Genomic DNA, 57,223 nt, shown 5'->3' with positions numbered 1-57,223 from the left:
TCAGCGAGCCGGCGACCACGACGGCACTGTTGAGGAAGTACCGTCCAATGTGGGCTTCCGTCCAGGCGCGGGCCCAGTTTTCGAAGCGCAGCGCGCTGGGCAGCCCCCACGGGTCGCTGAGGATCTCCGTGTCGTTCTTGAATGAACTGATCAGCACCCACAGCAACGGAAACGTGGTGAGCAGCGCCCACAGCACGAGGAAGCCGTGCGAGAAGACGTTGGCGATTCCCCATTCGCGGCGCAGCTTGCGCTCCTGGGAGACGGGGGTGGCCGCGGCGGGCCGTTCGGTGGTGACAGTCACGAGTACTCGATCCGATCCCGCTTGGACGCGCGCAGCGCCAGCACCGCCACGGACAACGTCAGGAAGAACATCACCACGCCGATCGCCGACGCGTACCCGAAGCGCGTGTCGGTGCCGAACGCGGTGTTGTACATCCGCAGGCCGATCACGTCGGACGAGTGGTTGGGGCCCCCGTCGGTCATGAGCTGCACGAGGATGAACCCGTCCAGTGCCGCGATCGCCAGGTAGATCCAGGCGACCTGCACGGTGTCCCACAGCAGCGGGATCGTGATGCGCACCAGCGTCACGAAGCGGGACGCGCCGTCGAGCAGCACCGCCTCGTAGATGTCACGCGGGATGGCCTGCATGGCGGCGCCGAAGAGCACGACGTAGAACCCGACGTTGCTCCACACCATCACGGCCAGCACGCACCAGAAGGCGTACTTGGGATCGCCGAGCCACGTTGGGCCGTTGATGCCCAACGGTTTGAGCAAGCCGTTCAGCAGGCCGTTGTTGGGGTGGTACACCTCTCGCCAGACCACCGCGATGATGACGACCGAGAGCACCTGCGGGAAGAAATACACCAACCGGTACGCCGCGGTGCCGCGCACGCCGGAGACGCCGGCCTTGCCGCCGCGACCGCCCATGTTGAGCATCGTCGCGAAGAACAGGCCGAAGGCGATCGTCACCAGCGGTACGACGGCGAGCAGGATCGCGTTGTTCTGTATGGCGTTCCACACGTAGTCGTCGCGGAAGAGCCGGGTGAAGTTGTCGAACCCGACGTAGTTCGCGTCGGCGGTGTAGCCACCCCAGTCGGTGGTGGAGATCTGGAACGCCTGCACGTACGGCGAGAGCACGAATATGCCGTACAGGAGCAGGGGCGGCACCAGGAAGGTGATGATCAGCGGAAACTTGCCATGCCGCACGTGCCGCCCCTACCCCTCAGGCCCGCTTGTACTTCTTGATGGAGGTGTCCTTCGCGATCGAGTCGGCGCCCTTCTGGCACTGGTCCAGGAACTCGGCGGGACCGATCCGGCCGCTGAAGAACTCACCGCACGCCGCGTCGACGAGCTCGCGCTCCAGCTTGCGGTAGTAGTTCTGGTAGACCCAGTTGAAACCGTTGCTGCCGGACGCCTCGAGCGCCTTGACCACACTGGACAGTCCGGGGCCGAGGTTGGCGCCATCGGCGGAGCCGGCCACCACGCTCAGCGCGGAGACCTTCCCCGTGAAGTCCTTGGCACCCTTCATCGACAGCATCGTACGGAAGTACTCCAGGCCACCTGGCGCGTTCTTGGCCTTCGCGGGCACGATGAACGGCTCGCTGGCGGTGCCGCGGATGGCCTCGAACGGCAGCTTGTCGCTGGCGCCGAGGCTCGGCGTGGGCGCGACGACCATGTTGAAGCCCGCCGGGGTGACCGCCTTCTGCTCGTTCTCCAGCCAGGAGCCGCAGGAGATGAACGCCGCCTTGCCCTGGCACCACGCCGTCTGCGACTGCACGTGGTCGAGGCCCGGCGTGCCGGCCAGGATGAAACCGTCCTTGACGATCTGGTGCCACGCGTCCGCGGCCGTCTTCATCGCGTCCGACTTCCAGGCGTTGGGCTCCAGGTTGTCGATGTTCTTCGCGACGTCGAGCCCGCCGAACTTGATGGCGGTGGCGATGACCGGCCAGCTCATGTAGCGGGGGTGCTTGCCGGCGTACGTCCAGGGCGCCGTGCCGGCCGCCTTGATGGTCCTGCAGAGCGCGATGTGCTCGTCCCAGGTCTTCGGGTACGTCCAACCCTTGTCGGCGAAGAGCTTGGAGGAGTACCAGATGCCGTACGTGGTGTAGCTGATGTTCAGCACGTAGAACTTGCCGTCGTAGCTGCCCACGTCGACGACGCCGGGCAGCAGCGTGTCGCGGACCTTCTTGCCGGGCACGTCGAGGCTCGGCGCGTCGAGCAGCGGTGTGAGGTCAGTGAGGGCGCCCTGCGACACCAGGCCGCCCTGGTCGATCTGGCCGGCGCCGGAGTTGTTGACGACGTCCGGCGGGCTGCCGTCGACGAAGCGCGGCTGGAGCGTCTTGCTGATCTCCTGGGTGGCGGAGTGGGTGATCTTCGCCTTGGGCCACTTCTCGTTGTACATGGCCTCGTGGGCCTTGGCGTAGTCCTCGCCGTACCCGCCGTTGAAGATCACGACCTCGAGCGGCGCGTCCTCCTTCACGCCGAACGGGTTCTGCTCGGACTTGTCGCCCTGGTTGGCGTTGTCGGCGCCGGTGTCGTCGTTCCCGCCCATGGCGCAGCTCGAAAGAGCGCCTGCCAGTGGAGTCGCCAGGACGCCGGCGACGACCCCTCGGCGAAGAATGTCACGCCTTGTACTATTCATAGGGGCTGCGTCACTTCCCTTCAATCGCTTCTTGCGCTTTGAAGGATTCTTACGACAAGTGCGTGACGGCGGCAAGCCCCGGTTTCGAACTGTTACGCGCCAGCCGCTGCGATCGCATCGACCAGGATGGCCAGGCCCTCCCGCGCCTCGTCCTCGGTGAGCGTGAGCGGCGGTCCCATCCGCAGCACGTTCCCGTACAGGCCGCCCTTGCCCACGAGCAGCCCGCGCGCCTTGCACTCCTCGAACACCCGCGTGGTGACCGCCGCGTCCGGCTCCAGCGTGCTGCCTTTCCGGCCTATGCCTTCCGGCCGGAGACCTGGATGCCGCACGAACTCGACCGCCAGCATCAGGCCCTTGCCGCGCACCTCCGCCACGATCGGGTGGTTTCCGGCCGCCTCACGCAGCCCGTCACGAAGGATCGCGCCGACCCGCTGGGCGTTGCCCTGCAGGTCGTGGTCGAGCACGTAGTCCAGTACCGCGTTGCCGGCCGCCGTCGAGATCGGGTTGCCGCCGAACGTGGAGAACGAGATCGCCTGGATCGCGTTGACGAGGTCTGCGCGGCCGACCACGCCGCCCAGCGCGAACCCGTTGCCGATGCCCTTGGCGAACGTGAGCAGGTCCGGGGTGACGCCGTGCGCCTGGTACCCCCAGAAGTGCTCCCCCGTGCGCCCCCACCCGGTCTGCACCTCGTCCGAGATGAGCAGGATGCCGTACTCGTCCAGCACCTTCTTGAGCCCGGCGAACAGCCCGTCAGGAGCGTGCACGAACCCGCCCACGCCCTGGATCGGCTCGGCGATCAGGCACGCCACGTCGCCCGCGGTCTGGGTGGCCAGCACCTCACGCAGGTCTTCGACGGCCGCCTCGATGTGGTCGGCCTCGTCCAGCCGGGCCAGCAGGCCGCGCAGGCGGTCACCGGAGTGCAGCCAGGCCACCTGAAGCGGGTTCAGGCTGCTCGACGACCAGCTGCGGTGCCCGGTGATGCCGATCGCCGCGTACGACCGGCCGTGATAGCTGTTGCGCACCGCGAGCACCTGGTTGGAGCGGCGGATCGTGGTGGCCATCAGCAGGGCCGCCTCGTTCGCCTCGGTGCCGGAGTTCGTGAAGAACACCCGCGCGTCCTCGATGCCGGACACTCGGGCGATCTTCTCGGCCAGCTCGACCTGCTGCCGGATCAGGTACAGCGTCGAGGTGTGCGCCACGCCGGTGCTCAGCTGCCGCTCGACCGCCTCGCGGACCTCCGCGATGTCGTACCCGAGCATGTTCGTCAGCACGCCGCCGAAGAAGTCCAGGTAGGTGCGGCCGGCGGCGTCGGTGACCCGGCAACCCGACCCCGACACGATCTCGATCGGCTCGGCGTAGTAGATCGGCATCCACGACGGCATGACGGCCTTGTGCCGCGCCAACAGGTCATCAGAGGTCATACCGCACGCTCCCACCGCCACGACTCAACAGGCAACCTACACTCTGTAATCGGCGGCGCCGTTAAGATCCCACGGTGCACGTCCAGCCGGTACCGCTGCCGACCGGCGAGCCCGCCGCGGTGTTCGACGGCGTCGCTCGCTGGATCACGTCCAGTCCCCTGCGCGACCTGGTCGCCGCGTTCGGCGGGCGGTGGCCCACCGGCGACAGCCCTTCCCTGCTCGCCTGGCTCGACGCGTTCTCAGCCGCCCATTGGGACTTCCGGCGCGGCGCCGAGCGCCCGGACGCCGCCGAGCCCGCGCTCACCCCTACCGTCGCCGCGGTGGTGCACGAGGCCGCCACCGCGCTCGGCATGGTGGCGCCGCGCCCACCCCGGCACCGCGAGTACGAGCACCTGATCGTGCTCGGCGGGCTCGCACACGCCTGTGTGCGCCGCACGGCGTACGCGGCCCACCTGCTGCGCCGCGGCACCGTGGCGGGCGGCGTGGGCGTGCTCGGCAGCTACCGCCCGCTCAGCGACGCCGAACGGGTGATACCCGTCGTACGCGGCTGCACCACCGAGGTCGACGTGCTCGACCTGGGAGTGCGGGCGGCGTTCGGGGTGCGGTCACCCGCCGCCTCCAATGGCGACATCCGCACCTACCGGCCCGCGGAGGGGCCGGCGGTGACGGTACTGGCAGCGCCGTCGAGCGATCCCCGGCTGCGCCGGGCGCACACCGCCGACACGCAGCGCTTCTGGGCGCAGCACGCCACGCTGGCGAAGGGCGATCGGGTACTGGTGGTCACCGCACCGATCTACGTGCCGTTCCAGCACTGCGACGCGATCCGCACGCTCGCCCTGCCCTACGCCTGCACGGTCGACACGGTCGGCGTCGACCCCCGCGTGGTCGACGACAGCCTCCCCGAGCCGGTGCTCACCCCCGGCCGGTACCTGCAGGAGATCCGCTCCGCGATAAGGGCGATGCGCCACCTGGTCGCGTCACTGGACCGGTGACGTCTCCTCGATCGCGGCGGCAAACGCCTCACTGCGATGCTCGAAGTTGCGGAACCGCCCGTAGCTCGGCGCCGCCGGCGACAGCAGCACCGCCCCGCCCGACGGGGTGACCGCCCGCGCCAGCCGCACCGCCGCCACCAGGTCCTCGGCGATCTCGGTGCGCACGCCGGGCAGCCCCTTGAGCTCCTCGACGATCCGGGGACCGCTGTCCGGTACCCCGATCACGGTGATCTCGCGTGCGGCGAGATGGTCGCGCAGCGGCGTGTAGTCGAGGCCCCGGTCCGCTCCCCCGACGATCACCGTGACCGGCCGTCCCTCGTACGCGTCGATCGCGTGCATCGACGCGTACGGGCTGGTGGCGAGCGTGTCGTCGACGAACGTCAGCCCCGACGGGTCCTCGATCTCGGTGAGCCGGTGCGGCAGGGCACTGAACGACCCGATCGCCGCCACGACGTCGAAGTCCTGGTCGACGCCCAGGGCCTCCAGCACCGCCAGCGCCACGCACAGGTTGCGCTCGTTGTGCCTGCCCACCAGCGGCAGGGCGGCTCGGTCGAAGAGCCGCTCGTCCCTGTTGTAGAACGCGCCGTCACGGACGTGGAACGAATCGGGCAAACCGGCCCTGATGGCTGCTCGCGTACCGAGTTCCGCCGCCAGCCGCTCGTCCAGCCCGTTCACCACCACCGACTCCGGGCCATGGGCGATCAGGTTGAGCTTGTCGCGGTAGTACTCCCGCTCGCCACCGTGCGCGTCCAGGTGCTCCGGGAACAGCGCGGTCACCACCGCCACTCGCGGCGAGTCCGCCAGATCGCTGCACTGGTAGCTCGACAGCTCCAGGACATACTGGTCGCTCTCGGGCAGGTCGAGCACCGCCACGCCAATGTTCCCCCCGTACACGTTGGGGCGACCCGCGGCGGTCAACAGGTGGCTGATCAGGCTCGACGTCGTGCTCTTGCCCTTGCTGCCGGTCACCCCGACGGTGCGCCCCGCGTGCTCGGCCATCCACAGCGCGGTGCCGCTGGTGATGCTGACGCCTCGCGCGCGCAGGTCGACCACCCACGGGTGGGTCTGCGCCACGCCCGGCGAGCGAACGACCACGTCAACACCGAGCAGCGCCTCGAAGGCGGCGTTTCCAGTCCTGAGCGGTGCCAGGTCGGACAGCGGCGGCTCCCACGGCAGCGACAGGAAGTTGCCGCTGTCGTCCACCGCCACCAGGCTCGACGGCGCGTGCCGCGCGATAGCGAGCACCGCCGCCCGGCCCTCCCGGCCGGTCCCCCAAACGGCGACAGAACGGCCGCGCAGGTCAGCCAGGCGCACATGCCCTCCTCAGTCAAGGTCGTCCTAGTATTGCGTGTGCTCGACACCCAGTTTCGGCGGCTGTCCTTTCCCCCGCTGTCATACGACCCGGCGACCGGCGTGGCGACCTTGCCGTACGCGCTCGACGACCTGGCGTTCGTCGAGAAGGTGACGTTCCCGCTGCCGCCAAGCCCACCGCCGCCCGCCTTCGGCCGGGTGCTCGAACTGCTCCACCTCGTCGCGGGCGTCAGCTACTACAAGGTGGGCGCGCCGCGCGAGATCGTCGCGACGACGCCGCTCAGCGAGGGCGCCACCGCGCTGCTCGACGCCGTCTACACCAAGGGCATGTCCGAGTACGCCTACCGCAACGACCTGCCGCACGTGCTGTCGACGCGGATCTCGGCTCCGTCAGCCGTCGCTTTGGAAGCGCACCCCGTCACCGGGCGCCCGCTGTCGGCCGTCGGCGGCGGCAAGGACTCGATCGTCACCCTGGAGGCGCTGCGCGAGGCGGGCTTCGACCCGGTGCCGTTCGCGGTCAACCCGAACTGGGTCATCCAGTCGGTCTTCGACGCGTCCGGCCTCACCCCGCTCTCCGCCCGCCGCGCGATCGACCCGCAGCTCTTCGAGCTCAACGCGGCCGGCGCACTCAACGGGCACATCCCGGTCACCGCGATCAACTCGCTGATCGCCGTGGCGACCGCGGTACTGCACGGGCTCGGCCCGGTCGTGATGTCGAACGAGCGCTCCGCCTCCGACCCCAACCTCGTCTGGAACGGGCACGAGATCAACCACCAGTGGTCCAAGGGCGTTGAGGCCGAGGGCCTGCTCCGGGACGCCCTCGCCGCGCACGCGGGGCTCGCCGACGCGTACTTCTCGTTGCTGCGGCCGCTGTCCGAGCTGCACATAGCGAAACTGTTCGCGCGGCACACCCGGTACGACGCGGTGGTGACCAGCTGCAACGCCGCCTTCAAACTGCGCGACCCGAGCGCCCGCTGGTGCGGCCACTGCCCGAAGTGCCGGTTCGTGTTCCTGGCGATGGCGCCGTTCCTGCCCCGCGAGCGGCTCGTGGGCATCTTCGGGGCCGACCTGTTGGCCGACCCGTCCCAACTGCCCGGGTACCGCGAACTGCTCGGCCTCGACGGCCACAAACCCTTCGAGTGCGTCGGCGAGGTGGAGGAGTCCGTGGTCGCGCTGTCCCTGCTCCGCGACTCCGCGGATTGGCGAGACGCCCCCGTGGTGGTCGCCCTGTCCGCCGCGGTGCCCACGGAGGCGTGGACGGCAGCGGCCCAGTCCGACGTCTTCACCCCCGGCGGCCCAGCATTCATCCCCCCGCCCTACACGAAAACCCTCCCGACCTAACCCCCGCCCGCCCCCGGCGCCCCGCCCGCCTCCGGCGCCCGGCGCCCGCTGCCGTCGATCAAGGGCAAACGCACGTGGTTCGATCTCTTTTCCGCGTGCGTTTGCCCTTGATCGATCGACTTCTCCTTGATCGACGTCCGCCGGGGGCGACGCTCCGCACGGACGCAGGCCCAGCCGCGGACGCAAGCTGCCGACCCACGGCGCGAGGCAGGGGCGTCGCCGCGCGGCGGCGATCAACGAGACAACGCCGCTGGGTTAGGCACGGCGTCCTGTCAAGGCCGCGTTGGCGCGCGGTCCAGACCCGTCCCGCCAGCGCCACCACCGGTCGGATTGCCCGATATCCGCCTGCGACGGTGTTGATCAAGGAGATCTGCATGGATCAAGGGCAAACGCACGCGGAAAGAGATCGAACCACGTGCGTTTGCCCTTGATCAGCGGACGAGCGGGGCGGGAGGAGGGGCCGCGTCAGCCGGCTGCCGCGTCCAGGGCGGCCAGCGCCTCGGGGGCGGCCTTGCCGTTGCGTTCGCGTTGGGGGAAGTCGCCTACCGGGACGCGGGCCACCACCTGGGCGGTCGCGTACGAGATGACGGCGACCTCGTCCTCGCCACTCAGCGACACGTAGCAGTACCTGCCGTCGGCGCTGGTCTGTGACCAGTACGGGATGTCGCCCAGCGGGATGATCCGGTCGGTGGTGAGCCCCGGCCGCGACACGATCGCCGCGTAGTCGTCGATCGTGCCGGCGACGCACAGCTTCGCACTGTCACCGGACATCGCCATGCCGTGGTGCGCCGAGTTGCCCGGGTAGTCGTCGGGGTGGATCGAGGCCCCGTCGGACCCGTACGGCATCTCGACGGTCCGCACGATCCGCCCGGCCACCAGGTCGTACTCGACGAAGCCGTTCAGGTACGACAGCTGGGCGTACATGGTCTTGTTGTCGGCGGTGAACACCGCGGGCCGCACGCCGTGGTCGAAGTTGTAGACCCGGGTGACCTTGAAGGTCGCCGGGTCGACGACGGTGAGCTGCCGGGCACCCTTGGCCCACTCCATCCACCGTGGAAGCGAGACGGTCCCGATGCTGGAGTTGTACAGCTTGGTGCCGTCGGGCGAGTAGTCGTTGGCGTGGGGGTACGAGCCGGTGGGGAACTCGGCGACCTCGGTGCCGGTGCGCGCGTCGATCACCTGCGCCTTGTTGACGGTGGTGTCCGAGACGATGAGTTTGGTGCCGTCGGGCGACATCGCCATGTGGTCGGCGTGATAGCCCTCGAGTTTGAAGCGCCACAGCTGCCGGCGCGTGACCAGGTCGATGGCCACCACGTCGGGCAGATTGGCGCGGGACACGTACATGATCTTCCCGTCCAGAGACAGGAACATGTCGTCGACGAACTTGTCGCCGTTCTGCCCGCGCACGATCTCGTAGGCGGTGCGCTCGACGAGGTTCATCTCGTCGAGGCGCTGCTGGAGGTCGGGGATGACGTTGAGGGAGCCGAGGTTGGCGAACGTCTGCTCGTCGATGAAGCTGACGGTGCCGGCGTACGCGTTGCCGACCATCAACACGTTTCGCAACGGCGCCGCCGCCTGAGCGGGGGATGCCGTGCCGCTCAACAGCACCGGCACGGCGAGCAGGGCCAGTCGTCTTCTCCACGGTGAGCGCATCGGGCGTCCTTTCGACCGCGAATGTTACCCACCAGTAAAATGGTGATCTAGAAAAGCGTCAATGTTTCATGTTTGAGTCTCGGACCGCTTCCAGCGCCAGCAGGGCCACGTGCAGCGACAGGCAGGACTCCACCGAGTCCAGGTCGACGCCCAGGATCCGCGATATCCGGGCCAGCCGCTCGTACAAGGCTGGGCGGGACAGATGCGTCGCCGCGGCGGCCGCCGACTTGTTCCGCCCACTGTCCAGGTACGCCCGCAGGGTGCCGAGCAACTGCTCCTTCGGGTGCCCCGCGTCGTACGCCAGCAGCCCGCCCAGCTCACGCTCCACGAAGGTCTGCAGGCGCGGCTCGTCACGCAGCAGGTGCAGAAGGCCGGCCACCCCGACGTGCGGGAGCCGGAAGACCGGCACGTCCCGCCGGTCGTGGCGAGCCGCGTCGGCCACCTGCCTGGCCTCGACGAGCGAGCGCCGGGCGTCCCGCAGCTCCTCGACCCGCGAACCGGCCGCCACGATGACCGGCGGTGCCGCGGCACCGCGTACCCGATCAAGAGCGACCGCGAAAGCGGACAGCGCCCGCTCCTCGTCGCCGCGCAGCGCCAGCAGCGCGCCCACGGCCAATTCGTCCAGCGCGGAGGTCAACCCGGTCAGCGAGGCCTCGCGCAACGCCTGCCCCACCGCCTCGGCCAGGTCACGCAGACGCGCCGGCGCGAGCAGGTCGTCTGCCCTGTGCCGCACCACGACGCCGACCAGCGGGTGACGCTCCAGCGGCACCCCCAGCGCCCGCGCCCGCAGCGCGACCTCGTCGACCGGCCGGCTGTGGTCGAGCAGGACGGTGAGCAGCGTGCGGTGGACCTGGCGTTCGAGGCTCTCGGCGTCGCGGCGGATCAGCCGGCCCAGGGCGAGCGTCGAGGCGGCCCGTTCCAGCAGGATCGACAGACGCGTGGGCGGCGCCTCGGCACCGGGCCAGCGCAGCAGCAGCCGGCCCCAGTCCTGACCGCGGGCGCCCACGGTCGTGACCAGCCACCCGGCGTCGTACGCGGTGCGCCCCGCCGGCTGGATGCGCCGCGAATGCTGCTCCCACCCGTCGAGCAGCAGCTCAGGGCTGTCGCCGGCGGTGTCGTACGCGAGCACCTGGCGCGACAGGTTCTCCAGCACCACCGGGCAGCCGGCCAGCTCGGCGGCCTGGTGCACGACCTCGGCCGGGTCGGCGCCCTCGACCGACAGTTCGGTGAACCGCTGGTGGATCTCCTCAGTGGCGCGCAGCTCCGTGAGCTGGGCGTCGACGATCAGGGCATGCACGGCCTCGGTGATCCGCACGAACGGCGTGGCCCGGCGCAGCTCGACGAGGGGCAGCCGGCGCCGTTCGGCCGCGGCGACCATCACCTTGGGGACGCTGCCGGTGTACCGCCGGCCAAGCTCCACGACCAGGCCGGCGACGCCGACGCCGGCCAGGTCGGCGATGAACGCGCGCAGCCCCTCGTCGTCGGCCGGCAGGCCGATGCCGGTGGTGAGCACCAGCTCGCCGCCGCGCAGCAGCGTCGCGATGTCGGGCACCTCGGCGACGTGCACCCACCGCACGGGCCGGTCCAGCTCGGACTCGCCGGCCACGACGCGCGGTTCGCCGTGCCGCACCGGGTCGAGCGCGATGACCTCACGCACGGTCGGAAACACGTGATCAGTCTTCCCGACCCAGCTCCCAGAACGCCACGGCGGCGGCCGCGGCCACGTTCAGGGAGTCGACACCCCGCCGCATCGGGATGACCACGCGCGCGTCGCTGGCCTCCATCGCGCGCCGGGTCAGGCCGGCGCCCTCGGCGCCGAAAAGCAGCGCCGCCCGCGCGCGCTGGTCGGGAGTCAGCCGCTGGATGGGTACCGCGTCCGGCGCGGGCGTCAGCGCCAGCAGCGCGAACCCCGCCTGCCGCACCAGCTCCAGCGCGTCCGGCCACGGCGACAGGGTCGCGTACGGCACCGCGAACACCTCGCCCATGCTGACGCGGACGCTGCGCCGGTACAGCGGGTCGGCGCAGGTGGGTGAGAGCAGGACCGCGTCGACGCCGAGCGCCGCGGCGCCCCGGAAGATCGCCCCGACGTTGGTGTGGTTGTTGATGTCTTCGAGGACCACGACCCGGCGCGCGGCCGCGAGCACCTCGGCCGCCGCCGGCGCCGCACGCCGGTGAAACGACGCCAGCATGCCACGGTGTACATGGAAACCGGTCACCTTTTCCAGCACGTCCTGGCTCGCGGCGTAGACCGGCGCGTCACCGAGGTCGGCGATCTGCCCGACGCGTTTCTCGTCGACGAGGTAGGACCTGGGCTGGTAACCGGCCCGCAGCGCGCGCCGCAGCACCAGCTCGCCCTCGGCGATGAAGAGCCCGTGCGGCGGCTCCCAACGGGTGCGCAGCTCGACGTCGGTGAGCGCGCGGTAGTCCGCGATCCGCTCGTCGTGCGGGTCGGTGATCAGCTCCACACGGTCGATTGTCGCAGTGCTTCATGGTTCGCTCGGTCGTGCGGCGCCGATGGGGCGACGCCTTCCCTCGCTCACTCTGTCAAGGGGTGAGTGGCGGCGCGGGCGGCTACCGCGCGGGCGCCGGCCGAGGCGGCCGCCTCGGCGGCGGCGTTGCGGGGCGGTGCCGGCATCAGGTTGCCGGCCGTCCAGGCCATGCCGATGCCGGCGGCCAGTACGAAGATCGCCCCGACCGTCTGGAGCGGACCGATCAGCAGTCCTCCGACGCCCAGCATCGGGCCGGCCACCATCAGCAGCACGCCGTCACCCTTGGTGAAGAGCTTCGAGCGCGCCACCGCCCAGCCGGCGAGCACCCAGCCGAGGCTGTACACGCCGGCACCGACCAGCGCCAAGCGGCGCGCGTCCCACCCGTACACCGGCGTGTCCGGCGGTAGCGCGGCGAACGGGAGCAGCAGCGCGATGCCGGTCATGCCGATCAGCAGCCCGGCCGCCGCGCTGCGCCGGCTGCGCGCGGCGGCGAGCTGGCTGGCGATGGCGAGCAGCGCGAGCAGTCCGAGCCAGGTCGCCACCACCCAGCCGATCAGGTGCAGGATCCGGCCGTTGGCCAGATATGGCGCTGGTCCGCCGCCGTCCATCCGGCCGAACGTGATCCCGCCGAACACCACCGCGTACGCGGGCAGCGTCCACATGAGTGCGCGGCCGAGCCGGCGCACCGACCACGCCCACGTCACGTTGGTGGGTGGGCCGTCCCGGGACACCGTCGGGACGGTGCGGGACGGTGCCGCGCGGGTCGTCGGACCGGCTGGGCGGGTGTGCTTCGCCGCGTTTGTCATGGGCAGACCACCTTCCGCCCGGCCGGAACGCACCGGCGCCCCGGCACCGCCTGATCCATTTGATCGTGGCAGGTGCCGGGGCGCGATGTGGACGGTTCAGATTATTCAGGCGTGTTCCGGCTTGGTGTCCTCGGTGCCGAGCAGGCTCGACGGCGATAGCGGGTTGGGTGCCGGCAGTCCGCGCGGCCGCTGCCCCGTCTTGCCGCTGGCCTGCCGCTCGGCTTCGTGCACCTCTTGCTGGACCTCCTGTGCGGCGTCCGCCGCGGACTGGGCCGCCTCGGCCGCCTCGCGCTCGACCGCACTCGCGTCGAGTACGGACTCGGGTGTGTCGTCGGCCGTCGCGGCGAGGCCCCCGAGCGCGCCACCGAGTCCTTCGAGGGCCTTGGTGAGCTCGGCTGGCACGATCCACACCTTGCTGGCCTGGCCGTTGGCGATCTGCGGCAACGCCTGCAGGTACTGGTAAGCCAGCACCTTCTGACTGGGGTTGGCGGTGTGGATCGCGTCGAACACCATGCGGATCGCCTTGGCCTGGCCTTCGGCCTGGAGGATCCGCGACTGCCGGTCGCCGTCGGCCCGCAGCACCGCGCCCTGCTTGTCACCCTCGGCGTTGAGGATCTGTGCCTGCTTCTGCCCCTCGGCGGTGAGGATCGTCGCCCGCCGCTCGCGCTCGGCGCGCATCTGCTTCTCCATCGAGTCGCGGATGCTCGGCGGCGGTTCGATCGCCTTGATCTCCACCCGGGTCACCTTGACGCCCCAGCGGCCGGTGGTCTCGTCGAGCACGCCGGACAGGTGCCGGTTGATCTCCTCGCGGCTGGTGAGCGCCTTTTCCAGGTCGAGCGAGCCGATCACGTTACGCAGCGTGGTGACGGTGAGCTGCTCGATGGCCTGGAGGAAGTTGGCGATCTCGTACGTCGCCTTCACCGGGTCGATCACCTTGAAGTAGAGGACGGTGTCGATCGAGACCACGAGGTTGTCCGAGGTGATCACCGGCTGGGGCGGAAAGCTGACCACCTGCTCGCGCAGGTCCACTTTGGTGCGCACCGAGTCGACGAACGGCACCAGCACATTCAGACCCGGCCGCAGCGTCCGCTGGTACTTGCCGAGCCGCTCCACCACGAAGTTGCGCTGCTGCGGCACGATCCGCACCGACCGGACCAGGGTTATCACCACGAACAGGGCGATCAGGCCCACTACGAGCGCTATCACTAACTCCATCTCAGCTCCCCGGTTAAATGTCCCGCCATACCATGGCGGTGGCGCCCCGCACCTCTATGACCCGTACCCGCTCGCCCGCTTCGAGCACCTGCGTGCCGTCGTAGGCGCGCGCGCTCCACAGTTCACCGTCGATCTTGACCAAACCGTGCTCGGCGTCGACCTGCTCCAGCACCAGGCCGGTCGAGCCCTCGATGGCTTCGACGCCCATCGGTGTCTCGCCGGACTCCAGCGCCGACTGCCGGTGACGCTTGATGACCGGCCGGACGGCGACCAGCGCGAGGGCGGACACCACCGCGAAGACGACGGCCTGGACCGCCACACCCGCCCCGAGACCCGCCGCGATGGCAGCCGCGAAGGCACCCGCCGAGAGCATGATGAGGACGAACGTAAACGTGAACATCTCGGCGACAGCGAGCACCACGCCTAGAACGATCCAGAAAACGGCATCCACACCCCGATCGTGTCACGCTCGCGCACGTACAGCGAGCAGCGGAACGGTAACGTCGGCGCTCCGAGCGCGTTGACCCCTATCAGGGAGGTACCGAATCGTGTCGTTGCTGCCTTCGTTGCTGCCCGCGACCGCCCGACAGATCGACGTGCTCGTCGCCGAGGCCCAGTCGGTCGGGCGGGCGCCCTCGCTGGTGGCAGGCGTGGTTCGCGACGGCAAGCTGGAGTACTTCACCGGTGCCGGGGAGCACCCGCACCCGGACGCCGGGGTGCAGTACCGGATCGGCTCGATCTCCAAGACGATGACCGCCGTACTGGTCATGCAACTGCGCGACGAGGGCCGGCTCGCGCTCGACGACCTGCTGTACCGGCACCTGCCCGGCACGCCCGTGGGCGGCGTGACGCTGCGCCAGCTGCTCGGGCACGCCGCCGGGCTCCAGCGCGAGCCGGACAGCCCCGGCTGGTGGGAGCGCACCGAGGGCAGCGACGTCGACACGCTGCTCGCCGGGCTGACCGCCGACAAGCTCGCGTTCCCGCCGCACCGCACGTACCACTACTCCAACCTGGCGTACGGGTTGCTCGGTGCCGTGCTGGAGCGCATCACCGGACGGCGCTGGATCGAGCTGCTCACCGACCGGCTGCTCGCGCCGCTCGGCATGAACCGCACGACGTACCACCCGGAGGAGCCGTTCGCACGCGGGTACGTGGTGCACCCGTGGCACGGCACGCTGCACGAGGAGCCGCGCACGGACACCGGGGCCATGGCGCCCGCCGGGCAGCTCTGGTCGACGGCGGCCGACCTGGCCAAGTGGGCCGCGTTCCTCGCCGACCCGTCGCCCGATCTGCTCGCGCCCGACACGCTCACCGAGATGTGCGCGCCCGTCGTGATGAGCGACCTCGACTCGTGGACCTCCGGCCACGGCCTCGGCCCCGAGCTGTACCGGGTCGGCGAGCGGGTGCTGGTCGGGCACGGCGGCTCGATGCCCGGGTACGTGTCCACGCTGGTCGTGCATAGGCCGTCCCGCACGGGCGTCGTGGCGTACGCCAACGCGTACGGTGTGCCGCTGGCCGTGGGCCGGGCGATCCTCACGACCGTGCTGGACCGCGAGCCGGTGCCGGCGGTCCCCGGGTGGCGCCCGTCCGCCCCACCGCCGCCGGAGGCGGCCGAACTGTGCGGGCAGTGGTGGTGGATGGGGCTGGCGCACGAGGCGTCGTGGGACGGGGCGACGGGCGAGTTGGTCGTCGTACGGAGCGGGCGGGCGCCATGGCGGTTCGCGCCTGCCGGGACCGACCAGTGGCGTGGCCGGTCAGGCAACAACGACGGCGAGACGCTGCGGGTCCGGCGGGACGCGAATGGGGCGGTTGAAGCCCTCGATATCGCGACATTTGTGTTCAGTCGCGATCCGCACCGACTTGCCTGAATTAAGCCTTTCAGCTAATCCACAGCTTCACCACAGTTACCGTCCAGGGTGGCCCACCATGCTGTCCGCCATGAAGATGAACGCTCAACCAAGCGTAGTCGCCCGCCGCACCGTGCTTGCCGCCGGCGCCGTCGGTACGGTCAGCCTGGTGGCGGCGTGCGGGTCCGACGATTCCGGTGACTCCGCTTCCACCTCGCCCGGTTCCACCACGGCCACCTCGGCGGCGCCGTCCGCCTCCGCCTCCGCGGACTCCGGTTCATCCGGCTCGAACGCGCTCGCCAGCACCAGCGAGATCCCCGTCGGCAGCGGCAAGATCTTCGCGGACGAGAAGGTCGTCGTCACGCAGCCCAGCCAGGGGGACTTCAAGGCGTTCAGCGCCCTCTGCACGCACCAGGGCTGCCTGGTGTCCAAAATCGACAGCAGCGCCATCACCTGTACCTGCCACCAGAGCACCTTCTCGCTGGAGGACGGCTCGGTGCTGGGCGGCCCGGCGAAGTCGGCCCTGCCCGCGGCGAACATCGCCGTGACCGGCACCGACATCACCCTCGCGTAGCCCTCAGGAGGGCGTCTGCGGGACGGTGACGAAGTCGATGAGGCGCTCCATCGCGTTGATCAGCGGCGTTTCCACATCGTGGTACGAGTTCACTGTGGACAGGATGCGCCGCCACATGTCAGCCGGATGCGCCACACCCAGTGCCCGGCAGACGCCCTCCTTCCACGGCTGACCCGGCGGCACCACCGGCCACTCCCGCAGGCCCAGCCGCGCCGGCTTCACCGCCTGCCAGACATCCACGTACGGATGGCCGGTCACCAGTACGTACGGCGAGGTGACCGCGGCCACGATCCGGCTCTCCTTCGAGCCCGCGACCAGGTGGTCGACCAGTACGCCAAGACGCCGCTGCGGGCTCGGTGAGAAATCGCGCACCGCCGCGGAGAGCTCGTCGATGCCGTCCAGCGGCTCCACCACCACGCCCTCGACGCGCAGGTCGTCGCCCCAGATCCGTTCCACCAGCGCGGCGTCGTGCACGCCTTCCACCCAGATACGGCTCGCCTTCGCCACCTGCGCGCGAACCCCGTCGACCGCGACCGAGCCGGAGGCGGTGCGTCGCCGGGCTTCCTGCCTTGGTGTCGCGGATGGACGGCGCAGCGTCACCGGCTGGCCATCGAGCAGAAACCCGGCCGGTTCCAGCGGAAAGTTCCGCCGCTTGCCGTACCTGTCCTCCAGCACCACCGCGCCGTACTCGAATCCCACCACCGCGCCGCAGAACCCCGAGTCGGCGTCCTCCACCACGAGGTCCATGTCGGCGTCGACCTCGGGAATCTTCTTGCGCCGGCGCCAATTGCCGGCGAGCACGTCCTCCCCATACATGAATCGGACGCTAGCGCCGCGGGTACGCGGGACCGCGCAGACGCGCCGCAACCGAGACAGGGCAGCGGGCAGCACGTACTCTTGCCGCATGTTCCCCGCAGCAGCGGCGACGTTGGCGGCGCGCCGGTCCAGCCGGTTCGCCGCGTGGGTTCGTGCGTGGCGCGCCGGCCTCGTGCCGTACGACGAGGTCGCCGAAGAAATCGCCGGTGACGAGGAGCACCTGGTCGCCGACGCACCCGGCACGTGGACCGACGTGCCGCTCGGCGACGCGCTCCCGGCACTGTCCAAGTTGAGCCCCGACGACATCCGGCTCGCGCTGCCCGCCCCGGGCGACCCGCGCGGCCTGCCCGCCCGCGCTAGCGGAGCGAACGCCAGCCAGCCGAGCCCGTTCACAGGCGCGGCGCTCGTCGCGGGAGAAGCCGTCGTGGCGCGCGGCCTCGGCTTCATCCCCGAGGTGCGCACCCACACCTCCGGCTCCGGCGTGACGTTCGAAACCGTGCTGTGGCGCGTGTATCCGCTGCCCGACGCCCCGCTCCCCCTGGGCGACCTGACAGCCGCCGAGGCCGAGGCCGACCTGTCCGCCGCCCTCGCCGAAGCCACCGCCGCCCTCACCCGGCTCGACGTGGCGCAGTGGCGCCCCGAGCTGGCCGGCGCCCTCGCCGCCCTCCGCCGCCCCGACGCCGGCATCGATCTGCCACCTGGCTTCGACCCGCGGGCGCGGCGCCTGTTCGCCCGTGCCAGCGTCCTCGACCGCGTGCTGGCCCTGGCTGAGCACGCGGCTCCGGGCGGCGCGGTAAACGGCTACGAGGCCCAACAACGCGACGCCGCCCTCCGCCCCCTGACGACAGCCTGCCGTCGCGCCCTCGTAGCAGCCTGCAACTCCCCCTTACGCCCCGAGTAACCCTCCCCACTACGCGCGTCCTCTCCCGCCCCCGCAGCCGCGCCCCCGCCGCCGCGCGGCCCCTCTCGCCGCCGATCAAGGGCGAATGCACGTGCTTTGATCTCTTTTCCACGTGCATTTGCCCTTGATCGATACGAATGCCCTTGATCGGCGTCACCGCGAGGGCGCCGATCACACAAAGCCGCACGCTCGCGCCGGGGCGGGGCGGGGCGGGCAATCTCGGCGGATATCTGCGGCTTCAACACCGGCCAGCGCAAATCTTCGAAGCTGCGCGCCGACCGCAAGCGCGGATAGCGGCGGCGCATCCAGGTTGACTCCTTGCAATGTCAAGTTTCTGAGAAAGCACGGGCCCGGCCTCTACGTGCTAACAACCCAGGCCGTGCCGTTACAGGCATTCACCGACGAAATGAAGGAGCGGCTATTGGCGAAAGCGAGCCGAGGGAATCGTGGACAATGTTCGATTGCCACACCCCGTAAGGCGCGAAACCCGACCCCGCCCGCCAGAAGGCGACCAGGTTCACTTCCAGGCGCTAACGCACCTGGCTCAGCAGCATCAAGCCGACCGGGTCAGATCTCGTCCAACAGATCGACGACGGAATTGATGATGCGGGACGGGCGGTACGGATAGCGCTCGGCCTCCACACGAGAACTGATCCCCGTCAACACCAGGATCGTCTCCAACCCAGCCTCCAACCCGCACAACACATCGGTGTCCATCCGATCGCCGATCATCGCGGTCGTCTCGGAATGTGCCTCGATCGTATTGAGCGCCGACCGCATCATCATCGGGTTCGGTTTGCCGACGAAGTACGGCTCGACCCCGGTCGCCTTGGAAATCATGGCGGCCACCGAACCAGCCGCCGGCAGCGCGCCCTCGATCGACGGCCCGGTCGGATCGGGGTTCGTACAGATGAACCGCGCCCCACCGTTGATCAGCCGGACCGCCTTGGTGATCGCCTCGAAGCTGTACGTGCGGGTCTCCCCCAGCACCACATAGTCGGGCTCGAAGTCGGTCAGGATGTATCCGACAGCGTGCATCGCGGTCGTCAGCCCGGCCTCGCCGATGACGTACGCGGTGCCGCCCGGCCGCTGGTCGGCGAGGAACTGCGCGGTGGCGAGCGCCGCCGTCCAGATGGCGTGCTCGGGCACCTCGAAGCCCATCCGGGTCAGCCGCGCCTGTAGGTCGCGCGGCGTGTAGATGGAGTTGTTGGTCAGCACCAGGAACGGCTTGCCGGATGCCCGGAGCCGGTTGATGAACTCGGGTGCGCCAGGCACCGGCTGCCCCTCGTGGACCAGCACCCCGTCCATGTCGGTGAGCCAGCTCTCCACCGGCTTACGGCGGTCCGTCACGAGCGGCCTCCCAAACAGCACCCAGCTTGACATGTGTCCCGAACCGGCAGCGTACCCGCGTTCACCTGCTCGCTCACAAGATCGTGCACCATCGCCACGAAGCGGGGGTCGGTGCCGGGGGTGCCGGCGCGGGCGTACGCCATGCCGAGCTGCCGCGCGGTGTCGGCGGCCTCGTTGTCGAGGTCCCAGATCACCTCGAGGTGGTCGGAGACGAACCCGATCGGGCTGACGACGACGCCCGTGACGCCCTTCTCGGCGACCGCGCGGAGATGGTCGTTGATGTCCGGCTCCAGCCACGGCACGTGCGGCGGCCCGCTGCGGCTCTGCCACACCAGATCCCATGGCAGCTCGGGCGCCCCAAGCGACGCCACCAGCCCGGCGGTTTCATGCAACTGCTTCTCGTAAAGCCCTCCGGATGGACCGGCGGACGCAGCCATCGACGCCGGGATCGAGTGGGCGGTGAAGACCAGCCGCACGTCGCCGCCAGGAGGCAAGGTGGCGCGCGCCTGCCGTACCGCGTCGGCGTGCGGCTCGACGAAGCCCGGGTGGTCGTGGAAGTGCCGCAGCTTCTCGATGACCGGCGCGTCGGGCCCGACCGCCGCCCGCGCCGCCGCGATGTCCTCCAGGTACTGGCGGCACGACGAGTACCCGCCGTACGCGCTCGTCACGAACGCCAGCGCGCGCCGCACGCCGTCGTCGCGCATCTGCGCGACGGTGTCGGCGAGCATGGGATGCCAGTTCCGATTGCCCCAATAGACCGGAACGTCGGAACCGGAACGAAGAGCCGCGAGCAGGTCGCGGCACTGCTGGTTGATCGGGGACACCCCACCGAAGTGCTCGTAGTGCTCCGCCACCTCGGCCAGCCGCTCCGGCGGCACGTTTCGGCCGCGGGTCACGTTTGCGAGGAAGGGCAGCACGTCGTCGGGGTGTTCCGGCCCACCGAACGACACCAGCAGCAACGCGTCGTACGCCATGCTCCTATCCTGCCCTAGGGCCTGCATCAAGGTGGGTGACCAGGCTGCGGCGGACCCAGGTCCTATGCACCGACCGCGTGGAATCCCCCGTCGACGTGAATGATCTCGCCGGTCGTGGCGGGAAACCAGTCGGACAGCAGCGCCAGGCACGCCTTCGCCGCCGACTCCTGGTCGCCGAGGTCCCAGCCGAGCGGCGCGCGCTTGACCCACTCGTCCTCGAACTGCTCGAAGCCCGGGATCGACTTGGCCGCCATCGTGCGCAGCGGGCCGGCGGAGACAAGGTTGCTGCGGATGCCCTGGCCGCCGAGGTGCAGCGCGAGGTAGCGCGACGCCGACTCCAGGCCCGCCTTCGCGACACCCATCCAGTCGTACACCGGCCAGGCCAGCTGCGCGTCGAAGGTGAGGCCGACGAACGCGCCGCCGGGGCCCATCAGCGGCAGCACCGCCGAGGCCAGGCTCTTGTAGGAGTACGTCGACACGTGCAGCGCGGTGGCCACGTCTTCCCACGGCGCCGTCATGAACCCGCCACCGAGGCAGCTCTGCGGCGCGAATCCGATCGAGTGCACGACGCCGTCCAGCCCGTCGACGTGCTCGCGTACCTTGTCGGCGAGCCCGGCCAGGTGCTCTTCGTTCTGCACGTCGAGCTCGATGACCGGTGCCGCGTCGGGCAGCCGCTTGGCGATCCGCTCGACCAGCGACAGCCGGCCGAACCCGGTCAGTACGACCGTGGCGCCCTGCTCCTGCGCGAGCTTCGCGACCGAAAACGCGATCGACTGGTCGGTGATGATCCCGGTGACGAGCAGCCGCTTACCGGCCAGCAGTCCAGACAACTCGAAACCCCTCCAAAGAGTCAGTGCCCCATGCCCAAGCCGCCGTCGACCGGGATGACCGCCCCGGAGACGTACCCGGCAGCGTCGCCGGCCAGCCAGGTGACCACGCCGGCCACCTCGTCCGCGACGGCGAACCGCCCCGCCGGGATCGCCTTCAGGTACTCGGCCTTGCGCTCCTCCGGCAGTGCGGCCGTCATGTCCGTCTCGACGAAGCCGGGCGCCACCACGTTGGCGGTGATGTTACGGCTGCCCAGCTCGCGGGTGATCGACCGGGCGACGCCCACCAGGCCGGCCTTGCTGGCCGCGTAGTTGACCTGCCCCGCCGAGCCGTACAGCCCGACCACTGACGAGATGAAAATCATCCGCCCCCAGCGCGCGCGCAGCATCTTCGTCGCCGCGCGCTTGGCCACCCGGTACGACCCGGTCAGGTTGGTATCGAGGACCCGCGTGAACTGCTCCTCCGACATCCGCAGCAGCAGCGTGTCGTCGGTGATCCCGGCGTTCGCCACCAGCACCTCGACCGGTCCCAGCTCTGCCTCGATCGCGGTGAAGGCCGCGTCGACCGACGCCGTGTCCGTGATGTCGCACTGGACCCCGAACAGCCCCTCGGGCGCCCCGGAACCCCGGTGCGTGACGGCCACCCGGTCGCCCTGCTTCGCGAACGCCTGGGCGATCGCCAGCCCGATCCCCCGGTTGCCGCCGGTCACCAGCACCGTGCGCGACATGTGTCCCCCTACGTCGTGTGGGCGTGCCGCACAGACATTACCGGGGTATGACGTCGTGGTTGGCACCCTGGTAGCACGCCTGCGCCGGTCACCGCCCGTAGCCTGCCACCGTGGGATCGATCCTCCGCACCGCGTGGCACGGGCTGCGCCGCACCCTCGCCGGCCCCGACTACTCGCCGATCCGCGTAGGGCCGCGCTGGCGGCGACTAGCGGGGCTGGGCGTGGCCTTGGTCGTCGCCCTCGGCATCATCACCGCCCAGTACCTGAACGACGACCGCCGGCTGCCGATGGCCGCCGCGGTGGTGATCGCCGCGCTCGCCGTGCTGCCGCTGCTCCTCCTGCTATCCCGGCCGCTCGTGGCCTGGCGGCTGATGATCGTGGCCCAGTTGTTCGGCGCGTTCAACAGCGGCCTGTACGACGGCTGGCCCTGGGCGCCCAGTCAGATCGTGATCAGCCTCGTGGTGGTGCTGGTCGTCGCCGCCCGAGTCGACGGCCAGGTCGCGGTGTGGATGGGCGTGATCACACTGATCCCGGTCTGGATCTTCGTGCAGCCAAGCAACCAGGCCGGGGTCGCGCTGCTTTACACCGTCGTGGTCGTGGTCGGTGACCTGATCGGGCGGAATGCCCGGATCAAGCGGGCGCTCACCGAGCAGTCCGAGGTCAGCGAGTTGGAGAAGGCCCGCCGCGCGGTGCTGGAGGAGCGCGCCCGGATCGCACGCGAGCTGCACGACGTCGTCGCCCACCACATGTCGATGATCGCCGTACAGGCCGAGACCGCCCCCTACCGCCTCGGTGACCTGCCCGACCCGGTGCGCGACGAGTTCAGCGGGATCGCGGGGGCGGCGCGCGGCGCGCTGACCGAGATGCGCCGGCTGCTGGGCGTGCTTCGCAGCGACGCCGCCGAGCCGCTCAAGGCGCCGCAGCCGGGCCTCACCGACCTGCCCGAGCTCGTCGCCACCGCCCGCCGCGCCGGCGTCGAGATCGAGCTTGACGCCGCCGGCGGCCCCGAACCACCCGAGCCGGTCGGCCTTGCCGCGTACCGCATCGTGCAGGAGGCGCTCGCCAACGCCACCCGCCACGCGCCCGGCGCCCCGGTACGCGTGGAAATCCGCCCCTGGAGCCGTCAGCTCCTCATCCGCGTCCACAATGGACCATCTGCCCAGCCGGCGACCGATGCCACGAGTGAGGGACATGGGTTGACGGGGATGCGGGAGCGGGCGGTGCTGCTCGGCGGTGAGTTCGAGGCGGCGCCGACGGCCGAAGGCGGCTTCGAGGTCGACGCTCGGCTACCCTACGACCAGACATGATCCGGGTACTCATCGCCGACGACCAGGCAATGGTGCGGCAGGGCTTCGGGGCCCTGCTGGCGGCGCAGCACGACCTGCTCGTGGTCGGCGACGCGGCCAACGGCGCAGACGCGGTCACCGCCGCGCGCCGCCTCGACCCCGACGTCGTGCTCATGGACGTGCGTATGCCGGTCCTCGACGGCTTGGAGGCGACCCGGCGCCTGATCGGCCACCGCCCGCCCGGCAGCGAACGCCCGCGCGTGCTGATCCTGACCACGTTCGACCTCGACGACTACGTCTACGAGGCGCTGCGGGCCGGCGCGAGCGGCTTCCTGCTCAAGGACGCGCCCGCCGCCGATCTCGTCCAGGCGGTGCGGGTCGTCGCGGCCGGCGAGGCGCTTCTCGCGCCGTCGGTGACGCGGCGGCTGATCGCCGAGTTCGCCGCACGCCCCAGCCGCGACCGGCCCCGCCCCACGGCGCTCAACGCGCTCACCCCGCGCGAAACCGAGGTGCTGCGGCTGATCGCACGTGGACGGTCCAATGCGGAGATAGCCGCCGAGCTCGTGGTGGCCGAGCAGACCGTGAAGACCCACATTGGACGCATCCTCGCCAAGCTCAACCTGCGCGACCGGGCGCAGGCGGTGGTGCTGGCGTACGAAACGGGTCTGGTCGCGGTCGGCGAGTAGTCCTCCGCCGGCGCGTCGCGTGGCAGGCTACGACCGGACGGCCTGCCGTAAGTGGCCGCACGGCTGGCATGGCTACCGGCCTTCGGGGTGATTTTCGTTGCCGCGTGCCGGCTCTGGTCACGTCATGGGTATACGATGTCGGACGGTTCTGAGCCCGGACGACCTTTGGAGGTGATCGCTGTGCGAGATAGCGATCCCCCCAGTCATAGCCGGGCCGCGCGCCCTCCCATCTAAGCCACCCGGTTTCGACCGGGCGTGCCTTCGTGCCCTGTCGCCACGGGAGATCCGCCATGAACCGCTACTTCGCTCCTCTGGGCTTCACGCTCGCCGCCGTCTGGGTCGTCGTCCTCTTCGTCCTCGTCTGACGCCCCCAACACCAGCACCGGTACCACCGCGTCGGCGTACTCATGCGGCGATGCGGTGAGCACGACCCCGCGGACTGCCCACGCTTCCCGAATCACGTGCACCCTCGGGCTGGAACCCGATCGCTGCGCGGCGATCAAGGGACATCGCATCGATCAAGGGCAAACGCACGTGGAAAGAGATCGAACCACGTGCGTTTGCCCTTGATCGGCGCGGAAGGAGGCTTTTATGGCAGGCGGCTCGTCCAGAGCAGGCTCATTGCGCCTGCCGCCAATGCGAACAGTAGGGCGAAGCCGGCGTACCACTGGGTTACTTCGCGGGGCTGGATGCGGTGGCCGATGGAGCTGCCCATGTCTTCGTAGACCTGCTTGAGCTCGCTCACCGTTGCCGCCTCGTAGAAGAAGCCGCGCGTGGTCTCGGCGAGTTCGGCGAGCGCGAGCCGGTCGACCGGTACCGGCTGGAGCTGGCCACCGATGTCGACGACGCCCGCGTCCGTGCCGAACGCGATCGTCGACACGGGCACGTTGGCGGACGCCGCCGCCGCGCCGGCCTCTTCGACCGAGCGGCCGGACGTGCGGTAGCCGTCGGAGAGCAGCACGATGCGGGCCGGCGGCGCACCGGCGGCGCCGTCGGCCGGCACCGAGCGGATGGCCTCCAGGCAGGTGAAGACGGCCTCGCCGGTGGCGGTGGCCTCGGCCAGGGTGAGCCCGTCGATGGCGGACAGCACGGACGGGCGGTCCTTGGTCGGTGGCACCAGCACGTTGGCCGACTTGGCGAACGACACCAGGCCCAGGTTGTAGGTCGCGGGCAGCTCGGAGACGAACTGCTTGGCCGCCTCCTGCGCGGCCTCGATGCGGCTGGGCGCCACGTCGTCGGCCTCCATCGACAGTGACACGTCGATGGCGAGCATGATGGTGGCGCGCTCCAGCGGCTCCTCGCGGTCGACGGAGGGACGGGCCATGGCGGTGGCCAGCGCGAGCAGCGAGAGCAGGAACGCGACAGCGGCCACGTGCCGGCGCCAGCCGAGGCCCTTGGGCGCGAGCGTGCGCAGCATGTCGACGTTGGTGAAGCGGATGGCGTACTGCCGGCGCCGGAACTGGCGCCACACGTACGCGGCGGCGATGGCCAGTACCGGGAGGAGCGCCAGCAACCACCACGGTTGCAGAAAACGGATCATCGCGTGGTTCCTCGGGTGCGTGCGTGCCGCTGGGCGGCGACGAACCGGACCATGTCCAGCAACCAGTCTGAGTCGGTGCGCAGTCGTAGGTGTGCCGCGCCCGCGCCGCGCAGCGCCTGGGCGATGGCCGCCCGCTGTACGGCGGCGGCCTCGGCGTACCGGCGGCGCAGCTTGGGGTCGGCGGTCTGCACCTCGTGCAGCGCGCCGCTTTCGGGGTCGACGAGGGTGAGTACGCCGACGTCGGGCAGGTCGAGCTCGCGGGGGTCGACGATCTCGATCGCGAGCACGTCGTGGCGCACCGCGAGCTTGCGCATGGGCCGGGCCCACTGCTCGGTCGCCACGAGGAAGTCGGAGATGACGACCGCGACACCTCGCCGCCGGGGTGGGCGGTTGAGCCGCTCGATCAGGGCGCCGAGGTCGCCGCGTCCGGGTTTCACCTGGGTACGGGCGATGGCGCGCAGCAGCCCCTGCGCCTCTTTGCGACCGGGGCGGGCCGGCAGCCGTACCGTCTCCGCGCCCGTGCCGACGACCGCGCCGATGCGGTTGCCGCCGCGCACGGTCAGGTAGGTGAGCGCGGTGGCGGCGGCGATGGCGACCTCACGCTTGAGGTACTTGGCGGTGCCGAACTCCAGGCTGGCCGACAGGTCGACGGCCAGCCACGTCTCCAACTCGCGGTCGGCGACCGTGCGGCGCACGTGCGGGAGCGTGGTGCGGGCGGTGACCGGCCAGTCCATGCGCCGCACGTCGTCGCCGGGCCGGTACTCCCGGGACTCCCCCGCCTCGCTGCCCGGCCCTGGCAGCAACCCTACGTAGTCACCCTGCAACAGCCCGTCAAGCTTGCGGGTGACGAGGAGTTGGAGCCGGGAGAGGACGGCGTCCGCCCGCGCCGTCGTCTGGGCGTCCAGGGGACTCATGGAAGCTTGCCGGGCCAGGCGCCCGCGGGCTGCGGCGCGCCCGTACCCACGCCCGCGGGCGGCGCCGACGGCTGGGCGGCCTGTGCGGCCGCGCTCTGCCGGGGCGCCACGCTGGGCATCGGCACGTTGGCCATCACGCGGGCGACGATGTGGTCGGCGGGGATGTCGTCGGCGAGCGCGTCGTAGCTGAGCACCAGCCGGTGCCGGAGGATGTCAGGCGCGATGTCCTGCAGGTCCTGCGGGAGCGCGTAGTCGCGGCCGCGCATCAGGGCGAGCGCGCGGGTGGCGCGCACGATGCCGAGCGAGGCGCGCGGGCTGGCGCCGTACTGGATCAGCTGCGCGACGTCGGGAATGCCGTGCTCGGCGGGGGCGCGGGTGGCCAGGACGAGTCGCACGGTGTAGTCGACCAGCGCGTTGTGCACGAACACCTGGTCGGCCTTGCGCTGCAGCGCAAGCAGCTCGGTGGGCGTGAAGACCGGGTTAGGCTCGGGCGCGCTGACGCCCATCCGGTACACGATCTCGCGCTCCTCGGCGTCCGTCGGGTACCCAACGAGGATCTTCATGAGGAACCGGTCGCGCTGCGCCTCCGGCAGGGGGTAGACGCCCTCCTGCTCGATCGGGTTCTGGGTGGCCATGACGAGGAACGGGTTGGGCACCTCGTGTGTCTCGCCGCCGATGGACACCTGCTGCTCCGACATGACCTCCAGCAGGGCCGACTGCACCTTGGCCGGTGCCCGGTTGATCTCGTCGGCGAGTAGGAAGTTCACGAAAACCGGGCCCAGCTCGACGTCGAATTTTTCGGTCGACTGTCGATAGATACGGGTACCCACGATGTCGGCCGGCACCAGGTCGGGGGTGAACTGCACGCGGGCGAAGGTGCCGCCGACGACCTTGGCGATGGTCTCGACGGCGAGCGTCTTGGCCACGCCGGGCACGCCCTCCAGCAGGCAGTGGCCGCGCGCCAACAGCGCGACGAACATCCGCTCGACCATGCGGTCTTGCCCGACGATCACGCGCTTGACCTCGAACAACGCGCGTTCGAGCGTGGTTGCGTCTTCGGCGGGGGTGGTGCTCGGAGCCAGCGGTTCGGCGGACGGCTCAGGGTTTACGGGCGTGCTCGGCTGGGCCACCGGTCCTCCACTGCGGTGCGGCGTCATCGACGGGGCGTGCACTCGGGTGGCGGGGCGCCGCCCCGCCTTGCCTACCCAAGACTTACACGCCCAGCTAACCAGCCGCCGGAAATCCGGGCACCGCCGGGCGCGGGGTGGCGAAACCCAACGCGCGAACGGCGCGCCGGAACTGGCCAAACAGGCACGGCGTACGGGTAGACAGGGAGGGGTTTTGCGCGTGTACCATTCAGCCGTCGCCGGGCGGCTTCCCCCGTGGCCGCCCGGCGCTCTAACTCTCACCGTGCCGCCTACACTTCAGCCGTGAAGTGTTCCGCTCGCGGCTGCCGGGAGCCCGCCATCTGGGCCCTGAGGTGGAACAATCCCAAGCTGCACGAGCCCGAGCGGCGCAAGACGTGGCTCGCCTGTGAGGCTCACCGTGAGTCGCTGGGCGAGTTCCTCAGTGTTCGCGGGTTCCTGCGCGAGGTGGAAGAGCACCCGGGAACGTAGCCTGAACGGGTGACCCAAAGGGAAGCACCCATCGACGCGCTCGAACCATGGCCGGACACCGTCGACTGGCGCCCCGTCTCCCGAGACCTCATCTGGGTCGAGCTGATCCGCGTGGGCATCGGCGCTCTCGTGGTCGCCACCGGTTTGGGCGTCGGGTTGGCGCTGACCGGCCACTGGCTCTTCGGCGCCGGGCTGGCGCTGGTCGCGGTCTTACTGGTGTGGGACGCGATCGTCAGCGTGCGGTCGGTGCGCTCCTGGGGATACGCCGAGCGCGACCACGACCTGCTGGTGCGGCACGGGCTGCTGATCCGCCGGCTGTCGATCGTGCCGTACGCGCGGATGCAGTTCGTCGACGTGACCGCCGGACCGCTGGAGCGCCTCTTCGACCTGGCGACGGTGCAACTGCACACCGCCGCCGCGGCGAGCGACGCGAAGGTGCCCGGCCTGCGCCCGCCGGAGGCGGCCCGGCTGCGCGACCGGCTCACCGCGCTCGGCGAGGATCGGGCGGAGGGCCTGTGAGAACCCTGCCAACTGGCGCTCGCTCCGCGAGCGCGGGTCATGCGCCCTTTGAGCCGCCCGGTAGCCGCCAGTCGCTCCGGTCGCTGCAATCCTGGCCCTCGCTCCGCTCGGGCGGCTCGGGCGACGCGAGCCGCCCTCACAGCTCCCCCCGCTCTGTGGCGGCTGCGGGCGGCGGCGCATGACCGAGCCTGTCCTGGTCGAGCCGAAGAAGCGGCTGCACCCGCTCACGCCGTTGCTGCGGGGCGGCCGGGCGCTCGTGGTGATCATCGCCGCGCTGTCCTGGCAGACCCTCGGCCAGGTGGGTCTGGGCTGGTTCGCCATCATGGTGCTCGCGCTGCTCCTCGGCCAGGTCGTGCTGGGCATCGTGAGCTGGGCAAACACCGGCTACCACGTGGTCGGCCGGGAGCTGCGGATACATGAGGGCCTGCTGTGGCGGCGCACCCGGGCGATCCCGCTGGAGCGCCTCCAGTCCGTCGAGGTGGTCCGCCCGCTGCTCGCCCAGCTCACCGGCCTCGCCGAGCTACGGCTGGAGGTGGTCGGCGGCGGCAAGACCGAGGCGCCGCTGGCGTTCGTGACCGTGTCCGACGCGCTGGCGCTGCGTGAGCGCCTGCTGACCCTGGCGGGGCGCGCCGGCACCGCGACGCCCGCTACCCCGGACACCCCGGCGGTGGCCCCGGTCGAGCAGCCGATCCACGTCGTCGACAACCGCGACCTGCTGGTCAGCCAGTTCCTCACGCCGCAGGCGCTGTTCATGCCGTTCGGCGTGGCGTTCGTGGTGGTCCAGTTCGCGTTCGAGGCGACCTGGTCGTTCATCGCGCTCGCCAGCACGGTCACCGCCATGGCCGGCGTGCTGCTCCAGCCGGTGCGGCGGGTGCTCGTCGACTGGAACTTCCGGATCGCGCGCGGGGAGGCCGGCCTGCGGCTGCGCGGCGGCCTGCTGGAGACCCGCAGCCAGACGATCCCGGTCGACCGCGTCCAGGGGGTGAGCGTGACCTGGCCGCTGCTGTGGCGGCGCAAGCGGTGGCTGCGGATGCGGCTCGACGTGGCCGGCTTCGCCGCGTCGGGCGGCGAGGAGAACAAGGCGTTCGACCGGCTGCTGCCGGTCGGCGACGCGCCGACCAGCGAGCGGGTACTGGCCGAGGTGCTGCCCGATATCGCGCTGACCGGGCTGCCGCTGTCGACGCCGCCGAAACGGGCGCGGTGGTTCCACCCGCTCGCGCTGCCGGTGATCGGGATCGCGCTCACCGACGAGGTCGTCGCGTCGCGAGACGGGCTGCTGACCCGGCAGATGGTCATCGTGCCGTACGCCCGGGTGCAGAGCGTGCGGGTGGTGCAGGGGCCGCTCCAGCGCCGCCTGCGGCTCGCCACGGTGTACGCGGACACGGCCGGCGGGCAGAGCGCCGCCGCCCGCGACCGGGATCTCAGTGAGGCGTGGTGGCTGGCGGCTGAGCTGGCTCGGCGCTCTCGCGAAGCGCGGGCTCGGGTTCCTCAGCTTCGGTTGGCTCAGCTCGGGCAGGCACAGCTCGGGCAGGCACAGCTCGGGCAGGCACAGCTCGGGCCGGCACAGCCGCCGCGGGCGCCGCTCGGCGCGCCGCCCACCACCGCTCCCCCAGTCCCACCGCCAGAAACGTGAGCCCGACGTACGCCCAGCCCACGAGCACGTCCAGCACGTAGTGCTCGCCCGCGTACACCAGGGTGAACGTCATCGCCAGCGGGTACGTCAGCAGCAGGGGCCACCAGCGCTTGCGCACCCGGTTCAGGAAGTACGCCACGACGAACAGGGCGAACGCGGTGTGCAGGGACGGCATCGCGGCCACCGGGTTGGCGGCCACCTGACCGACGTTGAGCAGGTTGCCGGCGCCGTGCATGCCCATCGCCCGCCAGCCGCGGGTGGAGATCCGCACCACGTCGGGCAGCAGCCCGTACTGTGCGGCCCACCACGGCGGGGCGGCCGGGTACAGGAAGTACGTGATCAGGCCGGTCACCGACAGGAACACCCAGCGGCGCATGAACGCGGCCCAGCGCGGCCGTGAGGTGAGCCACAGCACCACGGCGACCGCCAGGGCGACGACGAAGTGGGAGAAGTACACCCAGCTCACCAGCACGTCCCACCAGTGCACCCGGTCCGGGTCGTACAGGTGCTGCTGGAGCCACACGGTGGGCACCTCGCCGCCGGTGGCCCAGCCGAACATCCACCGGTCGAAGGCGACCAGCTCCAGCACGTGCGGGGTGGCGCCGTTGTCCGCGAACCCGCGCGACAGGTTGTAGAGGACCAGCACCAGCACGATCGGCAGCCAGTCGCGCGCGAAGAGCAGGTGGGAGCGCCACGGCTGCCCGATCCGCCAGGCGATCGTCGCGGTCCACAGCCAGCCGAACGCGTACAGCGGGTCGGTGGGCAGGCCGATCAGCAGCCAGCCGGCCGTGAAGGCGGACGCCCAGACCAGCATGGCGATCAACCGGCGCCGCCGTCCGGCCTCGGACAGCGGCGGCGGTGTGTCGGGTGGCGGCGCGCCGGGCGCCGGAGTGATCGTCACGGACATCGGCGTCCAGGTTATGCGACGGGGTGTCGGGGGGTGCCGACCAGGCTGGGCGCGTCACTCATGGTCCGACCGTATCCCGAGCGCCTACGCTTAGCGGATGGAACAGCAGCCGGACCCCGGCTTCGCACCCGGCCTCATGGCCCGCGTGGAGTTGACCGTCACCGACGCCGACACCGCGCAGGCGGTCGGCTCGGGCGACGTGCCGGTGCTGGGCACGCCGCGGGTGCTCGCGCTGGCCGAGGCCGCCACTGTGGCCGCCACCGCCACCCGGATGGCGCCGGGCATGACCACGGTGGGCGTGCGGGTCGAGCTCGACCACAAGGCGCCCACCCCGGTCGGCCGCACGGTCGCCGCCCTGGCCAAGCTCGCCAAGGTCGACGGCCGGCGGCTGCTCTTCGAGGTGGTCGTCATCGACGGCAAGACCACCGTGGCGGAGGGCCGGGTCGAGCGGGTGCTGGTCGACCGCCACACGTTCGTGGAGCGGGCCTTTGCCCAGCCGGGCTGAGTTCGCCGAGGTCGGCGACGACGTCTACGTGCTGCGCTACCCGGTGCTGGACGTCAACGCCACCCTGATCCTCGGCGACGGCGAGGCCATCCTCGTCGACACGCTGGCCACCGAGGCGCAGGCCGGGGAGCTGGCCGTGGCGGTGCGGGCGGTCACGCCGGCGGCGCTCACGATCGTCAACACCCACCACCATTTCGACCACACTTTCGGCAACGCGGTGCTTGCTGACCTTGGGTCGCTCTCCTCTCCACCACGGCCGATCTGGGCGCACGCCAGCGTCGCCGCGCTGTTGCGCGACCGCGCTGAAGCGGTGCGGCGGGAGGCCTACGAGGAAGCCCTGCGGCTCGCGCCATCGATCGCCGAGGAGCTGTTGACGGTACCCATAATGGCGCCGAACGAGACCGTGCGGCACGAGTCCACGCTGGACCTCGGCGGACGTGCCGTGATCTTGTATCACTTCGGCCGTGGGCACACGGACGGCGACCTGGTCGTGCACGTGCCCGACGCCGAGGTGGTGGTGGCCGGCGACCTGGTCGAGGAGGGCGCGGCGCCGTCGTTCGACGACGCGTATCCGCTGGAGTGGCCGGAGACGGTGGCCGCGCTGTTGCGGCTCACCACGCCCTCGACGGCGATCGTGCCGGGCCACGGCGCCGCGGTGGGGCAGAACTTCGTGCGCGGCCAGCACGAGGAGCTGGCCGCGCTGGACTGGGTGATCCGCGACGGGCACGCCGACGGCGCGCCCGCGGAGCACGTCGCGGCGAAGGCCCCGTTCGGCCCGGACGTCGCGCTGGTGGCGGTCCGCCGAGGCTACGCGGAGCTGTCCGGTCGGCTCTGAGCCTGATGCCCTCGCTTCGCTCGGGGTGTTCGCGTGCCTGGAAGCCGTAACATTCGCATCGACGGTCGACTATTGCCGATGTAATCGATTCATGGTGCAATGTCGATGCCGACGGCGTGAGGGCTGACGCGCCGTCGACGTTTGCCGGGTTAGGGCCATGTTGAGAGGCGCGTGCGTCCGAGATCGGACGGTGCGCGAAGCCCGCGTGCCACCGTCTGCATCTCCCTTCCGCGATTCCCACCAACATAAGGGAGACCAAAGGTGAAACTCCTACGCAGAGCTGCGGCAGCCGCCGCGGCCGCTGTCATGGCGGTCGGCGTGCTGACAGTGATCACGCCGGACGCTGCCGACGCGCACGGCGCCGCGATCATTCCGGGCAGCCGTACCCGCCTCTGCTGGCAGGACGGCCTCTCGTCCACCGGCCAGATAATTCCGAACAACCCCGCGTGTCAGGCGGCGGTGGCCCAGGGTGGCGCCAACCCGCTGTACAACTGGTTCGGCGTGCTGCGCTCCGACGCGGCCGGCCGCACGACCGGCTTCGTGCCGGACGGGCAGCTGTGCAGCGGCGGCAACACGACGTTCTCGGCGTACAACCTGGCGCGCACCGACTGGCCGACGACGCACCTCACGGCCGGACGCACGATGGAGTTCCGGTACAGCAACTGGGCCCACCACCCGGGCACGTTCTACTTCTACGTGACCAACAACAACTGGAGCCCGACCAGGCCGCTCGCGTGGAGCGACCTGGAGTCGCAGCCGTTCCTGACGGTGACCAACCCGCCGCAGCGCGGCGCGGTCGGCAGCAACGACGGCCACTACTACTTCAACGGGACGCTGCCGGCGGGTAAGAGCGGCCGGCACATCATCTACTCCCGGTGGGTGCGTTCGGACAGCGCCGAGAACTTCTTCAACTGCTCCGACGTGGTCTTCGACGGCGGCAACGGTGAGGTCACGGGCATCGGCCCCGGCCAGGGCACCCAGACGCCGGGCCCCAACCCGACGACCACGAGCCCCGGGCCGAACCCTGGCACCGGCGCCTGCTCGGCGACGTACCGCTCGACGAGCACGTGGAACGGCGGCTTCCAGGGTGAGGTGACGGTGACCAACACCGGCACGGCCGCGATTCCCGGCTGGTCCGTGGCGCTGACGCTGGGCAGCGGCCAGAGCGTCAGCAACCTGTGGAGCGGCACGATGACGGGCACCGCACCGAACCTCACGGTACGCAACGCCAACTACAACGGCGCGTTGAACGCGAACGCGTCGACGACGTTCGGCTTCGTGGCGAACGGCAGTGGCGCGCCGACAGTGAGCTGCTCGGTCGCGTAACAGGAACCGCGAAAGGGGGCCGCCATGTGCGGCCCCCTTTTCACGCCAGCTCGTTGACGATGGCGAGGACATCTCGGGCACAGCCCCAGGAGAGGGTGACCCCGGAGCCGCCGTGGCCGTAGTTGTGGATGAGGTGGCGGCCGGCCATCTCGACGCACTCCAGCCGCACCATGGGCCTGCTGGGGCGCACACCGACCCGCACGTCCCGAACCGGCGCATCAGCCAGCCGTGGCTCGACGGCGGCGCAGCGGCTCACTATGGCCGCCGCGGCGACGGGATCCGGTGTGGTGTCGGACCTGCCGGGCAGCGCCGTGCCACCGAGCACGACGTTGTCGCCGTGCGGGAAGATGTACGTCAGCTCGGGCCCATGGTCGTACTCGGCGAAGAAGCGTTCGATACCGGGGTTGTCGACGACGACGAGCTGGCCGCTGATGGGTGTGACGTCTGCGTCCGGCACGAGCGTGATGGCACCCGATCCGGTGCAGTTGACGGCGATCGGCGCCTGCGTGGTGGCCTCGTCGAGCGAGGTCACCGTCCCGATCTCCAGCTTGCCGCCGGCCACGGCGAGCCGCCTCGTCAGGTAGTCCAGGTAGGTCGGCATGTCGACGATCGGCGCCCGGTACCACCAGCCACTGGCGTATCCGGTGGGCAGCTCGTCCGGGCGGCACACGGCGAAGCCGTCGAGCGTGGTCGCCCAGCTGGGCGGATCCACAGTGGAGCGTGCGGCCTCGACGCCGCGGACCAGGCGGACGCCGGCACCGGCACCGTCCAGAAGCTCGAGCGCGAGCCTGGTCTCGAAACTCCACCGTTCGACCCGATTGTCTTCTTCCACAAGGTACGGACCCCACAGGGCTCCCGCGGCGCAGGAGGTGGTGTCACGAGGCAGCCGGGTGGCACACACCCGGACCGCGTAGCCGGCCTCGGCCAGGCACACAGCGGTGGTCAAGCCGGAAACCCCGGCGCCGATCACGAGTACGTCCACCAAGGCGAATGTCACGAGGATGACATTAACTGGCATCTGTCGATCGAGGAATACGGAGAGTGCCCGACAGGTTGCGCAAACCGCATACCATGCGATCCAATCGATTGATTCGTCGCCGGGTCGAAATGGTGGTGCGATGCTCACACTGGGCGAGGTCCACACCGGATTCCTGCGCAACTCGACGTCGGTGTCCCGCGACCGGTGCGCGCACATCCTCGCCCTGATCCAGGGCGAACGCGTGCGCCGCTCCGAGCGACCCGTGCAGTACGCGGTCTCGCCCGAGCGTCTGCGCGGCATCGACTGCCGCCTGACCTCGGCATCCGGGTCGCGGCATCGCGCGATCGGCACCGTCGCCGCGCGCGCCGCGATCACCGGCGGGCATGTGTTGCAAGGATCCGCGTTCGTGTCCGTGACCGGCAGCGCCGCCGATCGCCGGCTGTCCTGGCCGCACTACCTCGCCCGCCCCGGCGTCCTGGAGACGCTCGGCAAGGTCGACTGGAGCGACCTGGCCGACGGGTTCCTCTCCGAGGGGCACCCACCCGAAAGCCTTGATCTGGGCGCGATCTGCACCGACGTGATGCACGAGGTGCAGACCTCCGAGCACCTCGACCAGCGGGCACCGCTTCGCACCAGCCGCTCCAAGCTGCGCTGGGCCGCTGTCGCGCCCCGGGGAGAAGCCTTCATCCAGTTCGGCATCGAGGAGCGCGGGCTGCGCACGCTACGCCTGCCGCTCGACGGTCGAAATCTCGCCGACATCGCAGAGGTGTGTGAAGACCTGGCACTGCACGACTGGCTGCTGACCTGCCTCCAGGGGCTCATCGAGGGCAGCGACATCGGCGCCGTCGACCGCGCCCAGCTCGTCCGGCGGTTCGGCCCAGCGATCGACCATGTGCTGCACCTGTGGATGCCAGCAGCGCGCGTCGACCGGTCCATTTGGGACGCCGTCGAGCGCCGCCCCGGGCTGACGCGGCAGTGGGAGGCCTCGGTCAACCGCATCCGCGACCAGGTGGCGGCGAGCACGGTGGCCCTGTTGAGCGACGCGGCGCGGGGCGGGGCGCGGCCATGAGGCCCGTCGACGTACGCGGCCGCATCATCCGCAAGGTCGTGCTCACGCTGCTCACTGGTGGCCTGGCGTACTTCATCGGTAACCTCGCCGACCAGCCGGAGATCTACGCGATCCTGCTGTCCGCCTTCGTCGCCGGCGTGACGCTGATGGTCGACTTCCTCACCGAGTTCGACAACCGGCTCTCCGCCGTCGAGGACGGCCTCAGCGAGCACTCCTCGCGCACCGAGGCGTTCGTGCAAGACAAGTTCCACACCATCGAAAAGCTGGTGGAGGAGAAGTTCTCCAAAATCAACGAGGCGACGGAGCTGTTCGGGCTGGTCGAGGCGTCGGCGGTCCGCACCGATCTGGTGACACAGCTCGTGCGGCACTCCACCCGCATCGACCCGACGTGCCCGCCGATCGTGTACGAGTTCGCCCAGTCCGAGATCGGCCGGATATCGGCGTTCCTGCGCGAGTTGGGCGCCGGCTCCGACGTCACGTACGACGGGGAAGACCGCGACTGGCTGCTGGGCCTGGCGCGCAACGCCCGCATCACCATCGACGCCACCAGCCTCACCACCGTCGACGCCGGTGGCGCCCGGTTCACCGACGACGGGCTGTGGGTCAGTGACCTGGGGCAGCGTTACCTGGAGGCGCAGCGCGACGCGATCCGTCGCGGGGTTCGCGTCCGGCGGGTGTTCATCGTCGACCAGCCCGACCTGGCCAAAGACTCCGGGCTGCTGGCCGAGTGCAGCCGGCAGAACGAGATCGGCATCGAGGTGCGCGTCCTCGACCCGACCACCAACCCTCGGTTGCGCAAGAGCTCGCTGTTCGACTTCGTGCTCTTCGACAAGGAGATCAGCTACGAGACGACGCCGGCGTCCAGAATGGAGGGTGACCACAAGCCGACGATCGTCAACACCCGCCTGGTGCGGCGCGAGAGCCGGGTGCGCGACCTGATCCGCCAGTTCGAAGAGCTGTGGAACTCGTCCGCCGGGGTCACCTAGGCGGTCACGTGAAGACGTACTGGACGCGGCCGACCAACTCGTCGGGGAGGTCGACGGCGTCGCGCTCGGCCGCGGCGGCCACCTGTCGCGACACCTCGGGGTCGGGCCACACCTGGCTGAGGATCGTGCGCACCGCCACCTCGATCGGCAGGAACCGGTTTGCCAGGACCGACAGCGTGCGGTAGGCGCTGAACGGCGCCGCCTTCGGGTTTATCTTGACCACCGCGGGCAGCCGATCCCAGTCGTCCGGAAACTCCCCTGTGGACGGCTCGGGCACCGCGACCGGCTCGCCCTCGTTGCGCAGCATGCCGAGCCGCAGCAACTGCCACACGGCGGCCAGGTACGGGCACGACCACGTGCGCCCGCGCGGACCTTCGTCCCACAGCTCGACGTCAACGAAGATGGAGTGCCGGTTGGCGGCGTTCTGCACCGGCGGCGCCCACCTGCGGAAGCCGCCCATCGCCTCCATCGCGCCGCTGACGGGTGACCGCTGCCCGTTGCACAGCCAGCCGCTCTCGGTGACCGGCGGGCGGGAGCCGTTGGTCTCCGGCGGCGGATCGGGCACCAGCCGGTCTTCCACCAGCCTGGCGAGCGGGACGTCTCCGGCCTCCACACACGAGGACTCGCGCGCCACGTAGTCGATTTCGAGCCCGCACCCGCGGGCCGCGTCGAGCACGTCGGGGATCACCTGAGCCGGCGACTTGAAGCGGCTGAAGTAGTCGTCGATGAGGAAACAGGTGCTGATGCGCGCCTTACCGGTCGCGGTGGCCGCCTGGCGCGCCGTCGCGGCCCACGGCGCGACCTGCGCGAAGAGCGCACGCAGCCGCTCCGGGCCAGCGAGGAAGTCCTCCATGTACAGGTGGCCCAGCTCGATCGACAGGTGCGACAGGGGGACGCGCTTGACCCGCCGCTCGGCGGCCGCCTCGCGGAACACCGCGTCAGCTAGAGCGTCTCCCACGCGGCGTCCTCCGTCAGTCGCTTGGCCAGTGAGTCGAACGCGTCGACCGTCTCCCGGTTTGCGATCTGGCGGGCGTACACGTCGTTGTCGGAGATCAGCTGCTCGCGCCATTGGAGCACCGGGTCGAGAGGGATCACGCCGAGCATCGTGGTGCGCCCGACCTTGCGCTGGCTCGCCAGCTCCTGCAGATCGCGGTTGCAGTCGCGCAGCCAGGCGACCTGGGACGGCCGCAGACCGGCGAGCTCGACCGAGTTGGGGTCGACGACCGCAGTGCGCACGAACCTGATCGAGTCCATCAGCTCCTGCTGCTCGTGCCCCCAGACCCGGCCCGCCTCGATGATGCCGCGTTCGCCGTACACCAGGCCGGACGCCGCGATGATGTGCTGGCGGGTCCAGCGGTGGAAGACCAGCCAGCGGGCGGTCACCGCCCGCATCTCCGGCTCGGCCGTCGCGGCCAGCACCATCTCGGTCGCGTACGACCGACCGGCGCTCAGGTCGAGCAGGCAGAGGTCGAACTCCTCGTCGAGCCGGCGCAGCAGCCGGATGCACCGCTGCACCACCTCGTGGTTGACCGAGAACTCGCCACCTCCGCTGTCACCGGGCAGCAGCACCAGCCGGCCCGCGCCGGGTGGCCGGTGCCGCAGGCTGGGCCGGTCGGACTGGGTCCACACGTCGAGCATCTGCGGCTCGGAGATGCGGCCCTGCAGGTACGAGTGGAGGCCGCCCTCGGTGGTGCCGCGCGCCGCCGAGTCGACGTTGAAGATCGTGCCAGCGGTGGGCGAGCCGAAGTCGAAGTCGAGGTAGCACACGTCGCTGCCCTGCAACGACCGCCGGTACGCGACGTTGCTGCTGGTCACCGAGCGCCCGGTGCCGCCCTTGTCGGAGGTGGCGAGGACCAGCATCTACTCCACCTCGAAGACGTCCTGGCGCGCCGCGGCGAGCTGCTCCAGCTCGCGCAGCACGTCGCTGGCGAGGACGAACGCGGTGCCCGGCCGGTCGCCCAGCACGTCGCGCGCCCGGCGCAGGCTGGCCCGGGCGGTCTGCAGCGAGTTGCGTAGGGCCGGGCCCGCCTCGCCCGCGCCGCCCAGCAGCTCGCGGTCGAAGAGGTGGTCGGCCTCGTTGAGCAGCTCGGTGGCCAGCTCGGAGAGCATCTCACTGCGCAGCGGCGCCCGGCTGACCAGGTTGGCCGCGGTCACCAGGCACTCGACCACGCGTTCGGTGTAGTACCAGGATGGCTGGTCGCCGTGGCTGTCGACCTGGCTGAAGACGCCGGAGGGCTGGTCCCACAGCGCGTGCCCGGGACCGCTCTTGAGGCGCCGCCGCTCCAGGTGGTCCCAGATCACGTCGGCCTGGGCGAGCAGCCGGCCGCGCAGCTCGGTGTCGCGGGCGAGCCCTGCCACCTGGATCGTGCGCTTCAGCAGCAGCGGCGAGAAGTCGGAGACGACCCAGGCGAGCTGCGGCCCACCAGGGTCGTCGCTGCCGAGCAGGTCGAAGCGTACGCCCGGCGCGTGCATAGCGATGGCGGAGTCGGTGCCGAGCGGGCGCCGCGTGATGCGGCCCCGGTTGGCCAGCTCTTCGAGGACCCGGCCGACCCGCTCCAGCTCGACGTCGGACGCCTGGCGGCTGACGAGGTCTTGCACGGTCACGGCCGTCACCAGGAGGCTGAAGTAGTCGTTTTCCAGCTCGTCGTTGGTGCGCCACGGAATGTCTTCCAGCGGCCATCGCACCGGGTCGAAGCTCGCGATCGTCGACCAGTACTGCTGGGTGAGGTCCCATCGGATCTGGAGCGCTCGGGCGAGGCGCTGCTGCTCCTCGTTGAGCAGGCCGAGGATGCGTGTGCGCTCGGAGAAGAGCGCCGCGATGCCGTCGAGCGCCACCACCGTGAAGTACAGGTACGGCGCGGCCTGGGCGACACCGTCGCGCTGCACGCCCACATCGTCGCCGACGTCGACCACCGGCGCGTCCTTGGCGATGCCCCAGGACCAGCCGCACTCGAAAAGCCTGTTTGGATTGTCGAGGTCGGGCACCTGCGCGGCACCCGAACCGATCGTGACCTCGCGGAGGGTGGCGCTGACCTGGCGCAGTGCCCGTCGCAGCCGCTCGACGACCTGCCGGGGCGGCAGTCCACTCTGGTTGGCGGTGCGGACCAACGCGCGGCCCTCGCGGGAGTCGGCGTCGAACACGTACACCGTGAAGCTCCGGAGCAGACCGATCATCGCGGCGGTGAGACGCTTGCTGGCCAGCTTTTCCAGCTTGTCGACCTCGCGCCGGATGTCTTCACGGCGCAGTTCGGAACGGAAGACGCGCAGGAAGCCGACCGTCGCGAGGGCCAGCGTGACCGACATGGCGAAGGAGTCGACCACGTCGAGGGCGGTCTGTGCGGCAGTGGGCTCGTCCTCGGGATCCACCGTGCGGAAGTAGGTGTCGCCCGAGAAGACCGGCGTGCCGTCGGTGTCGGTGTATCGCTCCATGTACTCCGTGAGCACCCGCACCAGCCGTTGCGGAATCTCCATCGGGTCGCCCAGATTGCGCAGGGCCGCCGCGACGTGCTCCTCGGTGGCGTTGGGCTGGTCGAGCTTGAACGACTCGACGCCGGTGGCCGGAATCATCAGGCACAGGAGCTGCTCGGCATCGCTGATCGAGTTGGCGCCGTCGCGACCGCCCCAGATCCATTTGCCGTTTTTCGCGGATGACCGGGCCGTGGCCCGCCAGACCTCAAGCAATTGCTGTCGCGGCTGCATCCTCATCTGTCGCGACCACCATCCCGGCGAGGCGTTATTTCACGTCTAGCGAGCCAGTCCCAACGCTAGGAGCATGCCGCTGTATCCGTCGCGAAGAGGGGGATCATCGCTGATGATCCTCTCCACTTTGGAGTCGGCGACATCAGACAGGCATTCGCGTATGTCGTCGATAGTAACCGGAACGGCGGGAAAATCGTATGAGCCGACCCGGTAACCTTTCGACTCCTCCATGAAGGCGGCGACGAACGGCGCACCCGGCTTCAGGGATCGCACAAAAGCCCGCGTCGCCTCGCGAAACTCGGCATAGTCTGAGGTGATCGACTCGGCGACGAAGAACATCGTGCCCATGTCCCAGCTGTGCTCGGGAAGGTCGAAGATGCTGCCTCGGCAGAGTCGCGCGCTGCGGGCGAGCCGCAGGCGTGGGTCGCCCTGTGCGCGTCCCTTGCGAAATCGGTTCAACTGCCCCCAGAACGCATCCCAAGAGGGACGGAACCTTTGGGTCTCCGCCCGGAGCCAGGTGATGTTGGGGAGGGACCGCTCCCACAAGAAGATGCTCTCGCAGAACGGCAGCATCGTCAGCGCCGGGTAGAGGTTGGTACCCGGTCCGACATCCAGACCGTAGCGGCGCTGGCCGGGCTCAAGGTGGGCGGAGAAGAACTCGGCCATCCGCTGGAGGATCTGCCGGTCGTCGTCGCGCATGGAGGCGTAGTTCTTCTTGAAGTACGCCTCGGAGTCGAACCTATCCCAAGGGTGTTGGTCATTTTCCCGGCGGACCTTGACGTCAGTCATGGCGCGACCCCACCACTGTGCACGGCCAAGCCGTCCCAGCCTTCATAGTGACACCCTCAGGGTCCGGTCTCAGGCCAACCACGTCAGCCTACTACGTAAGAGCTAACCGCACGGATCAGGATCTGGTGACCCCAGTTCACCCCTACGCCACCATGGAACCGACAACAGGCTTGGTGAGCAGGGCTGATTGGTTGCGCTGGATCCCCGGATCAAGCGAGCCCGTGATGAAGATCGCGTGCCAGACACAGAATACGAGAACCGTCCACACCTTGCGGGAGTGGTCGGCCTCGCCGCGCCGATGCTCGTCGAGCAGGCGTGCGGCGTACCCCAGGTCGAGCAGGTCACCGGCCGCCGAGGTGGCCAGGATGTGCCGCGCCCACTCGTACATCTCGCCGCGCAACCACACCCGGGTCGGTGTCGGGAATCCGAGTTTCCGGCGGTCCACGATGGCCGGTGGGACGATGCCGCGCAGGGCCTGGCGCATCGCGTACTTGGTGGCGTCGGAGCGCGGGGGCAGCTTCAAGTCGACCGGCAGGGTGGCGGCCACGTCGAAGACCTCACGGTCCAGGTAGGGCACCCGCACCTCCAGCGAATGCGCCATGGAGATCCGGTCGGCCTTGACGAGGATGTCGCCGCGCAGCCAGGTGAACAGGTCGACGTACTGCATCTTGGTCACGTCGTCGAGGTCGACGCACTCGGCGTAGATCGGCGCGGTCACGTCCGTGTACCGGACGCCCTGGTCGTTGCGGCGCAGCAGCCCGCGCTTCTCCTGCTCGTTGAACATCCGGGCGTTGCCGTAGTACCGCTCCTCGATCCGCGTGGTGCCGCGCTCGAGGAAGCTTTTGCCCTTGACGCCTTCGGGAATCACTTTGGACATCGCGCGCAGGCCACGCTGCATGGGGTCGGGCAGGCTGCGTACGGCGTTGAGCGAGAGGGGCTCACGATAGATGGTGTATCCGCCGAAGAACTCGTCGGCGCCCTCACCGGAGAGCACCACGGTGACGTGCTCGGCGGCCTTCTTCGCGACGAAGTAGAGCGGCACGAGAGACGGGTCGGCCACCGGGTCGTCGAGATGCCAGACGATCTTCGGCAGGGCGTCCATCATCTCCTGGGGCCCGATGCGGGTCGGGATCGTGGTGACGCCGAGGTGCCGCGCCGAGTCCTGGGCCACCTCGATCTCCGAGTACCCGTCGACGTCGTACCCGACGGTGAACGTGAGGATGTTCGGGTTGAACTCGCGGGCGAGCGCCACCACGGCGGTCGAGTCGATGCCGCTGGACAGGAAGGCGCCCACGGGCACGTCGGCGCGCATGTGCAGCCGGACGCTCTCGCGCAGTGTCTCGCGGATCCGCTCGTAGACGCGTTCCGGCTCGGTCACCGGGGTGGGCCGGAAGGTGGGCCGGTACCAGCGGCGCAGGTCGAGCCCGCCCGCGGCGGTCCAGGTGAACAGCTCACCCGAGCCGACTCGCATGATCCCCTCGTGCAGGGTGCCAGGTTCCGGCACGTACTGGAGCGTCAGGTAGTGCGACAGGCTGCCGGTGTCGATGCCCGCGCCGGCGGCGAACGGCAGCAGCGACTTCTTCTCCGAGCCGACGTACAGGCCATCGGCCGTCACCAGGTAGTGCAGCGGCTTGATCCCGAAGTAGTCGCGGGCTCCGAACGCGCGCCGCTCCTCGCGGTCCCAGATGACGAACGCGAACATCCCCCGCAATTTGGGCAGCACCCGCTCGCCCCAGTGGTGGTACCCGGCCACGATCACTTCACCGTCGCCCTGGGTGGCGAACTCGGCCCCGAACTCGCGGGCCAGTTCCTCACGCAGCTCCAGGTAGTTGTAGATCTCGCCGTTGAAGGTCAACAGGTAGCGGCCGTCGGCGTAGGAGAGCGGCTCGTGGCTGTGCTCGACGTCGATGATCGACAGCCGCTTGTGCGCGAAGACCGCGTCGGTGTCGACGAGTTGGACACCGGTCTCGTCCGGCCCCCGGTGGTGCAGGCTCTCCAGCGCTCCGGCGATGGCCTCCTGATGGCCCGCTGCGTCGTGATTCGTGGAGAAAAAAGCCAAAAGTCCGCACATAGCCCGATTCTCCCACGAGGTACCGTCGGAGCCGGGCAACGTTCGCGAACGGGAGCGGTCAAGTTATGGACAAAGAGGCTGTAAAGGCGGAGGCACGGACGGAGTCGCACGACCCGGACTACCCCGAGGCGCTCCTCGCCTTCATGAAGACCGGCTGGCGCGACGGCTCGCTGGACGTCCAGCCCCGGCCCGAGGCAACCCACCACGCCCGCCGCCGGGCCGCCGTCTCCGCTGCCTTCCCGGGCGAGACACTGGTCATCCCCACCGGCCCCGAAAAGGTCCGCGCCAACGACACCGGGTACCACTTCCGGCCCGGCAGCGACTTCGCGTACCTGACCGGCGACCACGACCCCGGCAGCGTGCTGCTGATGCACCCCGACGGCGACGCCGTCCTCTACACGCGGCACCGCGCGCCGCGCGACACCGACGAGTTCTTCCGCAGCCGCGACGGCGAGCTGTGGGTCGGTCGCCGCCACACGCTGGCTGAGAAGTCCACCGAGCTGGGTCTGCGCACCGCGCCGCTGACCGACCTACCCGCCGCCCTGGCCGCCTGCGCGCCCGCCCGCACCCGGGTCCTGCGCGGGCTCGACACCACCGTCGACACGGCCGTCCGGCCCTACGACACCGACGAGGCGGGCGCCCGCGACCGCGGGCTCGCCGAGGTGATCGCCGAGCTGAAGCTGGTCAAGGACGAGTGGGAGCTCGCCCAGCTCCAGGACGCGATCGACGCGACGGTACGCGGGTTCGAAGACGTGGCCCGGGTCCTCCCGGCCGACCGGAGCGTCCCGGAGCGGCTGCTCGAAGGCATCTTCGGGCTACGCGCCCGGCACGACGGCAACGACGTCGGATACAACTCGATCGTCGGCGCCGGCGCCAACGCGACCGTCCTGCACTGGGTACGCAACACCGGCGTCACCCGCCCCGGCGAGTTGCTGCTCATGGACATGGGCGTGGAGAACCGGCACCTCTACACCGCCGACGTGACCCGTACGGTGCCGGTCTCCGGCGCGTTCAGCCCGCTCCAGAAGCAGGTCTACGACATCGTGTACGCCTCGCAGCAGGCCGGCATCGACGTGATCAAGCCGGGCGTGAAGTTCCGCGAGGTACACCAGACGTGCATGCGGGTGCTCGCTGAGGGCCTCGCCGACCTGGGCGTGCTGCCGGTGAGCGTCGACGAGGCGCTCGACAAGGAGTCCACCGTGTACCGCCGGTGGACGCTGCACGGGTTCGGCCACATGCTCGGCATCGACGTGCACGACTGCGCGAAGGCCCGCAAGGAGAAGTACCGCGACGGCGAACTCGACGAGGGCTACGTGCTCACCGTCGAGCCCGGCCTCTACTTCCAGCCCGACGACGACCTGGTCCCGGCCGAACTACGCGGCATCGGCGTCCGCATCGAAGACGACGTCCTGGTGACCCCGGCCGGCGCGGTGGTCCTCTCGGCCGGTCTCCCTCGCCAGGCCGCCGAGGTGGAGGCCTGGCTTGCCGCCCAACGCGAGTCCGCCCCCCGCCTCCCCTAGCGAGGCACGCCCCTCTCCCGTCGGCCGCGCACCTTCGGGCACCGTGCATGACGCCCTACCGGAAGACCGCCACGGTACGCGGCGGCACGGTGAAGACGCCGGTCGCCGCGGTAAAGGTCGCTGTGCGGGCCACGGGGTCGGCCGACTCGCGCAGGACCGGGTGCAGGGCGAGCGGGGCGCCGCGCAGCGCCGGCACCATCTGGGTGGACGCCGCGGGCGTGGCGTTGAAGATGACGACCTGGTCGCCCAGGCGCATGGTCAGGACGCCGAGGGTCTCGTCGGGGCCGGAGAGCGGAAACGACAGGTGGCGCTGCACCTCGGCCGCCGTCGCCAAAGAGAACAGTGGCGACGAGGCGCGGATGCGCAGCAGTTCGCGGTACCGGGCCTCGGTGAGGGCGATCGCCGCGCAGTCCGGCACCAGCGCCGGGTCGGCGAGCAGCGGCCGGGCGTACGCCCACGTGGGCTGGTTTTCGGCGGCCGGCGGGAGCCCGGCGCCGAACCCGTTGCCGTCCGCGCAGTCCCAGCGGATCTGGTTGAACCAGTCCCCGGAGTTGTACGAGTTGCGGTCGAGAGACTTCGAGCGCAGCCGCTCCGAGCCGGCCGTCATGAACCCGATCCCCTGCCCGAACACCACAGTGGACAGTGCCAGTACCTGCATCCGCGCCCGGTCGGCCGCGCAGGTGGCGGGCGGCAGCTTGTACGCCAGCGCGTCGTACAGGATCTCGTTGTCGTGCGCGTCGACGTACGTGACGGACTCGCCGGGCGCGGCCGTGTACCCGGCCGGCGAGCCGTTGTAGTCCACGTCGGCGCCGGTCACCGCCCGGCCCGACGAGTCGGTGAACCGGTACCCGGCCAGATTGCCGGCCAGCCCCACCTTGATGAGGTCGTGCTGAAGCAAAAGGCGGGCGCGCTGCTCGGAAGGCGAGCCGTTGACGGGGTCGCCGTTCGGGTCGGTGTACAGCCCGGACGCGAAGCCCTGCACGCGCGGGTTGGCGTCGAACGGGCCACCGCCGCGCACCGCGTCGCGTAGCCGGTCGTTGAACGTGCCGACGCCGGTGCCGGCCATGTTGGCCTGGGTCGCCTGCACGAACCGGGCACCGCCGGCTACTTCTCCGAAGTCCCAACCCTCGCCGTACAGCAGGATCGCCCCGCCGTCGACGCCGTCCCGGGCCACCGTGAGCGAGTCGAGGGCGCGCCGCACGGCCAGGATGTTCTCGCGCGGGTGGTGGCCCATCAGGTCGAAGCGGAAACCGTCCACCTTGTACTGCCGGGCCCAGGTCGACACGGAGTCGACCACGAGCCTGCCCATCATCGCGTGTTCCGGTGCGGTGTTGGAGCAGCACGTGGAGGTGGCGATCGAGCCGTCGGGCAGGAGCCGGTGGTAGTACCCGGGCACGATCTGGTCGAGCACCGACTTCGGGTCGGCGCCCGACGCCGACGGTCACCGTGGAGCGTGGGCCCGAGCGAGGCGGTCGCCGCGCCGGGGTACAGGTCGTCGAGCACGCCCGGTGTCTGTACGCCGGTGGCGGCGAGCAGGGTGCCCTCGTGGTCCCGCTCGGTCACGACGAGCTGGCCACGCAACGCGTCCTTGACGGAGGCACGCGAAACGGCGAAGGACTGGTAGTTGCGCAGATGGGGGAAGCGTCGCCGCTGCGCCTCGCTCAAGCCGTTACGCCTGGCGGTCAGCGGTATCTCAATATGAGAGCCGGTGAGAGCTCCGTCCACGATGGACAACTCGCCTCGCGGCGACACCACGAGGTCGTAGCGCTTGCCGTCGGTGGGTCCGGTCCGCCAGGCCACGGTGGACCGGTCGATCCAGTGCGCCCACGACTTCGTCAGATCGCCCGATGACCGCACCCACCAATTATCCCGGGATCACCGCGCAGATCAGCGGTCCCCGGTCCGCCATCCTGATCAGGTACCGGTACCGCTCGCCTCGCGCCGCCCGTCCCTGGCTGTCCAGGTACTCCCACTCGACCGCGACAAGCGTCAACGCGCCCGTCAATCGCTGTGTCTCGCGGATCTGCGCGTGCGCGGCGACCAACTCCCGCTCCTGGTACTCCGGCGAGGCGCCGAGGAACGACAGCGCCACCGCGACCGGGGTGTTGAACGCGAAGCTGTAGTTGTCGGACACCACCACGCCCGGCATCGCGTAGCAGGCGGCGATCCCCGGAACGTCGCCCGCGGTCAGCGCGGCGCCGTACTGATTGAAGAAATCCGCGAGCACGTCCAGTTCGGTCTTCACGGCGCAAAGATTTGCCGCCGGGGACCGCTCCCAAACCCCCTCTAGACTGCGCCATATGAGGTTCCGGACGACGATCGAACTGGCGGCAAGACCGCCACCGGCTTCGCGGTGCCCGACGACGTGGTGGAACAGCTCGGTGGACGTCGACATCGAGCCAAGGTCGTGGCAGAGTTGCGCTGACTAGCAAGACGGACGTACGGTTTAAATGTAAGCCCGACCTCACCCGGCGCCGCTGCGACGGGTGCGAAAGACTGTTGGCGGGACCTCGGCGGGAAGGAGTGCGACGTGGCTAGTCTCGACAGCTTCGGCGCGAAAACCGAGCTACGCGTTGGAGACGCGAGCTACGAGATTTTCACGATTGACAAGGTCGACGGGCACGCGCGCCTGCCGTACAGCTTGAAGATCCTCCTGGAAAACCTGCTGCGCACCGAGGACGGCGCCAACATCACCGCCGACCACATCCGCGCGCTCGGCGGTTGGGACTCGACCGCGCAGCCGAGCGTGGAGATCCAGTTCACGCCGAGCCGGGTGCTGATGCAGGACTTCACGGGCGTACCGTGCGTGGTCGACCTGGCGACCATGCGCGAGGCGGTGCGCGACCTGCAGGGCGACCCCACCAAGGTCAACCCGCTGGCCCCCGCCGAGCTGGTCATCGACCACTCCGTCATCGCCGACCTCTTCGGCCGCGCAGACGCGTTCGCGCGCAACGTCGAGCTGGAGTACGGGCGCAACAAGGAGCGGTACCAGTTCCTGCGCTGGGGGCAGACGGCGTTCAACGAGTTCAAGGTCGTGCCGCCGGGCACCGGCATCGTGCACCAGGTCAACATCGAATACCTGGCTCGCACGATCATGGAGCGCAACGGCCAGGCGTACCCCGACACCGTCGTCGGCACAGACTCGCACACGACGATGGTCAACGGTCTCGGCGTGCTCGGCTGGGGCGTGGGTGGCATCGAGGCCGAGGCCGCGATGCTCGGCCAGCCGGTCTCCATGCTCATCCCGCGCGTCGTGGGCTTCAAGCTGCACGGCGAGATGCCCGCCGGCACCACCGCCACCGACCTGGTGCTCACGATCACCGAGATGCTGCGCCAGCACGGCGTGGTCGGCAAGTTCGTCGAGTTCTACGGGCCTGGCGTGAGCGCGGTGCCGCTGGCCAACCGGGCCACGATCGGCAACATGTCCCCCGAGTACGGCTCGACCGTCGCGATCTTCCCGATCGACGCCGAGACGATCCGTTACCTGGAGCTGACCGGCCGCCCGGCGGAGCAGGTGGCGCTCGTCGAGGCGTACGCCAAGCGGCAGGGCCTCTGGCACGACCCGGACGCCGAGCCCGACTACTCCGAGCGCCTCGAGCTCGACCTGTCGACGATCGAGCCGTCGCTCGCCGGCCCGAAGCGCCCGCAGGACAGGGTGCCGCTGGCCAACGCCAAGACGCTGTTCCGCGGCGCGCTGAGGAACTACGTCGACGTCGAAGGCCCAGCCGACGAGGCGAGCGCCGAGTCGTTCCCGGCCAGCGACTCGCCGACCCCCGGCCACGCCGACGACCCCGCCGACCGGCCGCACGACCTGATCTCCGCCGCAGCGGGTGCGAACGGGCGCGTGTCCAAGCCGGTCACGGTCACGGGCGACGACGGCACCGAGTTCGAGCTCGACCACGGTGCGGTCGTGATCGCCGCGATCACCTCCTGCACCAACACCTCGAACCCCCAGGTCATGCTCGGCGCCGCGCTGCTGGCTCGGAACGCCGTCGACAAGGGCCTGTCCCGCAAGCCGTGGGTCAAGACCACGCTGGCGCCCGGCTCCAAGGTCGTCATGGACTACTACGAGCGGGCTGGCCTGACGCCGTACCTGGAGAAGCTGGGCTTCCACCTGGTCGGATACGGCTGCACGACCTGCATCGGCAACTCCGGGCCGCTGCCCGAGGCGGTCTCCGCGGCCGTCAACGAGGCCGACCTGAGCGTCGTGTCCGTGCTGTCCGGCAACCGCAACTTCGAGGGCCGGATCAACCCCGACGTCAAGATGAACTACCTGGCGTCCCCACCGCTCGTGGTGGCGTACGCGCTGGCCGGCACGATGGACATCGACCTGGCCAACGAGCCGCTCGGCACCTCGTCCGACGGCGAGCCGGTGTACCTGCGGGACATCTGGCCCAGCGCCACCGAGATCGAAGACGTGATCGCCAAGGCGATCGCCAGCGAGATGTTCACGCGGGACTACGCGGACGTCTTCGCGGGCGACGAGCGGTGGCAGTCGCTGCCCACCCCCACCGGCGACACGTTCGCGTGGGACGCCGACTCGACGTACGTGCGCAAGCCCCCGTACTTCGAGGGCATGGCCCGCGAGCCGCAGCCGGTCAACGACATCGCCGGTGCCCGGGTACTGGCGATGCTGGGCGACTCGGTCACCACCGACCACATTTCGCCGGCCGGCTCGATCAAGGCGGACTCCCCCGCCGGGGAGTACCTCTCGTCGCACGGGGTGCCGCGGCACGAGTTCAACTCGTACGGCTCCCGCCGGGGCAACCACGAGGTGATGATCCGCGGCACGTTCGCCAACATCCGGCTGCGAAATCAGCTCGTACCGGGCACCGAGGGCGGCTTCACGGTCAACCACCTCACCGGCGAGCAGACCACGATCTACGACGCGTCGGTGGCGTACGCCGAGGCCGGCGTGCCGCTGGTGATCCTGGCCGGCAAGGAGTACGGGTCGGGTTCGTCGCGGGACTGGGCCGCCAAGGGCACGATGCTGCTCGGCGTCCGGGCGGTCATCGCCGAGTCGTACGAGCGCATCCACCGCTCCAACCTGATCGGCATGGGTGTGCTGCCGCTCCAGTACCCGGCCGGGGAGACGGCTGAGTCGCTCGGCCTCACCGGCGAGGAGACCTTCACGATCAGCGGGGTCGTCGCCCTGAACGACGGCGACACGCCGGCCACCGTGCGGGTCACCACCGACAGCAGCGTGGAGTTCGACGCGGTCGTCCGCATCGACACCCCTGGCGAAGCCGACTACTACCGCCACGGCGGCATCCTCCAGTACGTCCTGCGCAAGATGCTCGGCTCGTAGGCTTTTGACCATGGAAGACACCACGATCCTGAGCCAGATCAACAAGCTCGTCGACGAGGAGCACCGGCTCCGGTCGCAGGTCCAGGCCGGCCAGATCTCCACGGACGAGGAGCACGCGCGGCTGCGCGAGGTCGAGGAGTCGCTCGACCAGTGCTGGGACCTGCTGCGCCGCCGCCGCGCCGCGCGCGAGGCCGGCAGCGACCCGGCGAACGAGGAGGTCCGCCCGCGCGGCGAGGTGGAGGGCTACCTCCAGTAACGCGATCGGCGGCGCCCGCCTACGAAGCGGGCGCCGCCGAAGGTTCACGCCGGCACGCCCGCCTCCGCCAGGAGCATCGTGGTCAGCGCGACCGAATCGGTAGCCTGGCCGCGCGCGGCGAACCAGTCCGACACCACCCGCACGTCACGGGCCAGGAACTCCCGGCCGCGCGGGTTCGCCACCACATCCACCACCTGCGGCAGGTCGATCAATATCAGCCGCCCGTGGTGCACCAGCAGGTTGTACGGCGACAGGTCACCGTGCGCCAGACCGGCCCGCGCCAGCACCACCAGCGCGTCGACGAGCTGCTCCCACAGGCTCGCCCGCTCGGCGCCCTCGGGGCGCAGCTGCGCGAGCCGGGGCGCCGCCTCGCCGTCCTGCCCGATGAACTCCAGCATCAGCTCGGTGCCGAGCAGTTGCACCGGGTAGGGCACGGAGACCGACCCGTACGACGTGCCGATCTCCCACAGCCGCGACAGCGCCGCGAACTCCGCCGCCGCCCACTGCCCGGCGATCATCTCCCGTCCGAACGAGGTGCGGTTCGTCATCGCGCGGTTCTCCCGGGAACGCCGCACCCGGCGCCCTTCCAGGTAGCCCGCGTCGCGGTGGAAGAGCCGATGCTCGGGGCTGCGGTACCGCTTGGCGGCCAGCAGGCACGTCCGGTCGGTGCCGGGCACCCCGCGCTCGACGAGGTGGACGTCGGCTTCCTTGCCGGTCTTCAGGACGCCCAGCTCGGTGTCGACGGCGGCCAGCTCGATGACCAGCCAGTCGGGGTGTGGCTCGGGGCCATGCTCGGCACCGTCCCATGTAGACCAGCGATGACCGGCCTCGGGCTCATCGGTGTCGGCGTTGGTATCGAAGGCGGCCGCAGAACGCGGCCCCCGCTTCACAAAGTCAAAGTCATCGTCGTCGAAGCGGCGACGGGGCATGGTGGAGTCTCCTGGCTCGAAGCGAAAGTGGGCAGGCGAAGGCGCGAGACGACGGCAACCATTACGCGACCCCCTTCCACTCGATCCGAAGATTCCGGCCACGACCCTGCTACAACGGAGCCAGCCGGCGCAACCGATTTATTCAGGCGTACCGCGCGACGCCAGCGGTGGCGAGCACCGTCGCCAGCGCCGGGATCACGCCCTCGGCGATCTTTGTCGGCCGAAACCGCGACTCCACCCACGTTCGCCCCCGGTGCAGCCACACGCTCGGCAGCCCCATGGCGGCGGCCCCGCCGATGTCGGCCTCGGGGCTGTCGCCAATCACCCACGCTCCCGCCAGGCGCATCCGCACGCGCTGCGCGGCGAGCGCGAAGATCCGCGGGTTCGGCTTGCTCACCCCCGCGTCCTCGGAGATCACCCAGTCGGCGATGTACTGGTCCAACCCGGTACGCCTGATCTTGATGTCCTGGTGCCGGCTCGCACCGTTCGTGACCACCACCGGCACCCAGCCCGCGTCGTCGGCGATCCGCAGCGCGCACGCCACCAGCGGGTCGAGCGTGAGCCGCTCGACCAGCCCCTCGGTGAGCTCGTCGACCAGGTCGATCGATGGGATGCGCAGCCGGTACCGGTCGCGGATCGCGTCGGCCACGTCCCACCGGTCGGTCAGTCCATCGGCGTCGATGGCGATCAGCCAGTCGAGGTCGGCCGGCGGCGCACCGATCTCGTTCAGGAAACCCTTCGCCCACCCCACGAACGCCCCTGCCCGGTCGAGCAGGGTGTTGTCCAGATCGAGGAGCAGGAGGGGCACTCGCGCACCCTACGTGACCACCTGCTCCTTACAACAGATCCGAATCGTTAACAAGCTGTGTGATAACTCAGCCGATCCGCTCGGGCCGGCATCCGCCCTGGTCAGAGCGGTGCTCGGCGAGCATGGCGTGCGCACCGCGCACCCGTGCCAAATCATCGGCATCGAGCGTCGCCACCACGACCCGCTCACCCGCGTCGGCCCGCGCGCGCCAGCGGCCGCCCCTCCGGGTCATAGATCGCCGCCCCACCGTTGAACCGCCACGGCTCCACCCCGCCCACCGAGTTCGCGAACACCACGTACATCGTGTTGCCGAGCGCTCGCGCCGCGTAGGACACGTCGCGCCGATGCGCCGACCCCACACGTACCCGCTCGGGTACAGCGCTCGCGGGCCGCCGCGCGCAGCGGGTCCAGGCGCGCGTCCGCCACCCACCCGCCGTCGTCGGCAACGACGCCGGTCGCCGGCCGTCGCAGACCCGGCGGGTGATAGGCCGGAAGAAAAGCTCTGGGAGTACCGCCAGCGTGGCCCCCTGGCCGGCGGTGATCCGCGCCAGTTCGGCTGCCCGTGCCGCGTCGCCCGCGAGATCGCCGGGCACCGCCTCGGCCTGCACCGCGGCCACCGTGATCGGACGCATCACGCGATCCTGCCAGAATCGTCTCGATGAGCTTCTACGAACCGGCCGGCGACGACGCGTTCGCCGCCACCACGCACACGCAGGGCCCCTGGGTGCCCGGGCAGCAGCACGCCGGTCCGCCGGCCGCCCTGCTGGCCCGGGCCATCGAGCGGTTACCGTCCACAGTGGCCGGCCCGGCCCAGGTGGTGCGCCTGACCGTCGAGATCCTCACCGCGATCCCGGTGGCTGAGGTGCGCACCCGCGCCCAGGTGGTCCGGCCGGGCCGCTCGGTCGAGCTCGTCGAGGCCGACCTGCTCGCCGGCGACCGCCCGGTCCTTCGCGCTCGCGCCTGGCGGGTGCGCACCACACCGCTCGACCTCACCCTGCCACCGCCGGAGAGCGCGCCGCCGTTGCCGGACGGCGAGACGCGCTTCGCCCAGTCGATGTGGCAGGTCGGATACCTGAAGGCGTTGGAGTGGCGGTTCGCCGAGGGGCACTTCGAGGTGCCCGGCCCGGCCGTGGTGTGGGCCCGGCAGCGGGTGCCGCTGGTGTCCGATGAGGAGCCGAGCGGCCTGCAGCGGTTGCTGGTCCTCGCGGACTCCGGCAACGGCGTCAGCGGCCTGATCGACTCGGACGAGTGGCTGTTCATCAACACCGAGCTGACCGTCCACCTGCACCGGCAACCGGCCGGCGAGTGGATGTGCATGCGCGCCCGCAGCACGCTCGACCCGAGCGGGGTGGGTCTGGCTGAGACCGAGCTGTTCGACCGCGACGGGCGGGTGGGGCGGGGCGCTCAGGCGCTCCTGATCGGGCGCCGCGGATAACCCAAGCCGTACGTACGGATTGCCCCGTGCTGGGTCGTCATGACACGATCGCTGCGTGCCCAGGGTAAGCCAGGACCAGCTTGACGCACGCCGCCAGGAGATCCTCGGCGCGGCGCGGGCCTGTTTCGCCCGGCACGGATACGAGGGCGCCACCGTGCGCCGGCTGGAGGAGGCCACCGGACTGTCCCGGGGCGCGATCTTCCACCACTTCCGCGACAAAGACTCGCTCTTCCTCGCCGTCGCCGAGGACGACGCCGTCGCCATGGTCGAGACCGTCGCGCGCAACGGCCTCGTCCAGGTCATGCGCGACCTGCTCGCCCGCGCCGACTCCAGCGAGACCGCCGGCTGGCTCGGCAGCCAGCTCGAGGTGTCCCGCCGGCTGCGCACCGACCCGGCGTTCGCCAAGCGGTGGGCGCAGCGGTCGGCCGCGATCACCGACGCGACCCGCGAGCGCCTGCGCCGCCAACGGGAGGCCGGGGTGCTGCGCGACGACGTACCGCTTGAGGTCTTGACCCAGTTCCTGGAGCTGGCGTACGACGGGCTGGTGTTGCACCTGGCCATGGGGCGCCCCGCGGGCGACCTCGGCCGCGTGCTCGACCTGGTCGAAGAGGCCGTCCGGCGCACGTGACGCCGGGTCGCACACTGGGAGCATGTACGGAGTCGGCATCGGGTGGCGGCCAGAGATCTCCGGGTTCGTGGCCGAGCTGCCCGGGCTGCGCTTCACCGAGGTGATCGCCGAGTCGGTGCCCGCCACGGGGCCGCTGCCGGCGCAGCTCACGGCGCTGCGCGACCGGGGCGTGGCGGTCGTGCCGCACGGCGTGCGGCTCTCCCTCGGCGGCGCCGAGCCCATCGACCCGGCCCGGGTGCGCCGCCTCGCCACCGCCGCCGATCGGCTGGGCGCGCCGCTGGTCAGCGAGCACATCGCGTTCGTGCGGGCCGGCGGCCTGGAAGCCGGTCACCTGCTGCCGTTGCCGCGTAGCCGGGAGGCCGTCGACGCGGTCGTCGCCAACGTCACCCGAGCCCAGGCCGAGCTGCCGGTGCCGCTCGCACTGGAACCGATCGCCGCGCTCTTCGACTGGCCGGACGATGAGCTGACCGAGGCGGAGTTCCTGACGGAAATTCTCGACCGCACCGGGGCGCTGCTGCTCCTCGACGTCGCCAACGTGTACGCCAACGCCCGCAACCGCGGCACCGACCCGGCGGAACTGCTCGACGCCCTGCCCCTCGACCGCGTGGCGTACGTCCACGTGGCCGGCGGCGACGAGCACGGCGGCATCTACCACGACACGCACGCCCACGCCGTACCGGAGCCCGTGCTGGACCTGGTCACGGCCCTGTGCGCTCGGCGCCGCCCACCGGCCCTGATGTTGGAACGCGACGGCGCCTACCCGCCCGCTTCCTCATTGCTCACGGAGCTGGACGCGATAGCGGCAGCCTCCGGCTACCCGGCCGTGACATGACCACCGCCCGTCGCCAACCCGAGCCACCTGCTCAGGCCGCGAACACCGATCAGGGTGCGCGGGCCGGAGTGGCGAGTGGGCTTGGCGAGCGGCAAGCGGCGCTGGTCGCCGCATTGGTCGCTGGCGCGCCGATCCCGGAGGGCTTCGACCCACGACTGGTGGAGGCTGCCCGGCGCGCGCTGCTACGCAAGCGGGCCGGCGACGTGGCCTGGCACTGGCCGCTGCTGGCGGCGTCGTTCGGCGCGCGGTGGCCCCAGGTGTTCGCCGAGTGGGCCGACGGCCGGCCACCCCAGGGCGCGTGGCAGGACGGCCTGGACCTGGCGCGATCCGTCCCGCTCACCGGCGCCGCGGCGGCTGAACTGGCCTCCCGCACGCCGCCCCGTCGGTGGTGGCATCGCCGCCGCGCGTGACACGATCGGCCTCATGGACCTCGGACTCAGCGAACGGGTGTACGTCCTCACCGGCGCCTCACGCGGCTTGGGGTTCGCCACCGCCGAGTGCCTGGTGGCCGACGGCGCCCGCGTGGTGCTCTCCGCACGCTCAGCCGACGGCGTGGCCGCCGCCTGCGAAAAGCTCGGCGACCGAGCCTTCGGCGTACCGGCCGACCTCCGCGACCCGGCCGCCGCCGGGCACCTCGTCGCTGCGGCCCAGGAACGGTTCGGCCGGCTCGACGGAGCGCTGCTGTCGGTGGGCGGACCGCCGCGCGGCACCGCCGCCGAGGTGAGCGACGACCAGTGGCGCGACTCGTTCGAGACGGTCTTCCTCGGCGCCGTCCGCGCGGCCCGCACGGTGGCCGGTGCGCTCGGCGAGGGCGGCGCGATCGGGTTCGTGCTGTCCACGTCGGTGCGCGGCCCGATCCCAGGTCTCGGCATCTCCAACGGCCTGCGGCCGGGTCTCGCGGGCGTGGCCAAGGACATGGCTGACGAGTACGGGCCGCGCGGGGTGCGGGTGTTCAGCCTGCTGCCGGGCCGCTTCCTGACCGACCGCAACCGGGAGCTGTTCGCCGCCACGGGCGATGCCGACAGCGCCCGCGCCGAGGCGGAGGCCTCCATCCCGCTACGCCGCATCGGCGCCCCCGCCGAGTTCGGCCGCGTGGCCGCCTTCCTCCTGTCCCCCGCGGCCAGCTACGTGAGCGGCGCCGCCATCCCCATAGACGGAGCCGTCCTCCGCTCCCTCTAACCCCCCGCCTCCCCTCTCCCCCCACTCCCCCACTCCCCGCCGTCCCCACCTCTCCCGCTCCCCGCCGTCTCACCCCCTCCCGCTCCCCGCCGTCTCGCCCCCTCCTCCCGCCGATCAAGGACAAACGCACGTGATTTGATCTCTTTTCCGTGTGCATTTGCCCTTGATCGCGACGAAATCCCTTGATCGACTAATCGCCCGCAGGGAAATGGTGGCGCCGACCCCATAGGGTGCGCTCATGGCAACGCTCGAACCGTGGCACCTGGCGGTAGCAGCGTGCGTTTTCCTCGTCACAGCGGCCGTCCTCGTGGGGGTCGGCCTCCTGTCGATCAAGCGGCAACGATAAAGGGATGAGGCCCACGAAATCCCAGGTCGCCGCCGCAGCCGGCCGCACCATCCCGGACGTGATCCGCGACGATCTTGCCGTGCTCTTCTGCGGGATAAACCCGGGCCTTTACTCGGGTGCGACCGGGCACCATTTCGCGCGACCGGGCAACCGATTCTGGCCCGCACTGCACCGGGCCGGCTTCACCCCGCGCCAGCTCGACCCGGCTGAGCAGGGGAAACTGCCGGAGTACGGGTTGGGGATCACGAACCTGGTGGCTCGGGCCACAGCGCGCGCCGACGAGCTGGCCGCCGCCGAGCTAGTCGAGGGGGGCCAGATCCTGGCGGCCAAGGTGGCCCGGCACCGGCCTCGATGGGTGGCGGTAGTGGGCGTGACCGCATACCGGGCGGCCTTCGCGCGGCCAAAGGCCGCGGTGGGACGGCAGGCCGAAACACTCGGGCCAGCAGGGCTGTGGGTGCTGCCCAATCCGAGCGGGCTCAACGCGCACTTCCAGCTCGACGCGCTGGCGGCCGAGTTCGCGGCGCTGCGCGCGGCGGCGAGCTAGGTCCAGCGTCAGCCTCTCCCCGCATGCCTCGATCAAGGGCTTTCGCATCGATCAAGGGCAAACGCACGCGGAAAAGAGATCGAACCACGTGCGTCTGCCCTTGATCGACGGAAGGGGCGCGGCCGCGGGGCGCGGGGCGGACCCGCGGGGCACGACCCGCGGGGCGCCGGGCGCCGGGCGCCGGGCGCCGGG

General features: G+C 70.5%; 52 protein-coding genes and 3 pseudogenes (1 of these 55 cut by a window edge). 24 read left to right on the top strand and 31 right to left on the bottom strand.

Features of this window, described 5'->3' with window-relative positions; all coding sequences use genetic code 11:
* The 4 genes from V6V89_RS20525 to V6V89_RS20510 form a co-directional block, all read right to left on the bottom strand.
* Nucleotides 1–301: the start of a carbohydrate ABC transporter permease gene (locus V6V89_RS20525; RefSeq protein ID WP_442935186.1), read on the bottom strand. Its footprint begins 593 nt before the window's first position; only the first 301 of its 894 coding nucleotides appear in the window; it begins with the start codon at nt 299–301; the stop codon falls past the left edge of the window.
* Entirely contained in the window at nt 298–1,206 is a 909-nt protein-coding gene (locus tag V6V89_RS20520) for a carbohydrate ABC transporter permease (RefSeq protein WP_334620787.1), read from the bottom strand. Before V6V89_RS20520 ends, V6V89_RS20525 begins: the two co-directional genes overlap by 4 nt.
* 16 nt (nt 1,207–1,222) lie before the next feature.
* The gene (ngcE, locus tag V6V89_RS20515; protein ID WP_334620786.1) at nt 1,223–2,641 is read right to left on the bottom strand and encodes an N-acetylglucosamine/diacetylchitobiose ABC transporter substrate-binding protein; all 1,419 of its coding nucleotides are present in this window, start codon (nt 2,639–2,641) and stop codon (nt 1,223–1,225) included.
* A gap of 92 nt (nt 2,642–2,733) precedes the next feature.
* Nucleotides 2,734–4,062: an aspartate aminotransferase family protein gene (locus tag V6V89_RS20510; RefSeq protein ID WP_334620785.1), complete on the bottom strand. Its 1,329-nt coding sequence runs from the start codon at nt 4,060–4,062 to the stop codon at nt 2,734–2,736.
* Nucleotides 4,063–4,136: 74 nt separating this feature from the next.
* On the opposite strand from V6V89_RS20510, the gene V6V89_RS20505 reads away from it, so the two are divergent.
* Entirely contained in the window at nt 4,137–5,054 is a 918-nt protein-coding gene (locus tag V6V89_RS20505) for a hypothetical protein (RefSeq protein ID WP_334620784.1), read from the top strand.
* Here V6V89_RS20505 and murD read toward each other — a convergent pair.
* Complete coding sequence (gene murD / locus V6V89_RS20500; protein ID WP_334620783.1) at nt 5,040–6,368, bottom strand: UDP-N-acetylmuramoyl-L-alanine--D-glutamate ligase; 1,329 nt, start codon at nt 6,366–6,368, stop codon at nt 5,040–5,042. The two genes, V6V89_RS20505 and murD, sit on opposite strands and share 15 nt — an antisense overlap.
* 36 nt (nt 6,369–6,404) lie before the next feature.
* Between murD and V6V89_RS20495 the strand changes: the two genes are divergently transcribed.
* Nucleotides 6,405–7,706, top strand: a complete 1,302-nt coding sequence (locus V6V89_RS20495) for a hypothetical protein (RefSeq protein WP_334620820.1) — start codon at nt 6,405–6,407, stop codon at nt 7,704–7,706.
* Between the two features lie 465 nt (nt 7,707–8,171).
* On the opposite strand, the gene V6V89_RS20490 is transcribed toward V6V89_RS20495, so the two are convergent.
* From V6V89_RS20490 to V6V89_RS20465, 6 genes are all read right to left on the bottom strand, one after another.
* Nucleotides 8,172–9,359, bottom strand: coding sequence for a YncE family protein (locus V6V89_RS20490; RefSeq protein ID WP_334620782.1), 1,188 nt, complete (start codon nt 9,357–9,359; stop codon nt 8,172–8,174).
* Between the two features lie 58 nt (nt 9,360–9,417).
* Nucleotides 9,418–11,028, bottom strand: a complete 1,611-nt coding sequence (locus V6V89_RS20485; protein ID WP_334620781.1) for a PucR family transcriptional regulator — start codon at nt 11,026–11,028, stop codon at nt 9,418–9,420.
* A 4-nt stretch (nt 11,029–11,032) separates the two neighbouring features.
* Nucleotides 11,033–11,824: a TrmH family RNA methyltransferase gene (locus V6V89_RS20480; protein WP_334620780.1), complete on the bottom strand. Its 792-nt coding sequence runs from the start codon at nt 11,822–11,824 to the stop codon at nt 11,033–11,035.
* 71 nt (nt 11,825–11,895) lie between these two features.
* Entirely contained in the window at nt 11,896–12,654 is a 759-nt protein-coding gene (locus V6V89_RS20475; protein ID WP_334620779.1) for a hypothetical protein, read from the bottom strand.
* Between the two features lie 105 nt (nt 12,655–12,759).
* Nucleotides 12,760–13,869 (bottom strand): SPFH domain-containing protein, encoded by a 1,110-nt coding sequence (locus V6V89_RS20470; protein ID WP_334620778.1) that lies wholly within the window; start codon nt 13,867–13,869, stop codon nt 12,760–12,762.
* Between the two features lie 13 nt (nt 13,870–13,882).
* Nucleotides 13,883–14,320 (bottom strand): NfeD family protein, encoded by a 438-nt coding sequence (locus tag V6V89_RS20465; protein WP_334620777.1) that lies wholly within the window; start codon nt 14,318–14,320, stop codon nt 13,883–13,885.
* 97 nt (nt 14,321–14,417) lie between these two features.
* On the opposite strand from V6V89_RS20465, the gene V6V89_RS20460 reads away from it, so the two are divergent.
* A complete protein-coding gene (locus V6V89_RS20460; protein ID WP_442935185.1) occupies nt 14,418–15,737 on the top strand; it encodes a serine hydrolase domain-containing protein in 1,320 nt (439 codons plus the stop codon).
* 70 nt (nt 15,738–15,807) lie between these two features.
* Nucleotides 15,808–16,290 carry a Rieske (2Fe-2S) protein gene (locus V6V89_RS20455; protein WP_334620776.1) on the top strand — a complete coding sequence of 161 codons (483 nt, stop codon included), beginning with the start codon at nt 15,808–15,810 and terminating at the stop codon, nt 16,288–16,290.
* A gap of 3 nt (nt 16,291–16,293) precedes the next feature.
* Here V6V89_RS20455 and V6V89_RS20450 read toward each other — a convergent pair whose 3' ends face one another.
* A complete protein-coding gene (locus V6V89_RS20450) occupies nt 16,294–17,106 on the bottom strand; it encodes a DUF3097 domain-containing protein (protein WP_334620775.1) in 813 nt (270 codons plus the stop codon).
* An 88-nt stretch (nt 17,107–17,194) separates the two neighbouring features.
* Here V6V89_RS20450 and V6V89_RS20445 point away from each other — a divergent pair, with 88 nt between their 5' ends.
* Complete coding sequence (locus tag V6V89_RS20445; protein WP_334620774.1) at nt 17,195–18,007, top strand: hypothetical protein; 813 nt, start codon at nt 17,195–17,197, stop codon at nt 18,005–18,007.
* Between the two features lie 567 nt (nt 18,008–18,574).
* Here the strand turns inward: V6V89_RS20445 and V6V89_RS20440 are convergent.
* The 4 genes from V6V89_RS20440 to fabG all read right to left on the bottom strand — a co-directional run bounded on the left by V6V89_RS20440 (nt 18,575) and on the right by fabG (nt 21,886).
* Nucleotides 18,575–19,390, bottom strand: coding sequence for an HAD-IIA family hydrolase (locus tag V6V89_RS20440; protein ID WP_334620773.1), 816 nt, complete (start codon nt 19,388–19,390; stop codon nt 18,575–18,577).
* On the bottom strand, nt 19,354–20,331 hold the full coding sequence (locus V6V89_RS20435; RefSeq protein WP_334620772.1) for a ferrochelatase: 978 nt from the start codon (nt 20,329–20,331) through the stop codon (nt 19,354–19,356). Before V6V89_RS20435 ends, V6V89_RS20440 begins: the two co-directional genes overlap by 37 nt.
* Nucleotides 20,332–20,393: 62 nt before the next feature.
* Nucleotides 20,394–21,161, bottom strand: coding sequence for an enoyl-ACP reductase FabI (gene fabI / locus V6V89_RS20430; RefSeq protein WP_334620771.1), 768 nt, complete (start codon nt 21,159–21,161; stop codon nt 20,394–20,396).
* Nucleotides 21,162–21,181: 20 nt separating this feature from the next.
* A complete protein-coding gene (fabG, locus tag V6V89_RS20425) occupies nt 21,182–21,886 on the bottom strand; it encodes a 3-oxoacyl-ACP reductase FabG (RefSeq protein ID WP_334620770.1) in 705 nt (234 codons plus the stop codon).
* 110 nt (nt 21,887–21,996) lie between these two features.
* Here fabG and V6V89_RS20420 point away from each other — a divergent pair, with 110 nt between their 5' ends.
* Both V6V89_RS20420 and V6V89_RS20415 read left to right on the top strand, forming a co-directional pair.
* Complete coding sequence (locus tag V6V89_RS20420) at nt 21,997–23,193, top strand: sensor histidine kinase (RefSeq protein WP_334620769.1); 1,197 nt, start codon at nt 21,997–21,999, stop codon at nt 23,191–23,193.
* Nucleotides 23,190–23,858 carry a response regulator transcription factor gene (locus V6V89_RS20415; RefSeq protein ID WP_334620768.1) on the top strand — a complete coding sequence of 223 codons (669 nt, stop codon included), beginning with the start codon at nt 23,190–23,192 and terminating at the stop codon, nt 23,856–23,858. The genes V6V89_RS20420 and V6V89_RS20415 overlap by 4 nt, the downstream gene beginning before the upstream one ends.
* 589 nt (nt 23,859–24,447) lie before the next feature.
* Here V6V89_RS20415 and V6V89_RS20410 read toward each other — a convergent pair.
* From V6V89_RS20410 to V6V89_RS20400, 3 genes are read right to left on the bottom strand one after another with little or no spacing between them, the layout of a single operon-like run.
* Nucleotides 24,448–25,398 carry a VWA domain-containing protein gene (locus V6V89_RS20410; RefSeq protein ID WP_334620767.1) on the bottom strand — a complete coding sequence of 317 codons (951 nt, stop codon included), beginning with the start codon at nt 25,396–25,398 and terminating at the stop codon, nt 24,448–24,450.
* The gene (locus tag V6V89_RS20405; protein ID WP_334620766.1) at nt 25,395–26,312 is read right to left on the bottom strand and encodes a DUF58 domain-containing protein; all 918 of its coding nucleotides are present in this window, start codon (nt 26,310–26,312) and stop codon (nt 25,395–25,397) included. The genes V6V89_RS20410 and V6V89_RS20405 overlap by 4 nt, the downstream gene beginning before the upstream one ends.
* The gene (locus V6V89_RS20400) at nt 26,309–27,442 is read right to left on the bottom strand and encodes an AAA family ATPase (RefSeq protein ID WP_334620765.1); all 1,134 of its coding nucleotides are present in this window, start codon (nt 27,440–27,442) and stop codon (nt 26,309–26,311) included. Before V6V89_RS20400 ends, V6V89_RS20405 begins: the two co-directional genes overlap by 4 nt.
* Nucleotides 27,443–27,742: 300 nt before the next feature.
* On the opposite strand from V6V89_RS20400, the gene V6V89_RS20395 reads away from it, so the two are divergent.
* From V6V89_RS20395 to V6V89_RS20385, 3 genes are all read left to right on the top strand, one after another.
* On the top strand, nt 27,743–27,928 hold the full coding sequence (locus V6V89_RS20395) for a hypothetical protein (protein WP_334620764.1): 186 nt from the start codon (nt 27,743–27,745) through the stop codon (nt 27,926–27,928).
* A 9-nt stretch (nt 27,929–27,937) separates the two neighbouring features.
* Nucleotides 27,938–28,447, top strand: coding sequence for a PH domain-containing protein (locus V6V89_RS20390; protein ID WP_334620763.1), 510 nt, complete (start codon nt 27,938–27,940; stop codon nt 28,445–28,447).
* Nucleotides 28,448–28,625: 178 nt separating this feature from the next.
* Nucleotides 28,626–30,080 carry a PH domain-containing protein gene (locus V6V89_RS20385; RefSeq protein ID WP_442935184.1) on the top strand — a complete coding sequence of 485 codons (1,455 nt, stop codon included), beginning with the start codon at nt 28,626–28,628 and terminating at the stop codon, nt 30,078–30,080.
* Between the two features lie 49 nt (nt 30,081–30,129).
* Here V6V89_RS20385 and V6V89_RS41755 read toward each other — a convergent pair.
* Nucleotides 30,130–30,639, bottom strand: a pseudogene (locus V6V89_RS41755) (phosphatase PAP2 family protein); the annotation flags it as partial.
* A 445-nt stretch (nt 30,640–31,084) separates the two neighbouring features.
* Between V6V89_RS41755 and V6V89_RS20375 the strand changes: the two are divergent.
* The 3 genes from V6V89_RS20375 to V6V89_RS20365 all read left to right on the top strand — a co-directional run bounded on the left by V6V89_RS20375 (nt 31,085) and on the right by V6V89_RS20365 (nt 33,653).
* Nucleotides 31,085–31,492: a thioesterase family protein gene (locus V6V89_RS20375; RefSeq protein WP_334620762.1), complete on the top strand. Its 408-nt coding sequence runs from the start codon at nt 31,085–31,087 to the stop codon at nt 31,490–31,492.
* Nucleotides 31,476–32,327 carry an MBL fold metallo-hydrolase gene (locus V6V89_RS20370; RefSeq protein ID WP_334620761.1) on the top strand — a complete coding sequence of 284 codons (852 nt, stop codon included), beginning with the start codon at nt 31,476–31,478 and terminating at the stop codon, nt 32,325–32,327. Before V6V89_RS20375 ends, V6V89_RS20370 begins: the two co-directional genes overlap by 17 nt.
* A gap of 306 nt (nt 32,328–32,633) precedes the next feature.
* Nucleotides 32,634–33,653 (top strand): lytic polysaccharide monooxygenase auxiliary activity family 9 protein, encoded by a 1,020-nt coding sequence (locus V6V89_RS20365; RefSeq protein WP_334620817.1) that lies wholly within the window; start codon nt 32,634–32,636, stop codon nt 33,651–33,653.
* A 40-nt stretch (nt 33,654–33,693) separates the two neighbouring features.
* Here V6V89_RS20365 and V6V89_RS20360 read toward each other — a convergent pair whose 3' ends face one another.
* Nucleotides 33,694–34,650 (bottom strand): FAD-dependent oxidoreductase, encoded by a 957-nt coding sequence (locus tag V6V89_RS20360; protein WP_334620760.1) that lies wholly within the window; start codon nt 34,648–34,650, stop codon nt 33,694–33,696.
* Between the two features lie 121 nt (nt 34,651–34,771).
* Between V6V89_RS20360 and V6V89_RS20355 the strand changes: the two genes are divergently transcribed.
* Entirely contained in the window at nt 34,772–35,701 is a 930-nt protein-coding gene (locus V6V89_RS20355; RefSeq protein ID WP_334620759.1) for an SCO2521 family protein, read from the top strand.
* A complete protein-coding gene (locus V6V89_RS20350) occupies nt 35,698–36,687 on the top strand; it encodes a DUF6879 family protein (protein ID WP_334620758.1) in 990 nt (329 codons plus the stop codon). The genes V6V89_RS20355 and V6V89_RS20350 overlap by 4 nt, the downstream gene beginning before the upstream one ends.
* A 4-nt stretch (nt 36,688–36,691) precedes the next feature.
* On the opposite strand, the gene V6V89_RS20345 is transcribed toward V6V89_RS20350, so the two are convergent.
* The 5 genes from V6V89_RS20345 to asnB all read right to left on the bottom strand — a co-directional run bounded on the left by V6V89_RS20345 (nt 36,692) and on the right by asnB (nt 43,246).
* Complete coding sequence (locus V6V89_RS20345; RefSeq protein WP_334620757.1) at nt 36,692–37,645, bottom strand: SCO2522 family protein; 954 nt, start codon at nt 37,643–37,645, stop codon at nt 36,692–36,694.
* Nucleotides 37,630–38,547 (bottom strand): SCO2523 family variant P-loop protein, encoded by a 918-nt coding sequence (locus V6V89_RS20340; protein WP_334620756.1) that lies wholly within the window; start codon nt 38,545–38,547, stop codon nt 37,630–37,632. Before V6V89_RS20340 ends, V6V89_RS20345 begins: the two co-directional genes overlap by 16 nt.
* Nucleotides 38,548–40,392, bottom strand: a complete 1,845-nt coding sequence (locus V6V89_RS20335; RefSeq protein ID WP_334620755.1) for an SCO2524 family protein — start codon at nt 40,390–40,392, stop codon at nt 38,548–38,550.
* A gap of 39 nt (nt 40,393–40,431) precedes the next feature.
* Nucleotides 40,432–41,175 (bottom strand): SCO2525 family SAM-dependent methyltransferase, encoded by a 744-nt coding sequence (locus tag V6V89_RS20330; protein ID WP_334620754.1) that lies wholly within the window; start codon nt 41,173–41,175, stop codon nt 40,432–40,434.
* Between the two features lie 142 nt (nt 41,176–41,317).
* The gene (gene asnB / locus V6V89_RS20325) at nt 41,318–43,246 is read right to left on the bottom strand and encodes an asparagine synthase (glutamine-hydrolyzing) (RefSeq protein ID WP_334620753.1); all 1,929 of its coding nucleotides are present in this window, start codon (nt 43,244–43,246) and stop codon (nt 41,318–41,320) included.
* 65 nt (nt 43,247–43,311) lie between these two features.
* On the opposite strand from asnB, the gene V6V89_RS20320 reads away from it, so the two are divergent.
* A complete protein-coding gene (locus V6V89_RS20320) occupies nt 43,312–44,766 on the top strand; it encodes an aminopeptidase P family protein (RefSeq protein ID WP_334620752.1) in 1,455 nt (484 codons plus the stop codon).
* A 55-nt stretch (nt 44,767–44,821) separates the two neighbouring features.
* Here V6V89_RS20320 and V6V89_RS20315 read toward each other — a convergent pair.
* Nucleotides 44,822–46,608, bottom strand: a pseudogene (locus V6V89_RS20315) (alpha-1,6-glucosidase domain-containing protein); the annotation flags it as partial.
* 22 nt (nt 46,609–46,630) lie between these two features.
* Nucleotides 46,631–47,011: a hypothetical protein gene (locus V6V89_RS20310; protein WP_334620751.1), complete on the bottom strand. Its 381-nt coding sequence runs from the start codon at nt 47,009–47,011 to the stop codon at nt 46,631–46,633.
* Nucleotides 47,012–47,296: 285 nt separating this feature from the next.
* On the opposite strand from V6V89_RS20310, the gene V6V89_RS20305 reads away from it, so the two are divergent.
* Together V6V89_RS20305 and V6V89_RS20300 are read left to right on the top strand one after the other, a co-directional pair.
* Entirely contained in the window at nt 47,297–50,074 is a 2,778-nt protein-coding gene (locus V6V89_RS20305; RefSeq protein ID WP_334620750.1) for an aconitate hydratase, read from the top strand.
* Between the two features lie 10 nt (nt 50,075–50,084).
* Nucleotides 50,085–50,330 carry a DUF2630 family protein gene (locus V6V89_RS20300; RefSeq protein WP_334620749.1) on the top strand — a complete coding sequence of 82 codons (246 nt, stop codon included), beginning with the start codon at nt 50,085–50,087 and terminating at the stop codon, nt 50,328–50,330.
* 44 nt (nt 50,331–50,374) lie between these two features.
* On the opposite strand, the gene V6V89_RS20295 is transcribed toward V6V89_RS20300, so the two are convergent.
* The 3 genes from V6V89_RS20295 to V6V89_RS20285 all read right to left on the bottom strand — a co-directional run bounded on the left by V6V89_RS20295 (nt 50,375) and on the right by V6V89_RS20285 (nt 52,699).
* A complete protein-coding gene (locus V6V89_RS20295; protein WP_334620748.1) occupies nt 50,375–51,259 on the bottom strand; it encodes a serine protein kinase RIO in 885 nt (294 codons plus the stop codon).
* A gap of 142 nt (nt 51,260–51,401) precedes the next feature.
* Entirely contained in the window at nt 51,402–52,067 is a 666-nt protein-coding gene (locus tag V6V89_RS20290) for an HAD family hydrolase (RefSeq protein ID WP_334620747.1), read from the bottom strand.
* A gap of 185 nt (nt 52,068–52,252) precedes the next feature.
* Nucleotides 52,253–52,699: a nitrilase-related carbon-nitrogen hydrolase gene (locus V6V89_RS20285; RefSeq protein WP_334620746.1), complete on the bottom strand. Its 447-nt coding sequence runs from the start codon at nt 52,697–52,699 to the stop codon at nt 52,253–52,255.
* 26 nt (nt 52,700–52,725) lie between these two features.
* Here V6V89_RS20285 and V6V89_RS20280 point away from each other — a divergent pair, with 26 nt between their 5' ends.
* From V6V89_RS20280 to mug, 6 genes and pseudogenes are all read left to right on the top strand, one after another.
* A complete protein-coding gene (locus tag V6V89_RS20280) occupies nt 52,726–53,502 on the top strand; it encodes a thioesterase family protein (protein ID WP_334620745.1) in 777 nt (258 codons plus the stop codon).
* Between the two features lie 55 nt (nt 53,503–53,557).
* Nucleotides 53,558–54,130 (top strand): TetR/AcrR family transcriptional regulator, encoded by a 573-nt coding sequence (locus tag V6V89_RS20275; protein WP_334620744.1) that lies wholly within the window; start codon nt 53,558–53,560, stop codon nt 54,128–54,130.
* A 22-nt stretch (nt 54,131–54,152) separates the two neighbouring features.
* Nucleotides 54,153–54,962 (top strand): DUF692 domain-containing protein, encoded by an 810-nt coding sequence (locus V6V89_RS20270; protein ID WP_334620743.1) that lies wholly within the window; start codon nt 54,153–54,155, stop codon nt 54,960–54,962.
* Between the two features lie 68 nt (nt 54,963–55,030).
* Nucleotides 55,031–55,306, top strand: a pseudogene (locus tag V6V89_RS20265) (hypothetical protein); the annotation flags it as partial.
* A 79-nt stretch (nt 55,307–55,385) separates the two neighbouring features.
* Nucleotides 55,386–56,141 (top strand): SDR family oxidoreductase, encoded by a 756-nt coding sequence (locus tag V6V89_RS20260; protein WP_334620742.1) that lies wholly within the window; start codon nt 55,386–55,388, stop codon nt 56,139–56,141.
* Between the two features lie 350 nt (nt 56,142–56,491).
* Nucleotides 56,492–57,031 (top strand): G/U mismatch-specific DNA glycosylase, encoded by a 540-nt coding sequence (gene mug / locus V6V89_RS20255; protein WP_334620741.1) that lies wholly within the window; start codon nt 56,492–56,494, stop codon nt 57,029–57,031.
* Nucleotides 57,032–57,223 lie beyond the last annotated feature (192 nt).

Origin of the sequence: Micromonospora sp. CPCC 206061 (assembly GCF_036906915.1) — a bacterium.
Lineage (GTDB): Bacteria > Actinomycetota > Actinomycetes > Mycobacteriales > Micromonosporaceae > Phytohabitans.
Note: the sequence above shows the minus strand (reverse complement) of the source record. Positions and strands in the feature narration are given on the sequence as shown.

Coding starts and splice junctions, on each gene's coding strand:
- V6V89_RS20440 (WP_334620773.1), bottom strand. CDS start 19,390: ATGTCAAGCTGGGTGCTGTTTGGGAGGCCGCTCGTGACGGACCGCCGT.
- V6V89_RS20280 (WP_334620745.1), top strand. CDS start 52,726: ATGAGCTTCTACGAACCGGCCGGCGACGACGCGTTCGCCGCCACCACG.
- V6V89_RS20260 (WP_334620742.1), top strand. CDS start 55,386: ATGGACCTCGGACTCAGCGAACGGGTGTACGTCCTCACCGGCGCCTCA.
- mug (WP_334620741.1), top strand. CDS start 56,492: ATGAGGCCCACGAAATCCCAGGTCGCCGCCGCAGCCGGCCGCACCATC.
- V6V89_RS20385 (WP_442935184.1), top strand. CDS start 28,626: ATGACCGAGCCTGTCCTGGTCGAGCCGAAGAAGCGGCTGCACCCGCTC.
- V6V89_RS20410 (WP_334620767.1), bottom strand. CDS start 25,398: ATGATCCGTTTTCTGCAACCGTGGTGGTTGCTGGCGCTCCTCCCGGTA.
- V6V89_RS20320 (WP_334620752.1), top strand. CDS start 43,312: ATGGACAAAGAGGCTGTAAAGGCGGAGGCACGGACGGAGTCGCACGAC.
- V6V89_RS20510 (WP_334620785.1), bottom strand. CDS start 4,062: ATGACCTCTGATGACCTGTTGGCGCGGCACAAGGCCGTCATGCCGTCG.
- V6V89_RS20300 (WP_334620749.1), top strand. CDS start 50,085: ATGGAAGACACCACGATCCTGAGCCAGATCAACAAGCTCGTCGACGAG.
- V6V89_RS20375 (WP_334620762.1), top strand. CDS start 31,085: ATGGAACAGCAGCCGGACCCCGGCTTCGCACCCGGCCTCATGGCCCGC.
- V6V89_RS20475 (WP_334620779.1), bottom strand. CDS start 12,654: ATGACAAACGCGGCGAAGCACACCCGCCCAGCCGGTCCGACGACCCGC.
- V6V89_RS20270 (WP_334620743.1), top strand. CDS start 54,153: ATGTACGGAGTCGGCATCGGGTGGCGGCCAGAGATCTCCGGGTTCGTG.
- V6V89_RS20415 (WP_334620768.1), top strand. CDS start 23,190: ATGATCCGGGTACTCATCGCCGACGACCAGGCAATGGTGCGGCAGGGC.
- V6V89_RS20405 (WP_334620766.1), bottom strand. CDS start 26,312: ATGAGTCCCCTGGACGCCCAGACGACGGCGCGGGCGGACGCCGTCCTC.
- V6V89_RS20295 (WP_334620748.1), bottom strand. CDS start 51,259: ATGCCCCGTCGCCGCTTCGACGACGATGACTTTGACTTTGTGAAGCGG.
- V6V89_RS20365 (WP_334620817.1), top strand. CDS start 32,634: ATGGCGGTCGGCGTGCTGACAGTGATCACGCCGGACGCTGCCGACGCG.
- V6V89_RS20340 (WP_334620756.1), bottom strand. CDS start 38,547: ATGCTGGTCCTCGCCACCTCCGACAAGGGCGGCACCGGGCGCTCGGTG.
- V6V89_RS20350 (WP_334620758.1), top strand. CDS start 35,698: ATGAGGCCCGTCGACGTACGCGGCCGCATCATCCGCAAGGTCGTGCTC.
- fabG (WP_334620770.1), bottom strand. CDS start 21,886: ATGTCGCGCACGGTGCTGGTGACCGGCGGCAACCGGGGGATCGGGCTG.
- V6V89_RS20435 (WP_334620772.1), bottom strand. CDS start 20,331: ATGGCGTACGACGCGTTGCTGCTGGTGTCGTTCGGTGGGCCGGAACAC.
- ngcE (WP_334620786.1), bottom strand. CDS start 2,641: ATGAATAGTACAAGGCGTGACATTCTTCGCCGAGGGGTCGTCGCCGGC.
- V6V89_RS20455 (WP_334620776.1), top strand. CDS start 15,808: ATGAAGATGAACGCTCAACCAAGCGTAGTCGCCCGCCGCACCGTGCTT.
- asnB (WP_334620753.1), bottom strand. CDS start 43,246: ATGTGCGGACTTTTGGCTTTTTTCTCCACGAATCACGACGCAGCGGGC.
- V6V89_RS20330 (WP_334620754.1), bottom strand. CDS start 41,175: ATGACTGACGTCAAGGTCCGCCGGGAAAATGACCAACACCCTTGGGAT.
- V6V89_RS20490 (WP_334620782.1), bottom strand. CDS start 9,359: ATGCGCTCACCGTGGAGAAGACGACTGGCCCTGCTCGCCGTGCCGGTG.
- V6V89_RS20445 (WP_334620774.1), top strand. CDS start 17,195: ATGTTCCCCGCAGCAGCGGCGACGTTGGCGGCGCGCCGGTCCAGCCGG.
- V6V89_RS20450 (WP_334620775.1), bottom strand. CDS start 17,106: ATGTATGGGGAGGACGTGCTCGCCGGCAATTGGCGCCGGCGCAAGAAG.
- V6V89_RS20355 (WP_334620759.1), top strand. CDS start 34,772: ATGCTCACACTGGGCGAGGTCCACACCGGATTCCTGCGCAACTCGACG.
- V6V89_RS20470 (WP_334620778.1), bottom strand. CDS start 13,869: ATGGAGTTAGTGATAGCGCTCGTAGTGGGCCTGATCGCCCTGTTCGTG.
- V6V89_RS20335 (WP_334620755.1), bottom strand. CDS start 40,392: ATGAGGATGCAGCCGCGACAGCAATTGCTTGAGGTCTGGCGGGCCACG.
- V6V89_RS20285 (WP_334620746.1), bottom strand. CDS start 52,699: ATGCGTCCGATCACGGTGGCCGCGGTGCAGGCCGAGGCGGTGCCCGGC.